Source organism: Cypionkella aquatica (assembly GCF_030161095.1).
GTDB lineage: Bacteria > Pseudomonadota > Alphaproteobacteria > Rhodobacterales > Rhodobacteraceae > Cypionkella > Cypionkella aquatica.
This window is the reverse complement of sequence record NZ_BSPP01000013.1, coordinates 54,913-107,161: the sequence shown is the minus strand read 5'-3', so window position 1 is coordinate 107,161 and position 52,249 is coordinate 54,913. Positions and strand designations below refer to the sequence as shown.

The following is a 52,249-nucleotide window of genomic DNA, read 5'->3' as shown; positions in this document are numbered from 1 at the left end:
TGGAAGAAAAGCTGCGCTTCGCCATCCGCGAAGGCGGCCGCACCGTCGGTGCAGGCGTCGTCTCGAAGATCCTGAAATAAGATCCGGGTCTTTCCGGGTTGCAAGGGCCGTGCCGCAAGGCGCGGCCCTTTTGCAATCGTGATCGGCGAGCGGTTGACGACTCTGCGGTCGATGCCTTAGCCTGACCGGGGGAGAACAAGCTGATGTGCCAGATCTTCGCCGGGCAAAGCCCGACCCGTTATGAATCCGTCACCCGCCGTTTGCGGTTGAACGGCCAATCGACCAGCATCCGGTTGGAGCGTGCGTTTTGGCGGATTCTGGATGACATGGCGCTGCGCCAAGCGCTGACCACCCCGGCCTTGCTGTCAAAGCTTCATTCCGAAGTGCTGGAACAACATGGCGAAGCGCCGAATTTCACCTCGTTCCTGCGCTGTGCCTGCACCATCCATCTGGGCGAGTTGGATCAGATGCCAGAAGCGATCCAACCGCGCTTTGCAGCCGAATAAGCAATAAAATTGCGCTGTAGTAGTCGGCTACTACCCCCGCGATAAATTGGTTCAGTAACCTTACCAAAACCAGATTGGTAAGGAGAGGTTATGGCCAAGGCGATACATGCAATGATCCGCGTGCTGGAAGAGGCGCGGTCGGTTCAGTTTTACCAGACAGCTTTCGGGCTGTCGGTGGCGGATCGACTGGATTTTCCGGGCTTTACCTTGATCTACATGTCGAACTCCGAAACCGGGTTCGAACTGGAACTGACCATCAATAAGGACCGGACCGAGCCTTACAATCTGGGCGATGGCTATGGCCATCTGGCGGTGTCGGTGGATGATCTGGACGCGGAACATGCGCGGCTGACGGCTGCGGGGCTGTCCCCGCGCAAACTGGTGGATTTCAAGAACGGCGATGTGCTGGTGGCGCGGTTTTTCTTTATCGCCGATCCCGACGGCTATCAGATCGAGGTTTTGCAGCGCGGCGGCAGGTATCTGTGACGCGCTAAGGCTGACGCAAGGCTGCGGGGGGAGTTCGCGGCCATAACGCACCACAGGGAGGATGACATGACACAAGAACACCTAAAGGGCATCACGCGGCGGGCGTTGTTGTCGCGGTCCATGGCGACTTGGGCGCTGGCGGTTTCGGGGGCGGGCTTTATCGCGGCACCCGATGCGGCTTGGGCGCTGGAAGTGGCGGTGATCACGCCAGAGCAGATGGCGACGCTGATGCAGATGGCGCGCGACATCTACCCGCATGACAAGGTCGCTGACCAATATTACGCCATCGCGGTCAAGGGCTACGACTCGGCTGACAGCAAAGACATGGTTGCCGCCGGGATTGATGAGTTGAACGCGGCGGCGGTGGCGCAGGGCCATGCGTCTTACCTTGCGATTGGCTGGGAGAAGGACCGCGTCAAGGTTCTGCAAGCCATCGAGACGGGCGTGTTCTTTCAGACCGTTCGGGCTGGGCTGGTGACGGGACTCTATAACCAGAAAGAGATCTGGCCGATCTTTGGCTATGAGGGCGAGTCCTTCAGCCAGGGCGGCTACATCAATCGCGGCTTCGACGACATCAACTGGTTGTAAGGGGAGGACGAACACATGGTTGCGAAATTTGATCTGAACGACGATTCCGTGGTCGTCATCATCGGCACCGGCGCAGGCGGCGGGGTTCTGGCGAATGAGTTGGCGCAAAAGGGCGTCAAGGTGGTCGCTTTGGAGGCTGGCGGGCGCTATCTGCCGGAAGACTATCTGAACGACGAATGGGCGAGCTTTGGGCAGCTGGCCTGGACCGACACCCGCACCACCAGCGGCGATTGGCGGGTGGCGAAGGATTTCTCGGGCCTGCCGACATGGATCGTCAAGGCGGTTGGTGGCACCACCACGCATTGGGCGGGCGCGTCGATCCGGTTTCAGGATCACGAATGGAAGGCGCTGACCAATTATGGCAAGGTCGATGGCGCGAACCTGCTCGACTGGCCGATTGACGGGGCCGAAATGGCGCCGTGGTATGACAAGGCCGAGGAAAAGCTGGGTGTGACGCGCACCGGCAACCGCCCCGGTCTGCCCGGCAGCAACAATTACAAAGTGTTCGAGAAGGGCGCGAAATCGTTGGGCTACACGCAGGTGCATACCGGGCGGATGGCTATTCAATCCTCGGATGACACTGGCAATCGGGTGGCGTGCCAGCAGACCGGGTTCTGCTTTCAGGGCTGCAAATGGGGCGCGAAATGGTCCGCCGCCTATACCGACATTCCCGAAGGCGAAGCGACCGGCAACCTTGAGGTGCGCGAGCGCAGCCATGTTGCCAAGATCCTGCATGACGAGACCGGCAAGGTCACGGCGGTCGAGTATTTCGACAAGGACGGCAAGCTGCAGACCCAGAAGGCGCGGATCATCTGCGTGGCGGGCAACACCATCGAAAGCCCGCGTCTGTTGCTGAACTCGGCGTCTGAGATGTTTCCGAACGGGCTGGCGAATTCGTCGGATCAGGTCGGGCGGAATTACATGCGCCACGTCACGGGTTCGGTCTACGGCGTGTTCGACAAGCCGGTGCGGATGTGGCGCGGCACCACGATGGCGGGGATTGTGCAGGACGAGGCGCACCACGCCCCCGAGCGCGGCTTTGTCGGCGGGTATGAGTTAGAGACGCTGAGCCTTGGTCTGCCGTTCATGGCGGCCTTCCTTGATCCGGGCGCTTGGGGGCGCGAGTTTACCTCGGGTCTGGACAGCTATGAAAACATGGCGGGGCTGTGGATTGTCGGTGAAGACCTGCCGCAGGCCGACAACCGTGTCACACTGTCGAAAGATGCCAAGGATCAGTTTGGCCTGCCTGCGCCGAACGTGAATTACTCGGACCATCCGAATGATATTGCCATGCGCAACCATGCCTATGCGCGCGGCGTGGCGATGTATGAGGCGGTGGGGGCGACCCGTGCGTTTCCGACTCCGCCCTATCCATCAACCCATAACCTTGGCACCAACCGGATGTCGGAAGACCCCAAGCTGGGCGTGGTCAACAAATGGGGGCAGACGCATGATATCGCCAATCTGTTCATCTCGGACGGCAGCCAGTTCACCACCGGGGCTGCGGAAAACCCGACGCTGACGATTGTGGCGCTGGCGATCCGGCAGGCCGATCACATCGCCAGTGAGATGGCGGCGGGCACGATTTAACGCTGGCCATATGCGAGACAGCGACGCGCGGGGGCACCCTCGCGCGTTTTGCACGACAGGCTGAAGCCGGTGGCTGAGGGCGCTTTCCGGCCCTACATCACATCACAAAATCTGTCCCCGCTGGGACACACTTGCGGTTTTCGTGTGCTAAATCGGCAAAAACCACAACATATTGTGGTTTTTTTGCCCGCGCCCCTGTAATTCATCCTGCCAAACCTGCGTCAACCGCCGGGCGCGTTGTTCAAATCAAACGGCTATGGTCATCCTCTCTGCTTAAATATCCCCGCCGGAGGCTTCCACCTCTGCCCCGCGCGCATCGCCACAGACAGATCACCGACAAGCTGCTAATATTCCCGCAGGGCGCCGATATTTTCTGCCCGAGTCGCCATATTTCAGCACAATCCAAGGAGCATATCATGCCCTACACCCCCGCCACCGCTGTCGCCTTTGCGCAACGCCAAACCGGGCGCTATGGCGATGGCGAATGTTGGACATTGGTAGAGGCCGCGATCACGGGGGCGGGGGGGAAATCCTCGATCCCGCAGACGCCGAAATTCGGGCCGAACGTGGCGTATGTCTGGGGGGACGTGGTCGAGGTGCCGCAGTTGCGGGCAGGCGATGTGGTGCAGTATCAGAATTATGTCTGGACGCAGACCACCCGCATTGACGTCAGCAGCCCGGAAGGCACCAGCTTTAGCGAGAATTCACGGACCGAGGGGCGCGGGCTGCCGCATCACTCGGGGCTGGTGGTGCGGGTGGTGTCTACGGGCATTGTCGAGGTGGTCGAGCAGAACATCCCGCCGCGCTCGGGTCCGGTGCAGACGGTGCAACTGGTGCTGTCCGCCCCGCCCGCCAGCACGGTCCGGGAAACAAGCGGTGCGACGGTGACGGTGACCACCACCACCCACAGCGTCAGCGGTGCGGTGCGCTGTTACCGCCCGATTGCTGTGGCCTAGGGCTGCCGCACCAGACGGGCGACGATGCGGCGGGTGATGGGCGCGATCACCAGCACGGTGGGGAAGGCCAGCGCCCAAGACGCCGCCCAATTGCCCATCCATTCCAGCAGGAAGTGATCGACGAGCCCCAGCGTGCGAAACGTGGATAGCCCGGACACAAAGCACGACATCAGCCCCGACAGGATCAGGCCGAACAGATAAGGGGCAAAGCGGGCGGGAATCATCAGGGCTCTCCGTGGTTTGGGCTGCCCCCGTGCATAGGCGCGTGCTTTCTGCGCGCCAACCCCGATTCCCCCCTTGATTTCCCCTTGGGGCTGCCGTAACTCCCCCTCAGGCCTTAGGAGTTTAGCTCAGTTGGTAGAGCATCGGTCTCCAAAACCGAGGGTCGTGGGTTCGAGTCCCCCAACTCCTGCCAAGCCTTTTCAATGCCTTAGACCATGTTCCGGGTGGAGCGGTTTTGGGCGGTTGGGGGCTTAGTTCGGACGTTTGTTCCGGCGTCGTGTGCCTGCTTTTGCATCAGTGCCGATTCTGCCAGATGGGTGTGCCTGCTTGGGCAATGCGCGGTTAGGATTGCCGCCACGTCTTTCAGGCATTTGCCCCCCCTTGTTGGCCGAAGACCTTTGCGCTGACAAAGGATGAGGGGCATGCAAACGCGCAAGGCATCAGATCGGTATGCACCTGAGATGCGGGCGCGTGCTGTTGGCATGGGCTGGAGCGTTAAGGTAGTTACCTGCAGGCCGCTCTCGAAACCCATCCCCCTGAGATGCAAATCTTATCGACTTGGCCCGGGTTCATGTCTTGTGAGTTGACGCACAGCACAGACCGATCGGGGCTGGATAGTGGATGATGGAACAGTGAAAAGATCGTGCCCTTTGTCAAAAGAGCATCTGAACTTGCCGACACTCAAGATTTGGCGGCTTTAGGGGCCTGTGCAGGACAGATCATTGTTCACTGGCCAGACCAAACCTGCAGAAAAAATGCCTGATTTCACCGCAATTTGCGGATGGTATCCTGCGCAGTCAGGAGGGTAGGGGGCTGTCATGCTTGTTTCGCGAACCGGCTTGAACTGCAAGACCGTCGCGAGCATCTTGAGTAGTGAGACACAGGAGCATAAGATGTTGAAATCGCTTTCCCTTGCAGCGCTGCTGACCGCAGCCGCCGTTCTTCCTGCCGCAGCAGAGACGATACGCGTTGGCATGTCCGGCGGATACTTTCCCTTCACCTTTGTTCGGCAGGACAAGCTACAGGGCTTTGAGGTTGATCTGATGACTGCCTTGGCCGAACGGACCGGCGATACGGTCGAATTTTCGACCATGTCGTTCTCGGGTCTGATCGGCGCGCTGGAAGCTGGGCGCATCGATACGGTGGCCAATCAGATCACCATCACCCCCGAGCGTGCGGCGAAATTCGCTTTCAGCCAGCCTTATGTCTATGACGGCGCGCAAGTGGTGGTGAAGAAGGGCAATGAGACCGAGATCACCGGCGTTGAAAGCCTGAAGGGCCGCTCGGTTGGGGTGAACCTTGGTTCCAACTTTGAGCAATTGCTGCGCGCATTGCCGTTCGCCGGCGAGATCGACATCCGCACCTACGAAAGCAATATCGAGCAGGACACAGCCTTGGGTCGCATTGATGCTTTCGTGATGGACCGCGTGTCTTCGGCGCAGGTTATCAAGGAAAGCCCGTTGCCGCTTGCGCTTGCCGGGCCCGCGTTCAGCGAGATCCAGAACGCCTTGCCGTTCCGCAACGATACTGCGGGGCAGGCCCTGCGTGACAAACTGGATGCGGCGTTGACCGAGATGAAGGCGGATGGCTCGCTTGCAGCGATTTCTGAGAAATGGCTGGGGCTTGACGTGACCAAGCCGGTAGAATGACGTGATGCACGGCCTTAACATCGACTACATGCTGGGGCTGGTGCCTGTCATTCTGGGCTATGTGCCGCTGACGATCGGCATGGCGCTGGCTGCGATGGTCGGCGCCTTGCTGCTGGCCTGCCTGATGGCCGTCGAGCGTGTGATGCGGGTGCCTGTGCTGGACCAGTTCGTGCAGCTTTTCATCAGTTTCTTTCGGGGCACGCCGCTGCTGGTGCAGTTGTTTCTGTTCTACTACGGATTGCCGCAAATTCTGCCGGTTTTGTCCGGCATCAACGGTGTCACGGCGGCGATCATCGGGCTGACCCTGCATTTTTCTGCCTATATGGCCGAAAGCATCCGCGCCGCGATCCTTGGTGTTGATCGCAGCCAGTGGGAGGCAGCACAGGCCGTCGGCATGACGCAGGCTCAGTCGATGCGCCGTATCGTGTTGCCGCAGGCGGCGCGGGTGGCGGCGCCAACGCTGGTCAATTACTTTATCGACATGATCAAAAGCACGTCGCTTGCCTTCACGCTGGGCGTGACCGAGATGATGGGTGCCACGCAAAAAGAAGCCGCAGGAAGCTTTTTGTATTTCGAGGCTTTCCTTGTTGTGGCCGTGCTGTATTGGGCCATCGTTGAAACTCTGGCCTTCTTGCAAAGGCTGCTGGAACGTCACCTGAACAAGGCCATCGCCCGATGATCACCATTCGCGGATTGACCAAGCGCTACGGCGCAAACACCGTGCTGGATGGCATCAACCTTGGTATCGCGGCGGGCGAGCGGGTGGCGATCATCGGCCCTTCCGGCACGGGTAAATCAACCTTGCTGCGTTGTCTGAACTACCTTGACCGGCCCGACAGCGGCGTGATCGGGATCGGGGATCTGACGGTCGATGCGGCATCGGCCAGCTCGGCGCAAATCCTTGCGCTGCGCCGCCGAACGGCCTTTGTGTTTCAGAACTATGCGCTGTTTGCCAATAAGACGGCGCGCGACAATATCACCGAAGCCCTGATCACGGTGCAGCGCAAACCCCGCGCCGAAGCAGAGGCGCGGGCCGATGACATTCTGCATGAGATCGGCCTTTCCGACAAATCCGCAAGCTATCCCGCAGCCCTGTCGGGTGGGCAACAGCAGCGCGTCGGCATTGGCCGCGCCATGGCGCTGGATGCGGCCCTGATGTTGCTGGATGAACCTACATCGGCGCTGGACCCCGAATGGGTGGGTGAGGTTCTGGACCTGATGCGTCGCGTGGCTGAGCGGCGGCAGACAATGCTGATCGTCACACATGAGATGCAATTTGCCCGCGAAATTGCCGACCGGATCGTGTTTATGGACGGCGGGCGCATCGTAGAAGAAGGCACGCCTGCGCAAATTTTCGATGCCCCGCAAGACGTGCGGACCGCAAACTTCCTACGGCGGGTCAGATAAAGGGTTTTGACGAGTCTGGCTGGCCTGTCATCACGGGCTGACCGCTCGCTGGCCCCCGCCTGCTTATTGTCTGATGCGCCAGCCTGTGCGGAAAATCCACCAAACAACCGCCAGGCACAGCGCCGTGAAGACAGCAATCGCCAGCAAGCTTGCCGCAATCGGCACGTCAGCGGTGGCAAAGAAAGACCAGCGGAAAACAGACATCAGATAGACCACCGGATTGAACATCGCGATGGTGCGCCAAATGCCCGGCAGCATGTCGATGCTGTAAAAACTACCGCCCAGAAAGATCAGCGGCGTCAGCACCAAAAGCGGGATCAGTTGCAACTGTTGAAAATCTTTCGCCCAGATGCCGATGATGAACCCGAAAAGCGAGAAGCTGAAGCTTGTCACCGCCAGCAGCGCCAGCATCGCGATGGGATGCGCGATGGGCAGATCGACAAACAGATAGGCGGTCAGCAAGATTACCAGACCGATCAGGATGGATTTCACCGCCGCAGCGCCGACATAGCCGATCACGATCTCGCGGTAGCTGACCGGGGCCGACAACAATTCATAGATTGAACCGATGAACTTCGGGAAATGGATCGCGAAAGATGCGTTTGAAACTGATTGCGTGATCACCGTCAGCATGATCAGGCCGGGCACGATGAAGGCGCCGTAGGTCACACCATCCACAGCCTCGATCCGGCTGCCGATGGCCGCGCCGAACACGACGAAATACAGCGACGTCGAGATGACGGGAGAGATCAGCGATTCTATAATGGTGCGGCTGAACCTTGCCATTTCCCGCTGAAAGATGACGCGTATCGCTGGAAAATTCATAGCTGTTCCTTCAACAGTCCGACAAAGATGTCTTCAAGGCTGCTCTGCCGGGTGGAAAGATCTGTCAACTGCAAGCCTGCGCTGCGCAGATCGGTCAGCAAGGTGACGATGCCGGTCCGGTCGCCTTTGGTGTCATAGGTGAAAATGAGACTGCGCCCCTCGGGGCCAAGTTCCAATGCGTAGCTGGCCAGCATATCGGGCACTGCGACAAGCGGTTCTGTCAGATCAATCTGCAGGTGCTTCTGGCCCATCCGGCGCATCATGGCGGACTTGTCCTCGACCAACAGGATCTCGCCTTTGTTGATCACGCCGACCCGGTCGGCAATCGCCTCGGCCTCTTCGATGTAATGGGTGGTGAGGATGATGGTGACGCCCTGCGCTTTCAGATCGGCCACGACAGACCACATATCCTTGCGCAACTCGACATCGACGCCTGCCGAGGGTTCGTCAAGGAACAGGACGCGGGGCGCATGCGCCAAGGCTTTGGCGATCAGCACGCGCCGTTTCATGCCGCCCGACAGGGCAACAATCTTGCTATCTTTCTTGTCCCACAGCGATAGTTGCCGCAGCACGCGTTCCACATAGGCCGGGTCGGGTGACTTGCCGAACAGCCCCCGCGAGAAGCTGACCGCATTGAAGACCTTCTCGAAAGGCTCCAGCGTGATCTCTTGTGGCACAAGGCCGATCAGATCGCGTGCGGCGCGAAAATCCCGCACCACATCATGGCCACCCACCGTAACGCTGCCCGATGTCGGCTGCACAATACCGCAAACCGCAGAAATCAAGGTGGTCTTGCCTGCGCCATTCGGGCCAAGCAGCGCGAGGATTTCGCCCTCTGCAATCTCAAGATTAACGGATTTCAGGGCTGCAAAGCCAGATTTATAGGTCTTGGTAAGATTTCGTATGGAAACGATGGACGGCATGAAGTCCTCACACTCTGAAGACGCTTACCATAGTCTGATGGCGGTGCGAGTCCAAGGCACGGACTGCGCAGATTTCGCGATCAATGCCCCACAGCGCCATGTGCCGGGGCTGTGGGGCCCACACGTTCGCGTTCTGCAAGCCGTTGGGTCGACGCAGCCGCCGCCAAGGCAAGGGGCGGTCTGCGTCTTTGGTGGGATGGACGGCCTTAGGCCAGCAGGGCCAACACAGCCTTTGCCGCTTCGGCGGAAGAGGCGGGGTTTTGGCCTGTCACAAGCTTGCCGTCACGCAAGACAAAGCTGGCCCAATCCGGTCCTTTTTCGTATGTGCCGCCATTGGCTTTCAGCATATCCTCGACCAGGAAGGGCACGATTTTTGTCAGGCCTACGCCCTCTTCTTCCGTATTCGTGAAGCCCGTGACGCGGCGGCCTGACACCAAGGGCTTGCCATCCGTGCCAAGCGTATGGCGGAACACGGCGGGCGCGTGACAGACAGCGCCAACCGGGCGGTCGGATGCGGCAAAGGCCTCGATCAGGCGCTTGCTGTCTTTGTCTTCAGCCAGATCCCACAGCGGGCCGTGACCGCCGGGATAAAAGATCGCGTCAAAGCCAGCTTCGGGGATGTCAGCCAGCTTGAGCGTGGCGGCAAGATGACGTTGCGCTTCTGCGTCAGCCTTGAAGCGGTGGGTGTCGTCGGTTTGCGCATCATCGGCGTCGCTTGCTGGATCAAGCGGGGGCTGCCCGCCTTTCGGTGAGGCCAAGGTGATTTCTGCACCGGCATCTTTGAACACGTAATAGGGGGCGGCAAACTCTTCTAACCAAAAGCCAGTTTTCTTGCCGGTATCGCCGAGTTTATCGTGCGAGGTCAGCACCATCAGAATTTTCATGTGACGTTCCTTTTATATGTTCAGTTTTGGCCAACGCGGATGACGCGCTTGCCGAAATTCTCGCCCTTCAGCAGGCCGATGAAGGCCGCGGGCGCGTTTTCAAGACCATCAATGATCTCTTCGCGGTATTTGATTTTCCCAGCTTCGATCCAAGCGTTCATCGCCTTGGCAAACTCGGCGTACAGATGGCCGAAATCATCGAAGATGATGAAGCCTTGCACCTTGATTTTCTTGCGCAAAATCTGCCCCATCAGCCAGTTCATCCGATCGGGGCCGAATGGCAGCGCGGTGGCATTATACTGCGAAACCAGCCCGCAGACGGGCATGCGCGCGTTTGGGTTGAGCAGCGGAATAACCGCGTCCAAGACTTTGCCGCCGACATTCTCGAAATAAACATCAATGCCGTCTTGGCAGGCGGCGTTCAGCTGATGTGCGAAATCCGGGGCTTTGTGGTCGATACAATGGTCAAACCCGAGTTCGCTGACAGCGTAGGCACATTTTTCAGCGCCGCCCGCAACGCCGACAACCCGGCACCCCAGCAATTTTCCGATCTGGCCCACGGTGGCACCCACCGGACCAGTTGCCGCTGCGACAACAATGGTTTCGCCAGCTTTGGGTGCGCCAATCTGGGTCAGCCCGGCCCAAGCTGTAAATCCCGGCATCCCCAAAATTCCAAGCGCCCAAGACGGATGCACAGGCGACTGCCCAAGATTGGTGACGCCTTGGCCGTCTGACACCGCATACTCTTGCCAACCGTTGAAGCTGAGCACCCAATCACCGGGTGCGAAGCCTTTGATCTGCGAGGTGACAACGCGCGCAACCGTCCCGCCGACCATCACGGCACCGACTTCGACCGGAGCCGCGTAAGATGGCGCATCACTCATCCGCCCCCGCATGTACGGGTCCAGCGAGAGGAATTCGGTGCGCAAAAGCATCTGATGCGCGCCAGCGAGTGGCCTTTCAGCCTCGATCAAGCGCAGATGCTTTTCCGTCGGCTCGCCGTTCGGGCGCTCGGCAAGCACGATCTGACGCTGCTTCGGTTCGGTCTGTGTCATCTGGGGTCTTCCAATTTCGGGCCGTTGCACTTGAGGCGCGGTTCTATAGATGCGCGGTTGTTGAAGTGCGGGGGGATCTTGAAGTGCAAACGCATCAGCGGCGATTTGGTTGCGCGTGCAGCACAAGCACTCGTGTCGCACCCGGGTTTGCGATGTATCCGCAAGCCGCCGCCGATGTCCGCATCAGGTAACGGACGCTGTCACATCGCTGACTATTGAAGCGTCGGGCAGGGGCCGAGAGCGGTGCTTGCGCAGGGTTTGATGGCATGAGGTGACGGGCAAAAGGGATCGTTGTTTTGGGCTGCCCGTCATCTCTGGTCAACGAGGCAGATCACCCTGCCATAGGGTGGGTCGGCAATGGCTGCGGGCACGGCCCAGAGCACGGGGAACGGTGGTGCAGGCGGCAGAGCCGCATCAAGATCGGTAAGGATCACCACGATTGACGGGCGGATGACGCGCGCTTTCTCGAACAGGTCTTGGAAATCGGTGCCGCCGCCTGTGCGCAGAGGCAGGTCGCGCAGGTGGCGCCATCCGGTCTGATCCAGCCGCAACTGGGCAAAGACTGTCTCGTCGAACGCCATGAAATGCGCCTCGGCACCGGTGCGGCGCACGATGGCTTCGGCTTCGGTGGTGAACAGCTGCAACGTCTGTGGGTCGATAGACGACGAGGTATCAAGGCCGATGACGATGCGGGGCAGGTGATCCAGCCGCTGCCGTCCCGGCTCGAACACCGGGACCGGGCCGCCGCGCTGTTCGGCATCCGCCATGCGGGCGACCCAACTGCCCGAAGGTCTGCGCCAGCTTGGGCGCGGGCGTTCGGTCAGTGCAAGCGCCAGCAGGCCGCGCAGGTGGATTTCCCAAGGCACGGTTTCGGGCGCAAGATCGGCCAGAACTGCGCCAAGACGGCCAATGCCTGTGCCAGCTTTGCGCCCGGCCTCGAAGGCGCGCAGGACGTGGTTGCGCCAATCCGAGGTGGATTGACCTTTGCCCGCGTCTTCGGGCGGGCCAGTGGCAAGATCAACCTCGAAGCCTTTGGTCTTGCCCCAGTCGCGCAGGCGCTGGGCGCGTTTGGGGTCACGGTGCAAAGCCATCGCCAGACGATCAACGTCCCATTGTTCCAACGCGGCGATGGCGCTTTGTGCGGGCAACCCGGCCTCGGCCAGCAGTGCGGTCAGGGTCACCGCAGGGCGCGGGATGGCGTGCCCGGCAAGGATCAGGGTCTCATTGATGATGCCATCGGCGGCAAGGCCAAAGAGCGATGTGTCAAACGTGGTGCCAAGACGCTCGGCCAGACTGGCTTGGCGCGCGGAGTGACGCAGGGCCACATGCAGCACATGATGCGCCACAAGGCCAACTTGCTGGGGCAGGCCCAACCCGTCAAACGCGGGGCCATAGGTGATGACATCACCTGTCGTGCGCGTGACCCCGCTGCCGTCGCGGTGGCGGCACCAGAGTGCAAGCACTGCCAGCGTGGCATCTACCTCACCCAGATGAGCCAGCGCGCGGGCGGCGCGGGGTGTCATGGCAGGCCAGCGGCCCGACGCTCGGCGGCGTAAGCGGCATAGGCATCCGAGTGCGCAAACGCCTCTTGCCAGCCGTTTTCAAGCGCGCGGGCGATCAAGAGCTCGAAGCCAAAGCTTGCAAGTTCACTGCCCGGCAGCCCGTGCTGTGAAAGCCGCGCAAGCCCGCGCATGTCGGCCAGAATTTCAATGGCGGCAGGCAGCGTGTCTTGCCTGACTGCGCCGACAAGACCGTAAACCAGTGCCGTCAGACCATGCAGGCTGGTGGGGTAAAGGTCTTGGCGTTCAGCGCGGGTGCTGGCCAACATCTGATCAATGTTGACGGTGGCGGCAATCTCGTCGGCCAAAAGCGCAAATTCCGCAGCCGGAGCGGTGCCGACCGTGCCTGCAATCATCACCTGCCGCAGGGCGCGGTCTGGCACGCTGAACATGATCTGGCTGACGCGGGTCCAGCTGCGGGGGGTGCAGGCAATCATCTGGCCGCGTCGCAGGCTGGCCTCGGTCGTCTCGAGCAGGTCCGGGCGGGTGCGGATGAACGCCGCAACCGTGGGATGGATACCTGCTGGCACCGCATACTGCGTCAGCCAGTCGTCGGCGCTGGCCTGCACGATCATGTGGATCAGCCGGTCGCTGAGTGCTGTGCCCATGTCATAGGCGATGGCACCATCTTCAACCCGGTTGCCTGCCGCCACGATCATCACATTGGCGGGTAAGCGGTGCCGCCCGACGCGGCGTTCTTGCAGCAAGCCATAGACCGTGGGCTGAAGCGCGGGGGCGGCGGCGGTCAATTCATCCAGAAACAGGATGGCGGGGGCATCGGTATCGGGCAGGTCTTCGGGGCGATACCAGACGGTTTTGGCGCGCGCGTGATCGAAATACGGCAAGCCGCGCAAATCCTGCGGTTCGATCGTGGTCAGGCGCAGATCGTAAAGTTCGGCACCTATCTTGTGTGCAAGGGACTGCACCACCTCGGTTTTGCCAACACCGGGGCGGCCATGCAGCATCCATGATGCGGTCAGGTTGCCTGCCTTTTGGGCGGCCCATCCGGCCATCAGCACCCCTAATGCTTCGCCTGCAGAAACAGTGGTGGCGTTCACGCTCATGCGGTGACCTCGCGCTGTTCCAGAAATGCCGCAAGCCGGGAATGGGCCGAGACGGCCCGCGTCTCTTGCGCGATGTCGCGCAGGTAGATGTCGTCGCGCTGGTTCATCACCAGCAGGTCGCGTTCCGTGAAATCAGCGTCGAACAGACCGTTTTCCAGCACCACCCGATCTTTTGCATCCAACGAAAGCACCTGCGGCGCAGGCGTTTCGCTTTGCACAGAAACCAGCGTCATCGGGGGGAAGCGGGCGAGTTCGGATTGTTCAACCACAAGGCGCAACTGCCCTTCGCTGAGGCCGTGCCGTGCCGCGATCCGGCGCAGGCAGGCGCGGGCGCGAAAGGTCAGCGTGTCCAAGCGGCGGGCGGCTTCGTCTTCGGTGATCGCGGCGCTGCGGGCAGATTTTGACAGCCGCAACACTTTCAGTTCGACGAAAGCCACCAAGGCAAGCATCAGCGCAGGCGCTTCCATCACCGGCAGTGCGAGGTCGCGCAGAAAGAACGGCGTGAGCGCGAAGGGCAGCAGTGTCACCCCATAGCGCAGCGCCTGTATTTCAACAATTAACCGAAGCCATTGGCCAAAGCGCGCCCCGCGCGGCAAAATCAAAACGCGCCCGAAGAATTTCTTCGGCAGGCTGCTTGCATCAAGCACGCCTTGGTTCATGGTGGTCTCTTGCGTCACGATCAGCATGTTGTCTCCGCCAATCAGATATACCTAGCGCCCTGCACAAGCGCGGCAAACGGCAGCAACTTTTATCTTATGCGCTGCAAGCTGTTTTATCACCGTAATCCGCACCGCGCGCGTCAGGCCAGAAGTCTCGCGGATCGAAAGTTTCCGGCACAGTGATCGCCGGATGATGTTTCATCGAGCCCTGCGCAATGCGCGTTTTCATGGGGGCGCAGAGTGTCAGAGAACGGTTCCCAAGCATCCGTTAGCCGTTATCGCCGACGCAATTGTTCATCGCGTTCAGTCAAAATTATCAGGGCTGGCTGCATTGGGCGATGAGTTCCGCCTTGACGAAACTCAGATCCCCAGCGCGCGTTTGCGGGTTTCTGACCAGCGTGTGATCAGATGATCCGTCAGCAGACCCATGAAGGCCACGGCAAAACCCAGAACCAAACCTTTGCCCACGTCGGTAGAGGACAGGGCCCGCTGCATTTCCTGCCCCAGATCCTGCGTGCCGATGAAGGCCGCGATGATCACCATGAACAATGAAAACATCACCGATTGGTTGGCCCCGACCAGCATCGTGGGCAGCGCCAATGGCAGACGCACATGCCATAGCAGCTGCGCCTGCGTTGCCCCGCTCATATTCGCGGCCTCGATCATTTCGGGCGGCACGTTGCGCAAGCCTTCAATGGTATAGCGCACCAGTGGCACAGCCGCAAAAACCACAACAGCGGCGACCACAGCCACGTCATTGACGCCGAACAGCATGATCACCGGGATCAGATAGATAAAGCTGGGGAAAGTCTGGGCGGTGTCACAGATCAACAGGATGCGCCCAGCGCGCTCGGGGTTGCGCGCGCCCCAGAGCGCAAGCGGGATGGCAAGGATGGCCGCGATCAGCACTGAAATGCACACCATATACACGGTGATCATCGCGCGATCCCACCAACCCGATGCAGCGATCAGGCCAAAATAAGCCACGCAGATCAGCGCGGATCGCAAACCTCCGATGGCCCAACCCAAGGCCGCCAGCAGCACCAGAACCGCCGTGAACGGCAGCCAGAGGTAAGCATCGCGCATCGGGATCAACACCCAAGTGATCAGAAACCAGCGCAGCCACAGCGTGACCGGGGTGATCAGGCGGATCAGGTGATCCATCAGCGCATCTACCGGGCCAGCGACGGACAGTGCCTGCCGCCGCTCGACCTCCAGAAAGTACGGGAAGACATGCGCCAGCCCAAAGCCGATAGCGCAAAGCGTCAGCCAGATCAGCAACAGCCGATTGCGGGTGATCCAGGACGGGCTTGCGGCCTCGTGCATGGGTTGGCGCAGTGCCCAAGCCTTGGTCAGTCGATCCAGCGTCACCGCCAGCAAGATGATCGTGATGCCGATTTCCACTGACAGGCCAATTTTCAGCGATTGCAGCAGTTGCAACAGCTTTTGCCCCAGCCCCGGCATCCCGATAAAGCTGGCGAGCACCACCATCGCCAGACATTGCATGATGACCTGATTGACCCCGATCAAGATCTCGGATCGTGCGGTGGGGATGCGGGCCCGGGTCAGCAACTGCCAACGGGTGGCGCCCGACATTTTGGCGGCCTCGATCACTTCTTCAGGCACTTTCTTCAGCCCCAGCAACGTCATGCGGATCATCGGCGGCACCGAGAAGATAATGGTGACAATGGCGCCCGCTTTTGGCCCAACCCCGATGAACACCACCACTGGGATCATGTAGGCGAAATGCGGCAAGGATTGCGCGATGCTGAGGATGGGATTCAGCACCCGCTCGAACCGAGGTGAGCGCCATGCCAACACAGCCAGCACAAGGCCGAGTATCACCGAAAACGGGGCTGCAACCACGATCACCGACAGGGTTTCCATCGCCCATTTCCATTGCCCCATCAGCGCAATCCAGACGAATGTGCCGCCGCTGATCAACCCCAAACGCCAGCCTTTCAGGGCATAGCCTGCCATAAAAGCAGTGACGGCAATGACGCTCCATGGGATCGGCCCAAGGTTGGGCCAGCGGCTTTTGCCATAGAGCAGGTTCGCGGTGACGTTCAGCAGCCATTCCACCACAGCAGAGAAGGCGCGGGTGACAGCCATCAGGCCCAGATCGTTTTGCAGGAATGAGAAAACCACGTTGATCCAGTCGGCGAAGGGCAGCACCAGCCATTCCGGCGGGCGGATCATGCCTTGCGGCAGAATGGCCTTGAAGACCATCAGGCCCACGGCCAGCGCCAATAGAAGTTTCGCGGTGCCAGCAAAGCGCGCATCCCGCTCCATCACTGTGCATCCCCAAGCAGCACATCCAGCGCCGCTTGGCGCAACACCGAGCCGATCACGGCACCCTGTGCGTTTATCACTGGAATCTCAACGCGCGGGTCAGAGATCAGTTGCCGGGCCAGATCGCGGATGGTGCGATGCGCGGGCACGGGTTCGCCGCTGGGAGGTGCGGTCAGCGGTCGCACCAGACTGCCGATATGGACGACGCGGGCGCGGTCAATCTCGGAGGTGAATTTGGCGACATAGTCGGTGGCCGGGTGCAGCACGATCTTGTCGGGGGTGTCGCATTGCTCAATGCGGCCATCTTTCATGATGGCGATACGGTCGGCCAGTCGCAAAGCTTCGTCGAAATCATGGGTGATAAAGACAATCGTCTTATTCATCATGCCTTTCAGCCGCAGAAATTCATCCTGCATCTCGCGCCGGATCAGAGGGTCAAGCGCTGAAAACGGCTCGTCCAGAAACCAGATGTCCGGCTCGACCGCCAAGGATCGTGCGATGCCGACGCGCTGTTGTTGGCCACCCGAAAGCTCGCGCGGGAAATAGTCTTCGCGGCCTTTCAGGCCAACCAGCTCTAACATTTCGCGGGCGCGGGAATACCGGGTGGCGCGATCCTGGCCGCGCATTTCCAACGGGAAGGCGACGTTTTCCAGAACAGAGCGATGCGGCAGCAGGCCAAAGCTTTGAAACACCATGCCCATTTTGCGGCGGCGCAGGTCAATCAGGTCCGGCTCGGACAGCGTCGCAATGTCGCGACCTTCCACAGTGACTGTGCCGCCCGTGATCTCGATCAACCGGGACAGGCAGCGCACCAGCGTCGATTTTCCAGAACCGGAAAGCCCCATGACAACCAGCATTTCACCCCGCCGGATCTCAAGATTAACCTCGCGCACCGCATGGACATAGCCTGCTTGCGTCAGGCTGGGGTCAGCCTTGAGGTTCGCCAGATGCTGTGCCGGGTTTGGCCCGAATATCTTTGAGACATTGTGGCAGCTGATAACGCTTTCTGTCATGTGGGAACCTCGATCTTTGGCAAACGGTCGGCCCATCCGGCACTGTGCTGGATGGGCCAAGTGGATGGGATTGCTGGGCTTAATTCAGCCAGGCTTTCCAAACGTCCGGGTTTGCATCCATCCAGGCCTTAGCCGCGTCTTCCGGCTCCATCCCGTCGATATCGACCAGTTTGGCCATTTCGGCGATCTGTGGGTTGGTCAGGCTGACTTTCGTCAGCGTGGCATAGGCTGCGGGCCATTTGTCTTTCATGCCATCCCAAGCGGCAATTTTCAGATAGCCGTTGGCCGGGTTGCCGCAGTCGTAGGTTTTATCGGGGAAGGGGCCGACCGAGGGGTCTTCGTTGCAGCCGGCCACCCATTCGGGGAAATTCACGAATTCGCCCGGCCAGACCGCTTCCGCAAAGTTCGGCGTCCAGTTGAACACGACGATCGGCGTTTTAGTCTTTTCGGCGGCACCGATCTCGGCCCAGATCGCGGCAGCAGAGCCTGCGTTGACCACGGCGAAATTCATCCCCAAGGCGTCAACTTTTTCCTGATCGTGCTTCAACCAATCCACCGGGCCGCCCAAAAAGCGGCCTTTCTCACCGGTCTCGGGGGTTTTGAACAAGGCCGCGCAGTCGTTCAGGGCTTTCCAATCCGGCAATCCGGGGCAGGCTTCTTTGGTCCATGCAGGATACCACCAATCCTCGCGCGTGATGGCGTTGTGAGCGCCTGCCGCGTGGATGCCACCTTTGGCGACGGCGGCATCAAATGACGCACCAAACGCACCCTCCCAGACTTCCATTTCCAGTGCGGCATCGCCCAGACGGATGGATTCGTAAACCGCCTGACTGTCGGTGGTCACATATTCCACGCTATTGCCCATCGAGGTGAAAATATCGCCGACGACATGGCTCATCACAATCTGGCTGGACCAGTTGTGCAGCGGAATCATGATCGGATCGGTTGAATCGGCGGCCCAGACTGCCGGTGCGAGCAAGACCAGTGCTGTCGCGCCGACAAGCATTGTTTTCATAGGTTTCATGGTGCATCCCTGTTGGATATCCGCGCCTGCGCGCAGTGTTGAGCGGGAAGTTTACGGCCTTCCCTGCACCGCAAGGCTAGGGATGGGTTGTGAACGCGTCAGACCTTGGCGGTGAACAGACTCGCATTATTTGTAAAAAATTGTTAACAGGGGGAAACACTGCAGACGGAAGAGCCGATGTCGCCCAGACCCGCGCATATTGTGATTATCGAAGATGAGCCGGTGACTCGCAGCACTTTGGCGAGCTATCTGGGCTCTTTCGGCTATCGGATTTCGGAATGTGACACGGCAGAGAAAGCCGAGAAAATTCTTGCGCAAAATACGGCCGATCTTGTGATTGCCGATATCAATCTGCAGGGCAAGGACGGGCTGGAGATTACCCGCGAGTTGCGGGCGCGGTCTGAAATCGGCATCATCCTGTTGTCGGGGCGAACCGATGATGTCGACCGCATCGTCGGGCTGGAGCTTGGCGCGGATGATTATGTCTGCAAGCCGTTCAATCGCCGTGAGTTGCTGGCGCGGGTGAAAAATCTGTTGCGGCGCACCACTGCGATGCGGGCCATGACGCGGCGGGTGTTTGAGTTCAACGGCTTTCGGTTTGATGTGGCCTCACGGCAGGTGACAGACGCTGCGGGTCGGTCGATTGTGCTGACGCGGGCGGAATACGAGTTGTTGCGGGTTTTTGTGACCAATCCGGGGGCGGTGATGGATCGAGACCGGTTGATCATGGCGATCACGCACCGGCAAGATGGCACCAATACCCGCACCATAGATGTCTTGGTGCAGCGGTTGCGGGTAAAATTCGGCGATGATCCGAAGGCCCCGCGTATTTTCACCACATCGCATGGCGAAGGCTATGTGTTCACGGCGCAGCTTGGCTGACGCTTTGGGTCAAGCACTGCAAGGGCGGTTTCGATGGCCAGACAGCTTTGCTTGGCTAAATCGGGCAGTTGGTCAAGGCAAGACACAAGCTGGCTTGACGAGCCAAGCTTGGCCGCCACCTCAATCTTGGCCAGATGCGCGGCCAAAACGGGCAGATCAAAATTCCCCGCGGCCCCTTTCAGATTATGAGCTGCCCGCGCCAAATCCACATAATCGCGCGCGGCTGCGGCTGCGGCGATGTCCTTGAGACTTTTTGAAATGGTGTCCAAAAACATACGCGCCAGCCCGCAGGCCTGCTTTGCCCCCATGTCTGCCGCCAGATCGGACAGCACATGGCGATCCGGCACCACCTCAAGCAGTGCCGCGGACAGGCTGTTGAAGGACAACGGCTTTGGCAAAATCGCAGACATTCCAGCCTGCAGATTTTCCAGCCGATCTGCGGTTTGCACATGCGCCGAAACCCCGATGATCGGCAGGCTTGCAATGCGCGGATCGGCATTTGATCGGATGATCCGCGTGGCCTCCGTGCCAGAAAGCCCGGGCAGGTTTACATCCATCAGGATCACGTCGAATCTTGTGCCAGCCAGCACCTGCAACGCGGCTTCAGCGCTTGCAACAACATGCACCTGATGACCCATATCTTCCAGATATGTCTGAATCACCATCTGATTGATGTCGTTATCTTCTACCACCAAAGCGTGCAGTTTTTGGCCATGCGTCCGAAGCGGCATCTCCACGCTATCAACGGGCAGATCAGCAACTTTACCGAGTTGAAATCCTGCCACTAACGTAAAGATCGAGCCTGCAGCGGGCGCGCTTTGCACCGTCAGGGATGCCCCCATCGCATCGGCAAACCGCCGACAAATCGCAAGCCCCAAACCTGTGCCGCCATAACGGCGCGCGGTCTGGGCGTCCTCTTGCTCGAACACGCCAAAAATCCGATCTTGCGCGGCTTCGGCAATACCTTTTCCGGTATCCGCAACGGCAAATGTCAAGATTGCGCCACCCGCTTTGGCCTGAGATGCCACGCTGACGCAGATTTCACCCTGCTGGGTAAACTTCACGGCGTTGGACACCAGATTGAACAATATCTGCCGCAACTTGCCCATGTCACCCACCACCGCCATCGGCAAAGCGGCGGGCAGGTCCAGTCGCAGCACGAGGCCTTTCTCTTGCGCGCTTGGACGCATCAAGCCGACAATATCTTGCAGCAAAGTGGCCGGGGCGAAGGTCACTTCAGCCAAGCTTGCGGCCCCGGCTTCGATTTTGGAGTAATCCAGAATATCGTTCAAAATCACCATCAAGCCTTCACCCGAGGCATGCGCTGCCCGCAAATGGGCCTGTTGGCGCACTGACAAGCCGTCACGCCCAAGATTGCGCAACATCCCCAACACACCATTCATCGGCGTGCGGATTTCGTGGCTCATCATCGCAAGAAATTCCGACTTGGCGCGGTCGGCGGCCTCGGCCTGCTTGCGGGCTTCGGCATGGGCGCTGACCTCGCCGCGCAACTGCTTGGTCTGCTCGGCCACCAACAGTTGCAACTCAAGACGGTGACGGCGCAATTCGGCGAGATTCTGATCGCGCTCGGCCTCTAGCGCGTGGTTTTCGATGCCCTGCAGGCGAAAGACTTCGACGGCGGCTTCCATTTCCGCGATCTCATCCGTGCCCTCTGGAGTGACGCGCCCGACTTCTTCGCCATGGGCAAGCCGCGTCATCGTGGCAGATAAGGCGTCCAGTCGACGGGTGATATTGCCACGCACATAGACCCAGACGACCGCCAGAGAAATCACCAGTGCGGCAAGCGAGCCCCAGACATAAAGCTGCTGGGTGCTTCGGATCGCGGCGCTCGCCTCTGACCCTGCCAGAACCGCCCGCCCGCTGATCTGATCGGCAAGCGTCTGCGCTTCGCGCTCTAGCCGCACAGCCGCCTCACGCACGCCAGTTTGCGCCCCCGCGATCAGGCGGTTCAGATCAAGGATGCCTTTGGTCAAGCTGAACATATCCGCAGCGTCTGGCGGTGGTGCGGCGCTGGGTCGGATCATTTGCAACAATGCCAAGGCGCGCTGCGCCCGGATCGGATCGTTCACGGCAAGAATCCGGCGCGTCACAATGTTGATGCGGGACTGCAACTCTGCCTGCACCTGCATCAGCTCTGCTGGGTTTTGCACGGTTGCAATTCGGTTCAGCACCAAGCCGACCTCACCGATTTGCGAGCGCATTTCAGACATCTGACCTTGGCGGAACAGATCGACCTCGATCAGTTTATCCAGTGTATCCAATCGCTTGTTGGAGTCAGGGCCGGTATCTTCCAGATCATAGAGGCTAGAGATCACCGCAGATGTGCCCATTTGGGCGTTTGCCACCAAAGTGTCGGCAATTTCCAGCAACTCTGTCGTGGCGGTCAGACCGGCGTGCAACCGCGCGCTTTGCGCGGCGATGGCAATGATGCGGTCCTGCACCAGACGGTCAAGGCGCTCAATACCCTTGCGGACATCGGCCTCTGCCTGCTCCAGCCCGGCAGGGATGACGTCGCCGGTGCTTTCATAGCGCGCAACCCTTTGTTTCAGCGCATCGGCCTGGCCAAACAAATAGCCTGCACGTTCCCGCCGCGCGGCCTCTGTGGTGACGGCGGCAAGTTCGGGTGCGACCACAACAATCCGGCTGATTTCTTCGGTAAAGCCGCGCATTTCGGAAATGGCGGGAATGGTTTGCTTGATGACATTGGTCTGGTTGCGCGCAACCTTCTGCAACTCGATCCAACCCAGCACTCCGGTCAGCGTCGGCAAGCCTGCGATGACCAAGAAGGCCATCAACAGCATACGCCCCAAACTGACGCGCGATGGGCTGGACTTGTGGAGCATCTTCCGTAACCTTACCCGGGATCTGGCACCAGATTACAGGGGATGGGTCCAAAGGCATGAGATTTTTGCGACATATTCTTTTCGCGAGCATCGCTGCCATGGCCGTCCAGCCCGCGCATGCGGAAGCTTGGCAACTGGAAGTGCCAAGCGTGCCGTTCGACGATGACAGCCTGACTCAGCCGCTGCTGTATCAGCCGCTGGAACGCGCCGCAAAACCGTGGCGGCTTTGTGTGCTTTATCCCCATCTGAAAGATGCCTATTGGCTGAGTGTCAATTACGGCATGGTGGAAGAGGCCAAGCGGCTTGGCGTTTCCTTTGATCTGTACGAGGCCGGGGGGTATCCAAATCTCGACCGGCAGATCGAGCAGGTCAAAGCCTGCGGCAAGCGCCATATGGACGCGCTGATCCTTGGGCCGGTTTCCTATAACGGTGCGTCCTCGGCTGTGCTGGAGATTGCAAAGCTGATGCCCGTCATCGCGGCGGTGAATGACATGGACGATGCCGGCATATCCGCGAAATCCAGCGTGTCTTGGCGTGAAATGGGCGCGGCGTCGGGACGCGCCATTGCCCGACGTCATCCCCGAGGTAGCCCTGCGGTCAAGCTGGCTTGGTTTCCCGGCCCCAAAGGTGCGGGTTGGGTGCATTTCGTAGAGCAGGGCTTTCTGGAAGCGCTGGCTGAAAGTTCGGCGCAGATCGTCGCCACGCGTTACGGCGATACCGGCGTCGATCAGCAGGTGCTTTTGGTTGAAGACGTGCTCGACCAAGTGCCCGAGGTCGATTATCTGGTCGGCAGTGGCCCGATGGCCGAGGCCGCCGTTTCGATTTTGCGGGCCCGCAACCTGACAGGCAGGATCGAGATTGTCTCAACCTACGTCAGCCACGGCGTCTATCGCGGCATCAAGCGCGGGCGTATTCTGGCAGCCCCGACAGATTTCGCGGTGCTGCAAGGCCGCTTGGCTGTGGAGCTTGCCGTGAGGGCCATCGAGGGCAAGTTGACGATCCGCCATGCGGGGCCACGCATCGTGACGCTGACGCCCGAAAACATCGACGCGGTGGGCTCGGCGGAATCCCTTGCACCGGCGTCATTCGTGCCGGTGTTCAAGGTATCAAACTGAAATCGCCGGATCATGGGTCTGCTTGATGGGTCAGAACCGCTCTGTCGTGCAAAGAAGCAGAGATTGGGTGACGCGCCGCCGCCGTCACGAGGGCGCATCTGCAAGCAACCTTCTGCATCGGCCATCTGGGCGATGAAAGATCTGCGCAGTCCGAGGGCAATCTCCGACGCCAGCCAAGATCGCGCAGCAAGCCTGCGAGGCGCCCGGGGCCATTGTTCCGCGAAACCAAGCCTTGTTGTGTGCTTGTATCACTCAGATTATTTCCTGTTCGATTTCGTCTAAGCCTCAAGACAGACAGCCCCGAACCCTTTGAAACGGGATGTTACAGCGCAACACAAGCCTGCGATGGTTCTGGAAACCTGCCATGAACCGCCCCATATTCCACGTCGGATCATAACGGAGCGCGCCATGACCTCTTACACCAAATCCGCCGACCGGATCGCAGCACTGACGCCCGAGCAGTTTCGGGTGACGCAGAAGAATGGCACCGAGCGTCCGGGCACCGGGGAATATCTTGATAACCACGCAGCAGGCATTTACGTCGATATTGTCTCGGGCGAGCCTTTGTTTGCATCGAGCGACAAATTCGACAGCCATTGCGGTTGGCCCAGTTTCACCAAACCGATCGAACCTGCGCATGTCGCAGAACTGCGCGACAGCAGCCTAGGCATGCTGCGGGTCGAGGTGCGCTCGACCCACGGCGACAGCCATCTGGGCCATGTGTTCCCGGATGGCCCGCGCGACCGGGGTGGCTTGCGCTATTGCATCAACTCGGCCAGCCTGCGCTTTGTGCCGCGTGACCGTATGCAGGCCGAGGGCTATGGCGATTACATCAATCAAGTGGAGGATGTGAAATGACACAGGTCACCGCAATTCTGGCAGGCGGCTGCTTTTGGGGCATGCAGGACCTGATCCGCAAACGCCCCGGCGTGATCACCACCCGCGTGGGCTACACGGGCGGCGATGTCGCCAATGCCACTTACCGCAACCACGGCAGCCATGCCGAGGCGATTGCGATTGATTTTGACCCCAGCGTGATCACCTACCGCGAGCTGCTGGAGTTCTTCTTTCAGATCCACGATCCCTCGACTGCCAATCGGCAGGGCAATGACATGGGGCCGTCCTACCGCTCGGCGATCTATTTTACCTCTGAGGCGCAAAAGGCTGTGGCTTTGGATACGATTGCCGATGTCGATGCCAGCGGCCTGTGGCCGGGTAAGGTGGTGACCGAAGTCGAAGCCGCAGGGCCGTTTTGGCTGGCCGAACCAGAACATCAGGATTATCTGGAACGCTTGCCGACGGGCTATACCTGCCATTTCATCCGGCCGAACTGGCGCTTGCCACGTCGCGCGGCCGAATAACGCCGAATAACGCCGAGTAACCGGGGCCGCAAAGTAACAGGCGCAGCCCGATCGGCCCTTGGGGCGGGCTTGCCGCTTGAAATCCCGGCGCGATACGCGTATTTCGCCGGGAACCTCTTAGAAAGCGCGGAATCCGAAAATGGCAACGATCAATCCCGTCCAGTTCATGCAGCAGGTCCGCGCCGAGGTGGCAAAGGTCGCTTGGCCGTCGCGCCGCGAAGTGATGCTGACCACCGTAATGGTGTTCATCATGGCAGCCTTGACCGCGACCTTCTTCAGCTTGGTGGATTATGTGATCCGCCTTGGTCTGACGATGATCGTCACCGGCTTCTGATCACGGTTTTCTGAAACGCCCCGCGCCCCAAATCTGGGCAATCCGGGGCGAATTTCCTTGAAATTGACGGTCTGGGGCGGTATCCCGCCCCAATCCAAAGGACAAAGGCGCGCAGCGATTCGTGTTGCGCGCTGTTTTTTGTTCAGGGCTCAAGACGGGCAAGGCGGGATAACCGCCTGTAAATACAGAACATTCGGGCGCAATGGCGGCCGGGCAGACAAGGTGGAAGTGGCATGGCCAAGCGTTGGTATTCGGTAAGCGTTCTCTCGAACTTCGAGAAGAAAGTTGCCGAGCAGATCAGAACGGCCGTTCTCGAAGCCAATCTTGGTGACGAAATCGAAGAAGTATTGGTGCCGACTGAAGAAGTGATGGAAGTGCGCCGCGGCAAGAAAGTGACGTCAGAGCGTCGCTTTATGCCGGGCTACGTTCTTGTGCGGATGGAAATGTCCAGCCAAGGCTATCATTTGATCAGCTCGATCAACCGCGTCACCGGGTTTCTGGGGCCGCAGGGCAAACCGATGCCGATGCGCGATGCAGAGGTCAATCAGATCCTGAACCGCGTCGAAGAAGGTCTGGAAGCGCCGCGCAACCTGATCCGCTTTGAAACCGGCGAAAAGGTCAAAGTCACCGACGGCCCGTTTGAGGGCTTTGACGGGATGGTTGAAGACGTGGATGAGGCGCACAGCCGCCTGAAGGTGTCGGTGTCGATCTTCGGTCGCGCCACCCCCGTCGAATTGGAATTCACTCAGGTTTCCAAAGAAATCTAAGTGCGTCGTGGGAGGGAAGCGCTGGGTGATCTCAGTGACAACCCGAACCACTAAACCGCATCGCTCAATTCCGGGTCGGTGCAGTGATAAAGGAGAGGCCACATGGCCAAGAAGATTATCGGCAGCTTGAAGCTGCAAGTGAAAGCGGGCCAAGCCAACCCGTCCCCGCCGGTCGGTCCGGCGCTGGGTCAGCGCGGCTTGAACATCATGGCTTTCGTGAAAGAATTCAACGCGAAGACCGCCGATCTGGAACTGGGCACGCCCACTCCGGTCGTGATCACCTATTATCAGGACAAGTCGTTCAGCCTGGAGCTGAAGACCGCTCCGGCGTCGTTCCTGCTGAAAAAGGCCGCTGGCCTGCCGCCCGTTGGCAAGCGTAACCGCGCCAAAGGCTCGGTCAAGCCGGGTCACGCAGTGGCTGGTTCGGTGTCTTTGGCACAGATCCGCAAGATCGCTGAAACCAAGATGAAAGACCTGAATGCGAACTCGGTTGAGGCCGCTATGCAGGTGATCATGGGTTCGGCGAAATCCTGCGGCATCGAAGTGAAAGGGTAAGTCATGGCCAAGATTGGTAAACGCTCTGCCGTTGCGCAGAAAGCTTTCGACGGCAAGAACCTGATCACCGTGGAAGACGCAGTGGCGCTGATCAAATCGGCAGCTTCGGCGAAATTCGACGAGACGCTGGAAATTGCGATGAACCTCGGCGTTGATCCGCGTCACGCTGACCAGATGGTCCGCGGCGTGGTTGCTTTGCCGAACGGCACTGGCAAAACCGTGCGCGTTGCTGTGTTCGCGCGTGGTGCCAAGGCTGATGAAGCCAAAGCCGCTGGTGCTGACATCGTTGGCGCAGAAGATCTGATGGAAACCATCCAGCAAGGCAAAATCGAGTTCGACCGTTGCATCGCAACGCCGGACATGATGCCGCTGGTGGGCCGTCTGGGCAAAATCCTCGGCCCGCGCAACTTGATGCCGAACCCCAAAGTGGGCACTGTGACGATGGACGTGAAAACGGCCGTTGAAGCAGCCAAGGGCGGCGAAGTGCAGTTCAAAGTCGAAAAAGCTGGCGTGATCCACGCTGGTATCGGCAAAGTCAGCTTCTCGGATGAGAAACTGGCCGAGAACGTCCGCGCTTTCGTCGACGCTGTGTCGCGCGCACGTCCGACTGGCGCAAAAGGCACCTATCTGAAGAAAGTCTCGCTGGCTTCGACCATGGGTCCGGGCGTGGCGTTGGATCTGGCTTCGGCTGCGGCCAAGTAAGCACAACCACAGCTTTGGCTGGGGGTGCTTGCAGAAATCCGAGGAATACTCGTATTTTTGCAACAAATTTTCAGAAAACGGCCCAGCTCGGGCCGTTTTTTGTATTTTAGGCAACTTTACGCTGATCGCCTTGTGAAACCTGCGGTAGCATCGCTGACGAGCAAAAAATAAAAAAAGTCGCGGTTGCAGGTGAATTATGAAGGATGTTGTTGAGTATATCAGCACCATATCAGAGCCGATCACGCTGGTGGATCGGGCGCTGGTGGTGCCGGAATGGCGGGTCAAGAAAACCGTCACGCCGACGACTGTTGTGGACAGGCTGGGCGCACCGGTGGTCGATGCCGGAACCTTTCGCTTAGGCGATTTTGAACCGGCGCATTTCGTGGATCGCCGCAACCAAGGCCCGGTCAAGCATCTTGCGGGCAGCTATCTTTATGGCGGGTTTTTCTGGCACCATTTCGGCCACTTTCTGTTTGAAAGCACTGCACGGCTGTGGGCGGCAGATGCCCTGCGCGGCAAGATCGAAGGCATCATCTTTTTGCGCGCCAAGGCGTTTGATCAGGTTGGCCCGCTGTATAAACGTATCCTTGAGCTTCTCGACATCGACGTGCCGCTGATTTTCATCGACGAGCCGACCGAGGTTGAACAGCTTTACGTTCCGCGCCAAGGCTGCGGCATGGGGGCATTGGCGGCAGGAACTCCGGCATATCGGCAGTTCATGCAAAGCAAACTGCGCCGCATCACCCCGCGGCAGGGGGCGAAGAAAATCTATCTGACGCGCGAAGGTTATGGCTTGCGGCGCGGCGGCATTTTTGCCGAAACCCACCTGCGTCGGCTGTTGAAGGCCGAGGGCTATCAGGCATTCTCGCCCGAACAGCACAGCTTTGAAGATCAGATCGCCACCTATCTGGGGGCGGATCACATCCTTGGCCCCGACAGCTCGGCCTTGCATCTGGTTGGCTTTGTCGCGGGCGAACAGACCAAAATCGGCATCGTGTTGCGACGTTTGGCGGGCGAGATCGACATGCTGCCGCAACTGACCGCCTTTACCGGCCGTGCCCCGGTGGTGATCGACGCCATCGCGCAGATCATGCAACGCTCTGTTATCGGCAACAGCACTTGGTCCACCTTTGCCGAGCTTGATTTCCCGCAGCTGTGGCGGCAGCTGCGCACGGCTGGATTTATCGGATCGGACCAAAGTTGGGGCGCGTTGGGGGGCACCCAGCGCAGCAAACAGCTTGCAGTGCATGAGACAAAATTGGGCTGTGGCCTGAATGTGATCTGGCAGCGTCCCACAACCGCTGCTGAAACCGCCTGATCTTTGGTTTCCTGCACGGCAGGGCTTGGAAACCCCGGCGATAGCCACTATAGCCAGACATTGTATCGCCCTCCGATTCGTCGGGGGGCTTTGCATTCGTCCGAGACGGTGGGTGCAGGGCTTCCCTGCTTAATTTCCCTCCTGAGATGAGTGAACGAGACAGATTTCCGTAGGGTTTCCCCCGCGCGATCATGGACTCGGGACCATCATCACGGACCCGACGCCTGTCGCAAGGCAGGCATAATTGAGCCGGGGGGAAACCCCCAACCTTGGAGTGAAACTGTGGATAGAGCCCAGAAAGAGAAAGTGGTCGATGAACTCGGCCAAATCTTCGCAAGCTCTGGCGTTGTAGTGGTCGCCCACTACGCGGGTATGACGGTTGCACAGATGCAGGACCTGCGCGCAAAAATGCGCGAAGTTGGTGGGTCCGTACGCGTTGCCAAGAACACGCTCGCCAAGATCGCCCTTGGTGGGAAGCCGTCTGAAAAGATGGGTTCCTTGCTGACGGGCATGACCATGTTGTCCTATTCGGAAGATCCCGTGGCTGCGGCCAAGATCTGCGAAGCATATGCCAAGACGAACGACAAGTTCGTCATCATTGGCGGTGCTATGGGTGACACGGTTCTGGACCAGGCTGGTATCAAAGCCGTCGCTTCCATGCCGTCGCGTGAAGAGCTTATTGCTCAGATCGTGTCGATCATCGGTGCGCCTGCTTCTGCCATCGCCGGGGCCATTGGTGCGCCTGCTTCGAACATCGCGAGCATCCTGTCGACCATCGAAGAAAAAGCAGCTGCTTAATCTTCGGACTCGTGTGGGGTTGAACCCTCACCTCGTTGGAACCATCTTAACTGAACGGAACATGAAATGTCTGATCTGAACAAATTGGCCGAACAAATCGTTGGCCTGACCCTGCTGCAAGCACAAGAACTGAAAACCATCCTGAAAGACACCTACGGCATCGAGCCGGCAGCTGGTGGCGCAGTTATGGTTGCTGGCCCGGCTGCAGCTGCTGCTGCTCCGGCTGAAGAGCAAACCGAGTTTGACGTTGTTCTGACCGAAGCTGGTCCGAACAAAATCAACGTCATCAAAGAAGTCCGCACCATCACCGGTCTGGGCCTGAAAGAAGCCAAAGACCTCGTTGAGGCTGGCGGCAAAGTCAAAGAAGCTGTTGGCAAAGCTGACGCTGAAACCATCAAGAAAGCTCTGGAAGCCGCTGGCGCCAAAGTTGAACTGAAGTAATTTGCGCCGGGGTTCGCCTCGGTTCTGATTATATGGCTGGGTCGGGGTTTATCCCCGGCCCAGCTTATGGCGTCTTAAGACCCGCCTCTTGGAACCTGCTTTTGCGAAAGCATGTTCTCAGGTGCGGTTAAGGTTCGGGAGCCACCCTAAGGGACGGGTGGCATGAATAGAACCTTATACCCCCTCTCGCCAATCGGCAGCCTTCCGTGGCCCGACGGAAAGCCTGCCGGCGATAAAGATGAAAGGTTACGACGCACATGGCGCAAGCTTACGTTGGCCAGAAACGGATCCGCCGTTATTTCGGCAAAATTCGTGAAGTTCTGGAAATGCCGAACCTGATTGAGGTTCAGAAATCTTCCTATGATTTGTTCCTGCGCTCTGGCGACAGTGACAAGCCGCTGGACGGCGAAGGCATCCAGGGCACGTTCCAATCGGTATTCCCGATCAAGGATTTCAATGAGACGGCTGTGCTGGAGTTCGTGAAATACGATCTCGAAAAGCCGAAATATGACGTGGATGAATGTCAGTCGCGCGACATGACTTATGCAGCACCGCTGAAAGTCACCATGCGCCTGATCGTGTTTGATGTCGATGAAACCACCGGGGCGCGGTCGGTCAAGGACATCAAAGAGCAAGACGTATACATGGGCGACATGCCCCTGATGACGCATAACGGCACGTTCGTGGTGAACGGCACCGAGCGCGTGATCGTGTCGCAGATGCACCGTAGCCCTGGCGTGTTCTTCGATCATGACAAGGGCAAGACCCATTCTTCGGGCAAATTGCTGTTCGCTTGCCGGATCATTCCGTATCGCGGGTCGTGGCTGGATTTTGAATTCGACGCCAAAGACAACGTCTACGCCCGCATCGACCGTCGGCGGAAACTGCCGGTGACGACGCTGCTTTATGCTTTGGGTATGGATCAAGAAGGCATCATGGATGCCTATTACCAGACCGTGATGTTCACGCATCAGAAGAACAAAGGCTGGGTCACCAAGTTCTTCCCGGACCGTATCCGTGGCACCCGTCCGACCTATGACATCGTCGATGCGGCCACTGGTGAAGTGATCTGCAAAGCGGGCGAGAAAATGACGCCGCGTATGGCGAATGATCTGGTCAAGGCTGGCAAGGTCACCGACCTGCTGGTGCCTTATGATCACATCATTGGCCGTTATGTGTCGAAAGACATCATCAACGAAGAAACCGGCGAGATCTGGGTCGAAGCTGGCGACGAGTTGACGATGGAATACGACCGCGACGGCGAGCCTAAGGGCGGTTCGCTGAAGTTGTTGCTCGATCAAGGCATCACCGAGATTCCGGTGCTGGATATCGACAACGTCAACGTCGGCCCCTACATGCGCAACACCATGGCGATGGACAAGAACATGGGCCGGGACACCGCGCTTATGGACATCTATCGCGTCATGCGCCCCGGCGAGCCGCCGACCGTTGAGGCCGCAAGCCAACTCTTCGACACGCTGTTCTTTGATAGCGAGCGTTATGATCTTTCGGCTGTTGGCCGGGTGAAAATGAACATGCGTCTGGATCTGGGCCGCCCGGATACTCAGCGCACGCTCGACCGCGCCGATATCGTCGCTTGTATCAAAGCCTTGACCGAACTGCGTGATGGCAAGGGCGAGATCGACGACATTGACCACCTCGGCAACCGCCGGGTGCGTTCGGTTGGCGAATTGATGGAGAACCAATACCGCGTTGGTCTGCTGCGCATGGAGCGCGCGATCAAAGAGCGTATGTCTTCCGTCGAAATCGACACGATCATGCCGCAAGACCTGATCAACGCCAAACCCGCAGCGGCTGCGGTGCGTGAATTCTTCGGCTCCAGCCAGCTGTCGCAGTTCATGGACCAAACCAACCCGCTGTCGGAAGTCACCCACAAGCGCCGTCTTTCGGCACTGGGGCCAGGCGGTTTGACGCGTGAGCGTGCAGGCTTTGAAGTGCGCGACGTTCACCCGACCCACTACGGCCGGATGTGTCCGATTGAGACACCAGAAGGTCAGAACATCGGTCTGATCAACTCGCTGGCCACTTTCGCGCGCGTGAACAAATATGGCTTCATCGAGACGCCCTACCGCAAAGTGATCGACAACAAGGTGACTGACGAAGTCGTCTATATGTCGGCCACTGAAGAAATGCGCCACACGGTTGCGCAGGCAAACGCTGCGCAAGACGCTGAAGGCCGCTTCACCGACGATCTGATTTCGTCGCGTAAAGCCGGTGACTTCATGCTGAACCCGCCGGAAGCCATCGACCTGATCGACGTGTCGCCGAAGCAGCTTGTTTCGGTCGCGGCATCCTTGATCCCGTTCCTTGAAAACGACGACGCTAACCGCGCCTTGATGGGCTCGAACATGCAACGTCAGGCGGTTCCGCTGTTGCAAGCCGATGCTCCGTTCGTGGGCACCGGGATTGAAGCCGTGGTTGCACGCGACTCTGGCGCTGCCATCATGGCCCGCCGCGCTGGCGTGATTGATCAGGTGGACGCAACGCGTATCGTTGTGCGCGCCACCGAAATGCTGGAACCGGGCGAGCCGGGCGTGGACATCTACCGTCTGCGCAAGTTCAAACGCTCGAACCAATCGTCCTGCATCAACCAGCGCCCGCTGGTGAAGGTGGGCGACACGGTTCTGCGCACCGAAGTCATCGCCGACGGCCCCTGCACCGACTTGGGCGAACTGGCCTTGGGCCGGAACGTCGTCGTGGCCTTCATGCCGTGGAATGGCTACAACTATGAAGACAGTATCCTGATTTCGGAGCGTATTCTGAAAGACGACGTGTTCACCTCGATCCATATCGAAGAATACGAAGTCGCGGCGCGCGATACGAAGCTGGGGCCAGAGGAAATCACCCGCGATATCCCCAACGTCGGCGAGGAAGCCCTGCGCAACCTTGACGAAGCGGGCATCGTTTATATCGGCGCTGACGTGCTGCCGGGTGACATTCTGGTCGGCAAAATCACCCCCAAAGGTGAATCGCCGATGACGCCAGAAGAAAAACTGCTGCGCGCCATCTTTGGTGAAAAAGCGTCGGACGTCCGCGATACCTCGCTGCGCCTGCCGCCGGGTGCTTTCGGCACGATCGTGGAAGTGCGTGTGTTCAACCGTCACGGTGTCGACAAAGACGAACGTGCGCTGCAGATCGAGCGTGAAGAAGTCGAACGTCTGGCACGCGACCGCGACGACGAATTGACCATTCTTGAGCGTAACATCTACTCGCGCCTGAAAACCCTGATCACCGGCAAAGTCGCCGTGAAAGGGCCGAAAGGCATCAAGGCTGGCTCGACCATCGACGCGGAACTGCTGGGCACCTTGTCCAAAGGTCAGTGGTGGCAGTTGGCGCTGGAAGGCGAGGCTGACGCGAAGGATGTCGAAGCCCTGCACGACCAGTTTGAGGCGCAGAAACGTGCCCTCGACAACCGTTTCGACGACAAGGTTGAAAAGGTCCGTCGCGGCGACGATCTGCCTCCGGGCGTGATGAAAATGGTCAAAGTGTTCGTGGCGGTGAAGCGCAAGCTGCAACCGGGCGACAAGATGGCTGGTCGTCACGGCAACAAAGGCGTGGTTTCCAAGGTTGTTCCCGTGGAAGACATGCCGTTCCTGGCAGATGGCACCGCTGTTGACCTCGTTCTGAACCCGCTCGGCGTGCCGTCGCGGATGAACGTGGGCCAAATCCTTGAGACGCATATGGGCTGGGCCGCGCGTGGCCTTGGCATCCGCATCGACGACGCTCTGAAAGAGTATCGCCGCTCGGGTGACATGACCCCGGTGCGCGAGGCTGTGCGCTATGCTTATGGCGACGAGACCTATGCGTCTGAATTTGCCGACCGGACCGAGGCCGATTTCCTCGAACTGGCGGGCAATGTGACCAAAGGTGTTCCGATTGCATCGCCGGTGTTCGACGGTGCGAAAGAGTCTGACGTGAACGATGCGCTGACCCGCGCTGGGTTCGATACGTCGGGTCAGTCGGTGGTGTTCGATGGCCGTTCGGGCGAGCAATTCGCGCGGAAAGTCACCGTGGGCGTCAAGTACATGCTGAAACTTCACCACTTGGTGGATGACAAGCTGCACGCACGCTCGACCGGGCCATACAGCCTTGTCACGCAGCAGCCGTTGGGCGGTAAAGCCCAGTTCGGTGGCCAGCGTCTCGGCGAGATGGAGGTCTGGGCACTGGAGGCTTACGGCGCCGCTTACACCTTGCAGGAAATGCTGACGGTGAAATCGGATGACGTTGCAGGCCGCACCAAGGTCTACGAGTCGATCGTCAAGGGCGAAGACAACTTCGAGGCTGGCGTGCCAGAATCGTTCAACGTTCTCGTCAAAGAGGTCCGCGGTTTGGGCCTCAACATGGAACTCCTGGATGCGGAGGAAGAGTGAGGGTTTTCGGAGGGTGCGTGAAATCACGCACCCTACCACGACCCGTAGGGTGTGTGCTTGCACGCACCCCGCTTTCCCCCGCCGCCCCCAATTCATAGGATTGAAATGAACCAGGAACTCTCGACCAACCCGTTCAACCCGGTTGCGCCCGTCAAGACGTTTGATGAGATCAAGATCAGCTTGGCCTCGCCGGAACGTATTCTGTCGTGGTCTTTCGGCGAGATCAAAAAGCCCGAAACCATCAACTACCGCACGTTCAAGCCCGAGCGTGACGGCCTGTTCTGCGCGCGTATCTTTGGCCCGATCAAGGATTACGAATGTCTTTGCGGCAAATACAAGCGCATGAAATATCGCGGCGTTGTCTGCGAAAAATGCGGCGTTGAAGTCACGCTGCAAAAGGTCCGCCGTGAGCGCATGGGCCATATCGAACTGGCCAGCCCAGTTGCGCATATCTGGTTCCTGAAATCGCTGCCAAGCCGCATCGGCCTGATGCTGGACATGACGCTGCGGGATCTGGAGCGCGTTCTCTACTTTGAAAACTATGTGGTGATCGAGCCGGGTCTGACCGACCTGACCTATCAGCAACAGCTGACCGAAGAAGAATATCTCGACGCGCAAGACCAGTATGGCGCTGACGCTTTCACCGCCAACATCGGCGCTGAAGCGATCCGCGAAATGCTGGCCGCGATTGATCTGGAAACCACGGCTGAACAACTCCGCGCTGACCTGAAAGAGGCCACGGGCGAGTTGAAGCCGAAGAAGATCATCAAGCGTCTGAAGATCGTGGAGTCGTTCCTTGAATCCGGCAACCGCCCGGAATGGATGGTCTTGACCGTGCTTCCGGTGATCCCGCCGGAACTGCGCCCGCTGGTTCCCTTGGATGGTGGCCGCTTTGCGACCTCGGATTTGAACGACCTGTATCGTCGCGTCATCAACCGTAACAACCGTCTGAAGCGCCTGATCGAGTTGCGTGCGCCCGATATCATCGTGCGCAACGAAAAGCGCATGCTGCAAGAAGCTGTCGATGCTTTGTTCGACAACGGCCGTCGTGGCCGTGTCATCACCGGCACCAACAAGCGCCCGCTGAAGTCGCTGTCCGACATGCTGAAAGGCAAACAGGGCCGCTTCCGTCAGAACTTGCTCGGCAAGCGCGTCGACTTCTCGGGTCGTTCGGTTATCGTGACCGGCCCAGAGTTGAAGCTGCACCAGTGCGGTCTGCCGAAGAAGATGGCTTTGGAGCTGTTCAAGCCGTTCATCTATTCGCGTCTGGAGGCCAAAGGGCTTTCCAGCACCGTGAAACAGGCGAAAAAGCTGGTCGAAAAAGAGCGTCCTGAAGTTTGGGATATCTTGGATGAAGTGATCCGCGAACACCCGGTTCTGCTGAACCGCGCGCCGACGCTGCACCGTCTGGGCATCCAGGCGTTTGAACCGATCCTGATCGAAGGTAAGGCTATTCAGCTTCACCCGCTGGTCTGCTCGGCTTTCAACGCTGACTTCGACGGCGACCAAATGGCTGTGCACGTCCCGCTTTCGCTGGAAGCCCAGCTGGAAGCCCGTGTGTTGATGATGTCGACCAACAACGTTCTGTCGCCTGCAAACGGCGCACCGATCATTGTTCCGTCGCAGGATATGGTGCTTGGCCTCTATTACACCACCATGCAGCGTAAGGGCATGGTTGGCGAAGGCATGATCTTCACTGACATCGACGAAGTCGAACACGCTTTGGCTGCGGGTTCGGTGCATCTGCACGCCCAAATCCAGGGCCGTCTGCGTCAGGTTGACGAACATGGCAACATCGTCTGGAAGCGGTTTGAAACCACCCCCGGCCGTCTGCGTCTGGGCAACCTTCTGCCGCTGAACGCCAAGGCACCGTTTGACCTCGTCAACCGTCTGCTGCGGAAAAAAGACGTGCAGACCGTCATTGATACTGTCTACCGCTACTGCGGCCAGAAAGAATCGGTGATCTTCTGCGACCAGATCATGGGCCTCGGCTTCCGTGAGGCGTTCAAGGCTGGCATCTCGTTTGGTAAAGACGACATGCTGATCCCGGACACCAAATGGCCGATCGTCAACGAAGTCCGCGATCAGGTCAAAGAGTTCGAGCAGCAGTATATGGACGGCCTGATCACTCAGGGCGAGAAGTATAACAAAGTGGTCGATGCTTGGTCGAAGTGTTCCGACAAAGTGGCTGCCGACATGATGGCCTCGATTTCCGCCGTACATTACACCGATGCGGGCGCTGAAAAAGAGCCGAACTCGGTCTATATGATGTCGCACTCGGGGGCTCGGGGTTCGCCCGCACAGATGAAACAGCTGGGCGGTATGCGCGGTCTGATGGCCAAGCCGAACGGCGAGATCATCGAAACGCCGATCATCTCGAACTTCAAAGAAGGTCTGACGGTTCTCGAATACTTCAACTCGACCCACGGCGCCCGTAAAGGCCTCGCGGATACCGCGTTGAAGACCGCGAACTCGGGCTATCTGACCCGCCGTCTGGTGGACGTGGCGCAAGACTGCATCGTGCGCTCGCATGATTGCGGCACCGACCGCGGCATCACCGCTGACGTGGCTGTGAACGATGGCGAAGTCGTGCAAAGCTTGGCCGAGCGCGTGCTGGGCCGTGTGGCTGCCGATGATATCGTCGTGCCGTTGACGGGCGAAGTGCTGGTGGCGCGTGGCGAGTTGATCGACGAGCGTCGTGCCGATGCGATCCACAATGCTGGCGTGGCTTCGGCCCGCATCCGCAGCCCGCTGACTTGCGACGCTGAAGAAGGCGTTTGCGCGATGTGCTATGGCCGTGACTTGGCCCGTGGTACCTTGGTCAACCAAGGCGAAGCTGTCGGCATCATCGCCGCACAGTCGATTGGCGAACCCGGCACCCAGCTGACGATGCGGACGTTCCACATCGGCGGTATTGCACAGGGTGGCCAACAGTCGTTCCTGGAAGCCAGCCAAGAGGGCAAGATCGAGTTCCGCAACGCCAACCTGCTGACCAATGTGAACGGTGAGCAGATTGTCATTGGCCGGAATATGTCGATCGCGATTGTGGACGAAGCGGGCCAAGACCGCGCCGTGCACAAGCTGACCTATGGCGCAAAACTGCACGCCAAAGACGGCACCGCGATCAAGCGCGGCGCCAAGCTGTTCGAATGGGACCCCTACACCTTGCCGATCATCGCCGAAAAGGCGGGGGTTGCCCGGTTCAAGGATCTTATCGCGGGCATCTCGGTGCGCGAAGATACCGATGATGCGACAGGCATGACACAGAAGATCGTGTCTGATTGGCGCTCGGCTCCGAAAGGGGGCGATCTGAAGCCCGAAGTCATCGTGATGGACCCGGCAACGGGCGAGCCAGTGCGCAACGACGGCGGCCATCCGATCAGCTATCCGATGTCGGTGGATGCGGTTCTCTCGGTCGAAGATGGCCAGGAACTGGTGCCGGGTGACGTTGTGGCGCGTATTCCGCGCGAAGGTGCCAAGACCAAGGACATCACCGGGGGCCTTCCCCGCGTGGCCGAATTGTTCGAAGCCCGTCGTCCGAAAGACCACGCGATCATCGCCGAAGCCGATGGCTATGTGCGCTTTGGCAAAGACTACAAGAACAAGCGCCGCATCACGGTCGAGCCGGTGGACGAAACCTTGCAAGCGCAGGAATACATGATCCCGAAAGGGAAACACATTCCGGTGCAGGAAGGCGACTTCGTCCAGAAGGGCGACTACATCATGGACGGCAACCCCGCGCCGCATGACATCCTGCGTATCTTGGGTGTCGAAGCGCTGGCGAACTACATGATCGACGAAGTGCAGGACGTGTATCGTCTGCAGGGTGTGAAGATCAACGACAAGCACATCGAGGTGATCGTTCGCCAGATGCTGCAGAAGTTTGAGATCCTCGACTCGGGCGAGACCACGCTGCTCAAAGGCGAAAACGTCGACAAGCACGAGCTTGACGAGGCTAACGACAAAGCTGCGTCGCATGGGATGCGTCTGGCTACCGCTGAACCGATCCTTCTGGGGATCACCAAGGCGTCGCTGCAAACCCGCAGCTTCATCTCGGCGGCGTCGTTCCAGGAAACCACGCGGGTTCTCACCGAGGCTTCGGTGCAGGGCAAGCGCGACAAACTGGTCGGCCTGAAAGAGAACGTCATCGTTGGCCGTCTGATCCCGGCAGGCACCGGCGGGGCAACCCGTGTGGTGAAAAACATCGCAACCGACCGCGATACTGTTGTGATCGAAGCCCGCCGTTCCGAAGCCGAAGTCGCCGCTGCCTTGGCGGCTCCGATGCCGGTTGCCGACGAATCGCGCGGCGAATAACCGCTTGATCTGAAACGCGAAAGGCCCTCTGAGAAATCAGGGGGCCTTTTGCATTTTTGGGCAGTGCCACCCGTTGCGCCCGAGGCTTTGCCGCATCCGCTTTGCGGCAATCATCAAGCCGGATGCCGCTGGCAAACTCATTCCCGCCGTCGCTGGGCCTGCCGACTGGACCCCGCCGCGCAAACCTGAGACACTCTTGCAGACAACCCGCTTCACGCACCTCACTGCAAGGCCAATGCTTCCACACGCGCGCCAGATATTTTCTCTGTTGACCCGGCTTGGCCTGTGCTTTGCGCTGCCGCTGATGCTGGCGTTGCTGCCGTACCAGCAAACCAGCCTGAACACTGCTGCAGGCTCTGCGATCAGCGCGCAAGCCCCGGCGGTGCTGCTCGCGCCGCTGAAAACCAGCATTATCAAGCCCACCCCGCCTGAAACCCGCGCCCGCAGCCTGATCCTGATGGACAATGCCGCACCGCCTCTGCCGCAGCGGCCCTCGGTCTTCCGCCTGTTGCGGGCGCAGCAACCCTTGCCGCAACACAGCACACAGGTCCTGATCGGCTGGCAGGCGCGCGCGCCGCCCGCCAGCACGTCTGCACCATCCAGCTAGATCAGCCGTATGCGCGCTTTGCCTGCATGCGGTAAACGCATGTAACGCAAGGAAAATTATGGATCATTCCACCCAACAAGCCGCTTCGGTCCCGGAAGCGGTTCCGAACCCCGCCGCCGATGTTCCACAGCAAAGCGGAAAAACCATCCTGCTCAATTGGATCATCATGATCCTTGGCATCGCTGGGCTTTGCGCGCTTGGCACCCTGCTGCCCAAACTGCTTTGAGGTTGATATGAAAAGCAACAAACTGAAACTGACTATCGCCGCCCTGATCGCCTTCGCCATCCTTGGCGGCGATTTCATCACATCGCTAACGCTGTAAAAAGGGCAGGGCGCGGGGGAGTCAGCCTTGCGCCCTGCCAACAGCGAAAGCTGTTTGGTGAGCGATCACCCGGACGCGGTCGCCAAACTGCCCCGATGTGATGCGATAAGATGACCCGTGGCACTGGCACTGGTCAAATATGCGGGACGGAGCAGACTCACTTAAGCCGATCCAGCGTATTGTCGCAGGGATGGCGCAACAAAATTTCTGCTATCATCGGATCTGTAAATTCGGCAACTGGGTCATCGGTTGCATCTGCTCGTCGGTGCCATTCTCCCGCATCGAACGCACAATAGATATCGTAAAATGGAGCCCAAATTTCCGGCATCCTATCCAAAAACATAGACCACAGATCGTTCATAATGTCATCGGCTGCTTCGTAACTCACGACATTATCCTGATACGCACGCGCTATCGCCAGCGCCAGGTCGTGAAGTGCAGTTGCATCCAAATTGCGCTCAAGGCTAGCCGAAAGCTCTGCCTCGGTTATGCGCGCAGTCGGCGGCTCGCGATATCGCTCGGCAAGCAAAGCAAGTGTTTTCGGAACCATTTTCGCAATTCCCTCAATGTACGATCTCTAGAGGTTTTTGTCGGACAAGAGCGGCGAAGGGACGTCTCGAACGGCGTTCATTATGAAGGCATACACGGAGTCCGCTTTGGGCTCAAACCTACTGCGCTGCAATCCGCTGCCCAATGGCATTTTCTGCCACCAAGATGAGTCAGCCCCTTTGCCACCCAAGAGAGGGCCCAAAGCTTAATAAACCCTTAAATCCGCCACCCCATCCCCTTGAATCTAAACACATAAAAAAGGTCCCGAGTTGGGACCGCCCGAAAATCCCTCCCCCCTTCCCCCCGCCAACGCCACCTGATACCCATCCGAGCGGGGGAACACATGGCCATTTCAGACAACCTGCGCGGCGCGCTTTATATGAACCTGTCGATGTTTGCCTTCACGGTGAATGACGCGATCATGAAATCCCTGACCCACGCACTCCCGCTCTACCAAACCATCGCCCTACGCGGCACGGTTGCCGTGCTGGGTCTGCTGATCCTCGCCCGCGCAAGCGGCGGTCTGCGCCTGCCGCCAAACCGCCACGACCGCATCCTGATCGCGTTGCGCTCCCTCGCCGATGTGGCGGCCACGATCCTGTTTCTGACCGCCTTGAAACACATGCCGCTTGCGACCCTGTCGGCGGTGATGCAGGTCACCCCGCTCGCTGTCACGCTCGCGGCGGCACTGTATTACAAGGACCGGATCGGCTGGCGGCGGATGCTGGCGATCTTCGTGGGCTTTCTGGGCGTCATGCTCATCATCCGACCGGGGATGGAAGGCTTTGACATCTGGTCGGTGCTGGGCCTTGGATCGGTTGCGACGGTGGTGGTGCGCGATCTGTCGGTGCGCCGCTTGAGCAGCGCAGTCCCCTCGCAAGTTGTCGCCCTCGGTGCCGGTTTTGCAGTGATGGTGATGGGCTTTGCAGGCTCGGCGCTAGAGGGCTGGCAGGCGGTGACACCGCTGCACATTCTGCAAATCCTTGGTGCGGGCAGTATGGTGATCGTGGGGTACATCTGTTCGGTCAGCGCGATGCGGGTGGGCGACATCGGCTTTGTGGCACCATTCCGCTACACCTCGTTGCTCTGGGCGATCATTCTTGGTTGGGTGTTCTTCGCCACATTCCCCGACGGCTACGCCCTGATCGGCGCGGCCATCGTGGTCGCCACCGGCATCTACACCCTGCTGCGCGAGCGTAAATTGCGGATACTTGCGCGCACCGCTGCGGGCGCGGTCTGAGGTTTCATGCGGGGCAGGGCGCGCGCAGCACCGTCCTGGCAAGACCAACACTGCTTTGTCGCCAGCTGGCAACTGGCCACAAATCGCTAAAGCGGCCCAAGCGCCAGTTCCAAGGTCGAGATGCAAATCTGTTTGGCGGCTTTGGGTGACAGCAGTTTTGGCTCGATGCACCGCTCTAGCCCCAAGCCATCCACCAAAGCGATCAGCATTTGAGCCAGAGATTTTACATCAACCGTCAACCCGCGCGCGGTGGCAACCTCGGCCAGCGCGGTTTCCAGATCGCGGCGATAGCGGGTGTATTGGCGGCGGTGTTCGCGTTTCAGGGCGGGGTTGTTGACGATTTCTGACCATAGGGCGAGCCAGATGTTCAACTCTTCCCGGCTGAAAAACTCGGGCGCGAACATCGCGTCGATGATCGAAAGCAGCCGCGATTTCTTTGGATTGGGGGCCTCTAATCCGGCATGCAGACGCTCATACATGGCGCGATAGACCGCGACCAGCAGACCGTCTTTCGATTTGAAATGATGGGTGATCAGGCCGCGCGAGACGCCCGCCTCGTTGCAGATGTTGTCGATGGTAAATTCCAGAATCCCGCCGCGCGCAAGGCAGGCCAGCCCCGCCTGCACCAGACTGGCCGAACGCTGTTCCGAGGTCATTCGGGTGTATCTGGGGGCCGTCGCAGAGGTCATCGCATGCCTGTCTTGAAGGGGCTGGCCCAAAGAAAATGCGGGCCAGCGTTAGGTATCGGCGATCTGTTGACTGCGATCAAGCTTTTGTAAACATAACCGGATCGGGGTGGCCATCTGCCATGATCACCGGAGTGATGTCGCTGTGGTGGATGGCGATATAGGGCTCGAAACAGATGAAGATGAAGCAACCCGAGGCTTCCATCAGATCTTCCATCTTGTTGAAGATTGCCTTGCGTTTGGCCTCATCAATCTCTGTCAGACCTTGTTGATACAGGGCCTCAAACTCGGGGCTGTCGAAGAACGACCAGTTGTAGATACCGATCTGATCGGGGCGGAACCAGACGAGGTTTTCGGTGGGATCGATGCCGCCCGCAAAGTTCATCAGCGCCAGTTCCAAGGATTTATAGCCATCGCCTGCGGTCTTGTCGCCTTCGGCCCAGTAGGCGGCATCTTCGGTGGGCTGGATTTCGATGGTGATGCCGGCCTCTGCCATATTGGCTTGGAAAATCTGTGCGATGGCTTGGGTGGTGCTGTCGGTGAGTGCCACCAGTTTGAGGGTCAGATCGGAAACGCCCGCCTCTGCCAAGAGCGCCTTGGCCTTTTCCACATCGCGGGTCGGGATCAGGTTGGACGCACGGGCGAAGGGGCTGGTGGGCGGCACGACTCCGGTTGAGCGGGTGGCAAGGCCGTCATAGGCACCCAGCAGAACTGCCTCACCGTCATAAGCGTATTGGATGGCTTGGCGCACGCGGACGTCTTTCAGCGGTTCCGCGTTCATATTGATGGTCAGCCACGCGTAACGCGCCGATTGGGCTTGGATCAAGGTAGAGTTCGCGGGCATCGCGGTTTTGATCTGCGCGGTGGCGCTGACGGCAAGTTTGGTGAAATCGAAGGCGTCGGCCTCATAGGCGAGTTGGGCGGCCTGATCGTCGCTGACGATGTAGATTTCGACGGTGGCGAAGGCGGGTTTCGGGCCTGTCCAATCGGGGTTGGCGGCAAGGGTGATTTTCTGGTTCTGCTCCCACGCGGCAAAGCGGTAGGGGCCACATTCGGCTGGGGCCTCGGTGGTATAGCTGCCGCCGACCTTTTCAGTCGCGGCTTTGCAGATGATATTGCCGCCGTAATAGGGCAGCGCGATCACCATGAAGGGGGCGAAGGCCTCTTTCAGATGGATGATGCCGGAACGGGCGTCGATCACCTCGACATGATCCAGCTTTTCGAACTGGTAGGCCCAAGCGGAGTCGCTGCCCGCGATGCGTTCGAACGAGAATTTGACATCCTCGGGGGTGACGGGGCCGAAGCCGTTCGACCATTGCAGGCCTTCGCGCAGGGTGAAGCCGATCTTGGTGGGGTCGATCCAGTCGATTTTCTCGGCACCCCAAGGTTGCCATTTGTTGCCATCACGCATGTCGCCGAGGCGGACAAGGGCGACTTGGGTGCAGCGGGGGATGATTTCATCCAACTCGCCGATAATGCCTTTGGGGTCGAGGCATTGGAAATCGGCGCCTGCACGGATGCGCAGGATGTCGCCTTCGGCGGCCCAAGCGAATTTTGCGGGCAGGGTCAGGGCGGCGAGGGCAGCGCCTGCGGTTTGCAGGAAACCGCGACGGTCGGTGCGCCATTGGGTCATGCTAGGGCTCCTATAGGTGTGGCGAGGTGGCAGCGCACGAACCTTTGTGGGCTGATTTCGCGCAAGTTGGGGGGATCGGTGCGGCAGATGGGTTGGACGTGGGGGCAGCGGCCTTGGAACACGCAGGCCTTGGGGCGGTTGAGAAGGCTGGGGATTTCGCCTTTGATCGCAAGATCTTGGCGGCGCTTTCTCGGGTCTGGTAGGGGTTCAGAGGCGATCAGGCTTTGGGAATAGGGGTGCAGGGGGCGGGCGAAGGTTTCGCGCGTCGGGCCGATTTCGACGAGGCGGCCCAGATACATCACGGCGATGCGATCCGAGACGTGGCGGACCATCGCGAGGTTGTGGCTGATGATCAGGTAGCTGAGGTTCAACCGCGTTTTCAGATCGGTCATCAGGTTCAGGATCTCACCCTGCACAGACACATCAAGGCCTGCGGTGGGCTCGTCGGCAATCACCAGTTTCGGGTTCAGCACCAATGCACGGGCGACGCCGACGCGGCGGGCTTGGCCACCGGAAAGTTCGTGCGGATAGCGGGTGGCGAAATCGGGGGGCAGGCCGACAAGGGCCAGCATTTCGGCGATTTTTATTTTGGGGGCGGGTTGGCCGTGGATGATCAGCGGCTCGGCCAGCAGTGCGCCGATGGTCATGCGGGGAGAGAGCGAGGCGATGGCGTCTTGGAACATCATCGCGGTATCGCGGCGCATGGCGGCGAAGTCGCCGGTTGTGCGGCGTGGGTGGCCTTCAAAATGGATGCTGCCGTTTGTGGTGGCGGTCAAACCCAACAGGGCGCGGGCGAGGGTGGTTTTGCCGGAACCGGATTCCCCGACAAGGCCAAGGGTTTCGCCGGGGTTCAGGGTGAAGGAGACATCGGCGAAGATTTGTAATGTGCGTCTGGATTTGGGGTTCAGGGCGGAAAGCAGGCCGCCGCGTAGGGGGAGGTCTAGGGCTAGGTCTTGCACGGAGAGCAGGGTCATGGCTGCCCCCCGGCCTTGTGGCACAGCGCGGACTGGGTAGGTGAGATTTGGATGCGGGGCGGTGGGGTGGCGCAGATCGCCTCGGCCAAGGGGCAGCGGGCGGCAAAGCTGCATCCGGTAGGCGGGGTGCGCAGGTCGGGCAGGCGGCCTTGGATTGTAGGCAAGATTGGGGTGGGTTGCTCGAAATGCCCCGGATCGCATGCGATCAGGGCGCGGGTATAGGGGTGGCGGGGGGCGTGGAACAGGTCATCCACCACAGCCTCTTCCACCACTTCGCCCGCATACATCACATAGACGCGGTCACAAAGTTCGGCGACAACTCCGAGATGGTGGGTGATCACAAGGATTGCGCCTTGGTAATCGCGGCGCAGGTCGCGCAGCAGGTGGATGATTTGCGCCTCCATCGTCACATCAAGGGCGGTGGTTGGTTCATCGGCGACCAGAACGGTGGGGTTCATCAGCAAAGCGGCGGCGATGGCGACGCGTTGGCGCATGCCGCCCGACAACTGATGCGGGTAGCGGCGCAGGGTGAGGTCGGGGTCGGGCATGCCAACGCGGGCCAGTAAAGCGCGAGCGCGGGTTAGTTTCTCGGCGCGGGGGATTTGGGCGGCGTGCTGGAAATCGACCAGTTGCGCGCCCATCGTAAGCACGGGATTGAAGGCGGTCATCGGGTCTTGGAAGATCATCGCGATGTCTTGACCGCGCAAGGCACGCTGGGCCTCTGGCGGCAGGCGCAGGATGTCGGTGCCCTTGTAGCGCACAGCCCCGCTGGTGACTTCGGCGGCTTGGGGCAGCAGGTTGATCACACTCGCTGCCAGAGTGGATTTTCCGCAGCCGCTTTCACCGACGATGCCGATGACTTCACCTGTGCGCGCGATCAGGCTGGCTCCGCGCAGGGCGGAAAGTTTGCCGTGGTCAGTGTGATAGGTGATGTTGAGGGCGTCGATTTCCAAAAGGGGCTCGGTCATCGCGGCCTCGCAGTGGCAAAGCGGGGGTCGAGGGCATCGCGCAGTCCTTCGCCCAGAAAGGTGAATCCGAGGGTGGCAAGGACCAGCGGTGCGCCTGCGGCGATCACCAAAGTGCTGGAGGTGCGGATGGCGGTGTAACCGTCGTATAGGATGTTACCCCAAGACGGCGTCGGGGGTTTGACGCCGAGGTTCAGGTAGCTAAGGCCAGCCTCCAGCATGATCACCACCGGAATATCCATCGACAACACGATGCACAAAGGGCCAATGACGTTGGGCAACAGATGGTGCATCAAGATGCGGGGGGTGCTGGCGCCGATGGCTTGCTCGGCCACGATGAAATCGGCGCTGCGCAGGCTTAGGGTTTGGGCGCGGATCAGGCGGGCATAGCCGGGGATCGACACAAGGACGACGACGAGGATCAGCGTGCCCGTGCCGGGGCCAAGCACGGTGATGATGGCAAGGGCGAACATCATCATTGGCAGGGAGTTGAGGGCGTCGAAGATCAGCACCAAGGCGGCGTCCAGCCAGCGCGGGCCGTAGCCAGCGATCAGACCCAGCAGGATGCCGATACTTCCGGCCAGAGCGATGGCGGTCAGCGCAATCGTCAGGGCAGTGCGCGCGCCGTAGATGATGCGGGATAGAGTATCGCGGCCCAACTGATCGGTGCCCAGCCAATGCGCGAGGCTGGGGGATTGCAGTTTGGCGCGGACATCCAGCGCGAGCGGATCATAGGGGGCAAGTAGCGGGGCGGCGACGGCCATCAGGATGAACAGCGCGACCAAGATCAGGCCCATCAACCCCATGGGATCGCGGATCAGGGCGCGCAGCGCGCGGGTGTCAGCGGGCCAGCGCATCGCGCACCCTCGGGTCTAGCTTGGCGATCAGCAAGTCGGCGGCGGTGATCACCAGCAGGTAGAAGGCAGTTGTGACCAGAACCGTCCCCATCACCACGGGGTAATTGCGTTTGAACACCGCCCCGGTGATCAGGGTGCCAATGCCGGGGCGCGAGAACACGGTTTCGACGAACACCGCGCTGGACAGGATGCTGCCAAGGCCGACGGCGATCACCGAAATCGTCGGCACAATGGCAAGGCGGAGGGCATAGCGGGTGACGACTTTGCGTTCGGGCAACCCAAAAGCGCGGGCGGTGCGGATGTGGTTGGCGGCCATGATCTCTAGCATCGAGGCGCGCACCATGCGGGCGAGGTAGCCGACCCAGCCGATGCCCACGGCGATAGAGGGCAGGATCAAGGCTTTGATTTGTGAGGGTATATCGCCCGCCTTGCCCGCGCCGATGGCAGGCAGCCATTGCAGCCAGACGGCGAAGATCAGCAGCAGGTAGATCGCGATGACAAAGGACGGCACCGAGATGAAGCTGACTGAGACAAGACCAAGGGCGCGGTCGATGAAGGTGCCGCGATAGACGACGGCGAGGACTCCCAGCGTGATGCCAAGGGTCAACGCCCAGCTCAGGGCGACGAGGCCGAGCAGCAGGGTTTGCGGGAAGGCCTCTAGAATTTGGTCGAGGACGGGGCGTTTGGACCACACATCAATGCCAAGATCGCCTTGGGCCGCGTTGGCGAAGAAGCGCCAGATTTGCACGGCAACAGGCTGGTCTAGGCCCATACGTTCGGTCAGCATGGCCTTTAGCGCCGGGGTGGCGCGGGGGCCGAGGGCGACGCTGGCGGGGTCGCCGGGGACGAGAAACACCATGCCATACATCGCCAGCATGACCACAAACAGGATCAGCGCCGCGAGCGCCACGCGTTTGATCGCATAGGTCAGCATCGGTCAGACCATGTCACGGGGGATCTCCTCATCCCAATGGCGTTCAAAGATCAGGGTATCGGCCTCGTGGATTTTCAGGCTTTGCTCGACGCGGAAGTGGGTGGCGGTGCAGGACATCCGCCCGGTGGAGTGGTGATGGATGGTGTGGCCGGGAAATTGCATCGTCACTTTGTAATCGGTCACGGTGACGGCAGAGAGCGGGTCGCCGTCGATGATTTCGTGGCTGATAATGCCGGTGGCGGTTTGGGTCTGGCCAATGTCAGGCATGGTTTTGCTATAGGTCCAGCGCGGGAAATCGACGGTCATTTTGCCGGAGAGAAGGTCTCGGGTAACGCGGCGCAGCGGTGGATTTTCCACGGGGTGGTAGGTGTGCGGGGTTTGCGGGGCGCGGATGGGAGGGGCGAAGGCGGGCAGGCTGGCATCCTCGGGGCGCGTTGGGCGGACGGGCAGCTCTAGGTGGCTTGCGCCCAGATGAACGGTCAGTGTGGCCAGTTCGGGCGAGGGCCAAGCGATAGGGTAATAGGTGGTTGAGATTGACACCGCGATGCGATGGCCAGCGGGGAAGGCGTGGGCGATGTCGTCTAGGTCGACCGTCGCGGTGTAGGTCTGGCCCGGGATCAGGTCGGTGGCGTGTTCATGGCTGTCGCGGTGGGTCAGGTTCAGCAGGCCAACGGTGACGCGGGTGGATCGGCCATCCGGGGCGACATCGTTGACACGGACGGCGACAAGGGCTTGGGGTTTGTCGCTGGAAAAGGTCAGGTGCAGTTGCGGGGCGCCGAGGATTTCTTTCTGTTCCGTCAGGGGGGCGCTGAGGAACACCAGCGAGCCGCCGTCGTCCTCTCGCTGATCTGTCGCCCAGTCGGCGTCATTGCCGTAACGGCCCACCTCGCCAGCGCTCAGACCGATCCAGAGGGGGGAGCAGATTTGGGCGGTGCCGTTGCCCGAACCGCCGAGGATGCCGTGAAGGCCAAGGGCCAGATGCTGCGGCTGGATGCGGGAGGACGGCCAACTATCCTCTGCCACCCATCGACCGGGGCGCTCAAGATAGCAGGTTTGCGGCGGCACATAGTCTTGCATCCAGACGCGATACATCGGCTGATCCATCATGCCGGTGTCGATGCCTTTGGTCCAATGATCCAGCCAGCGCACCAGCTCTTGCAGCCACCCGATGGCGGGTTCGACGGTGACTTCGTGGGGATAGCTGTGCGCCCAAGGGCCGATCAGACCCAGACGCGGGCCTTTGAGGTTGGCCAGCAAGCGCGGCACGGCTTCGGAGTAATTGTCGGCCCAGCCGCTGATCGCATAGACCGGGATGGTAATGGCCGAGAAGTCTTCGCAAACCGAGCCCTGCTTCCAGTAATCATCGCGGCGCTGGTGGTGCAGCCATTCGATGATCCACGGTTGGTTGGCGTGGATGCGATCCATCCACATCTCGCGCCATGCGTCCCCCACCACTTGGCTGTCGGGCGGCAGGTCGTTTCCCGAGAACATCGTGGCGGACCAGTCGAAATTATCCTTGGACAGACAACCACCGACCCAATGAATATCGGTCGCATAGCGATCATCAGTTGATCCCACCGTGATCACCGATTTCAACGCCGCAGGCTGGCGCGCGGCGATTTGCAGGCCGTTGAAGCCGCCCCATGAAATGCCGATCATCGACACCTGGCCATCACACCACGGCTGCGCTGCCAGCCATTCAATCGCAGCGACGCCGTCAAGCTGTTCCTGCTCGGTATATTCGCCGGTGATCACGCCTTCCGACTCGCCCGTGCCGCGAATGTCCAGCCGCATACAGGCGTAGCCATGCCCTGCCACATACATATGCAGGCCCTGATCACGGGTGCGGGTGCCGTCGCGCAAGCGATACGGCAGGTATTCCAGCAAGACCGGAACCGGAGTTGCGCCAGTCAGCGCGGTTTCAGGCAGCCACAGCTTTGCCGCCAACCGCGTGCCATCTGGCATCGGCACCCAGAGGGTTTCGATGATCTGAACGGGATGCGGAAATTCGGTCTGGATCTGTGGCATGTTTTCCTCTTGTTGAACGATCATGTAACAAGCTTAGCCCATTTGGCAACATAAATTTAAGGGCATTGACGCAGGACGAAACCCGCACATACTATACGATCATTCAACACTGAGGCGATGATGGACCCCACCCATGCGATCTTGTTCGAGCCTGTGAAGATCGGGCCAGTGACGGCACCGAACCGATTCTACCAGACTCCGCATGCCACCGGCCTAGGGTGGCAGCGCCCACAAGCCGGGGCGGCTTTGCGTGGCATGAAGGCTGAAGGCGGCTGGGGCGTGGTCTGCACCGAGTATTGCTCGATCCATCCGACCTCGGACGACAGCCCGCACGGATTTTTGACGCTGTGGGATGACAGCGACATTCCGGCGTTGGCGCTGACCGCCGATGCGATCCATGCGCATGGGTCACTGGCGGGGATTGAGCTGTGGCACGGCGGCGCGCATTCCTCAAATCGGATGACGCGAGTGCCGGGGATTGCGCCGGATGTGCAGCCTGCGATGTTTCATCTGCCGACCACGGCGCGGGCGATGGATTCCAGCGACATCAAGGCGTTTCGCGGATGGCAGCGGGACGCAGCTTTGCGCGCCAAGCAGGCGGGTTTTGACATTATCTATGTCTATGCGGGCCACGATTATCTGCCGTTTCAGTTCCTGTCAGGCCGCAGCAATACCCGTGGCGATGCTTATGGCGGATCACTGGAAAACCGCGCGCGGCTGCTGCGCGAGATGATCGAGGATACCAAGGAAGCCGTCGGCGACACTTGCGCCGTTGCGGTGCGGCTGGCGGTCGATGAATTGCACGGCCCGCGCGGCATCACCAGTGCGGGCGAGGGGCGCGAGGTGATCGAGATGCTCGCCGAATTGCCCGACCTGTGGGATGTGAATATCGCGGGGGCGCTGGGCAATGACAGCAAATCGGCGCGCTTTAGTGCCGAGGGGTTTCAGGAACCTTATGTGGCTTTTGTCAAAAGCCTGACGACAAAGCCGGTGGTTTCGGTGGGGCGGTTTACGTCGCCCGAAACCATGGTGGCGCAGATCAAACGCGGCGTGCAGGATTTCATCGGCGCGGCGCGGCCCTCGATTGCCGATCCGTTCCTGCCGCTGAAAATCCGCGAAGGCCGGGCCGATGAAATCCGCGAATGTATCGGCTGCAACATGTGCCGCGCTGCGAATAATGAGGCCGTGCATCTGCGTTGCACGCAGAACCCGACGATGGCCGAGGAATGGCGGCAAGGCTGGCACCCTGAACGGATTGCAGTGCTTGCGCAGCGACAGAAAGTGCTGGTGGTGGGCGCAGGGCCCGCGGGGCTGGAGGCGGCGCTGAGTTTGGGGCGGCGCGGGGCCGAGGTGAGTTTGGCCGAAGCTGGCAATACTTTGGGCGGGCGGATTTTGCGCGAATCGACGCTGCCGGGGCTTGGCACTTGGGTGCGCGTGCGCGACTGGCGGGCGCATATGATCGGCAAGCTTCCGAATGTTCAGGTTTATCCCGCCAGCGAGATGACGGCGGACGATATTGCCGATTTCGGTGCGGATCATGTGGTGCTGGCCACAGGCTCGCGCTGGCGGCGGGATGGCATTGGGGTGGCGGGGATGCAGGCGCTGGATTTGCCCAAGGCGCTGACTCCCGATGATATTTTCGCGGGCGCGGCAGTGTCTGGCCCGGTGGTGATCTATGACGATGATCATTATTTCATGGGTGGCGCTTTGGCCGATCGGCTGCGCGCGCAGGGCCATGACGTGACCTATGTGACGCCCCACGCCACAGCGTCCAGTTGGACGGCGATGACCGATGAGCAGGGATTTGTGCAGGCAAAACTGCTGCAGGCGGGCGTTAAAATCGTCGTGTCGCACCTGCTGCTTGGACAAGACGCTGGCGCGGTGCGGCTGGCCTGCGCCTATACCGGGCGCGAGGAGGAAAGGCCCTGCGGCACGCTGATCGTGGCGACGGGGCGCATACCGGTGGATGATCTTTTCGCACCATTGCTTGCGGCTGGGGTGGCGGTTTCCCGGGTCGGAGATTGCCTGCAACCCTCGTCCATCGCCGATGCGATCTACGCGGCGCACCGCTTTGCCCGCGGATTCGGGGCGGCGACGGATGCCGTGTTGCGGCGCGAAAAGCCACCCTTGAAAGGCATGATATGAGCGATCCCACCCCACGCAAACGCAGCGCAACCCGTGGCCCGCGCACAATGGGCGCCTTGCATCAAGCACCGTTCGGGCAAATCCCGCGCCCCTATCCCCCGACCGAAGTTTTGTCGGCGGATCATGTCATGGCAATCCATAACTCAGCGTTGCGGGTGCTGGCCGAGATTGGCATGGCGGTGCTCGAACCCCGCGCGCGGGACTTGTTCGCGCGGGCGGGGGCTGAGGTTTCGGGCGAAACAGTGCGGCTGGATGCCGATCTGGTCGCAAGCCTGCTTGCCACAGTGCCGCGCAGCTTTACACTAGAGGCTCGCAATCCGGCGCGAACCTTACGCTTTGGCGGTGCGGATTGCGTGTTCGCCTCGGTTGGCGGCCCGGCCTATGTGATGGACAATGACGGCGGGCGAAGGAACGGCAGCTTTTCCGAGATGCAGGATTATCTCAAGCTGGTGCAAAGCCTGAACGTGATCCAGCAAAGCGGCGGCAATCCGTTCGAGCCGATGGATCTGCCCGCCCACACCCGATACCTCGATTGCTTTCACGCGCAGATCCGGTTGCTCGACAAGAATTGGCAGACCGAAACTTTGGGGCGGCAACGCACGTTGGATGGCATCGAGATGGCGGCGATCTCTTTGGGCACCACGCCAGAAGGCCTGCGGGATCGCCCCTGCCTGCTGGGGATCATCAACACCAACTCGCCGTTGCAATTGGATATTCCGATGGCCGAGGGCCTGATCACCATGGCCGAATATGGTCAGGTTGTG

47 protein-coding genes and 1 tRNA gene (1 of these 48 cut by a window edge) are annotated in these 52,249 nt (G+C 59.9%); 28 read left to right on the top strand and 20 right to left on the bottom strand.

Annotation, left to right across the window (positions count from 1 at the left end):
* The 6 genes from QQJ98_RS19815 to QQJ98_RS17840 all read left to right on the top strand — a co-directional run.
* A partial coding sequence (locus tag QQJ98_RS19815) for an EF-Tu C-terminal domain-related protein (protein WP_164736703.1) occupies window positions 1–80 on the top strand: 80 nt, incomplete at its 5' end.
* Window positions 81–203: 123 nt separating this feature from the next.
* The gene (locus tag QQJ98_RS17860; RefSeq protein WP_284326702.1) at window positions 204–506 is read left to right on the top strand and encodes a ribbon-helix-helix domain-containing protein; all 303 of its coding nucleotides are present in this window, start codon (window positions 204–206) and stop codon (window positions 504–506) included.
* A gap of 90 nt (window positions 507–596) precedes the next feature.
* Complete coding sequence (locus QQJ98_RS17855) at window positions 597–992, top strand: VOC family protein (RefSeq protein WP_284326701.1); 396 nt, start codon at window positions 597–599, stop codon at window positions 990–992.
* 66 nt (window positions 993–1,058) lie between these two features.
* Window positions 1,059–1,580, top strand: a complete 522-nt coding sequence (locus QQJ98_RS17850; RefSeq protein ID WP_284326700.1) for a Twin-arginine translocation pathway signal — start codon at window positions 1,059–1,061, stop codon at window positions 1,578–1,580.
* A 15-nt stretch (window positions 1,581–1,595) separates the two neighbouring features.
* Window positions 1,596–3,170: a GMC family oxidoreductase gene (locus QQJ98_RS17845; RefSeq protein WP_284326699.1), complete on the top strand. Its 1,575-nt coding sequence runs from the start codon at window positions 1,596–1,598 to the stop codon at window positions 3,168–3,170.
* 416 nt (window positions 3,171–3,586) lie between these two features.
* Window positions 3,587–4,126, top strand: coding sequence for a hypothetical protein (locus QQJ98_RS17840; RefSeq protein WP_284326698.1), 540 nt, complete (start codon window positions 3,587–3,589; stop codon window positions 4,124–4,126).
* Here QQJ98_RS17840 and QQJ98_RS17835 read toward each other — a convergent pair.
* A complete protein-coding gene (locus tag QQJ98_RS17835) occupies window positions 4,123–4,350 on the bottom strand; it encodes a DUF2798 domain-containing protein (RefSeq protein ID WP_284326697.1) in 228 nt (75 codons plus the stop codon). The genes QQJ98_RS17840 and QQJ98_RS17835 overlap by 4 nt on opposite strands.
* A gap of 115 nt (window positions 4,351–4,465) precedes the next feature.
* On the opposite strand from QQJ98_RS17835, the gene QQJ98_RS17830 reads away from it, so the two are divergent.
* The 4 genes from QQJ98_RS17830 to QQJ98_RS17815 all read left to right on the top strand — a co-directional run bounded on the left by QQJ98_RS17830 (window position 4,466) and on the right by QQJ98_RS17815 (window position 7,404).
* Window positions 4,466–4,541 (top strand) — tRNA-Trp (locus tag QQJ98_RS17830).
* Between the two features lie 700 nt (window positions 4,542–5,241).
* Window positions 5,242–5,997 (top strand): amino acid ABC transporter substrate-binding protein, encoded by a 756-nt coding sequence (locus QQJ98_RS17825; protein WP_284326696.1) that lies wholly within the window; start codon window positions 5,242–5,244, stop codon window positions 5,995–5,997.
* 4 nt (window positions 5,998–6,001) lie between these two features.
* Window positions 6,002–6,676 (top strand): amino acid ABC transporter permease, encoded by a 675-nt coding sequence (locus QQJ98_RS17820; RefSeq protein WP_284326695.1) that lies wholly within the window; start codon window positions 6,002–6,004, stop codon window positions 6,674–6,676.
* Window positions 6,673–7,404, top strand: coding sequence for an amino acid ABC transporter ATP-binding protein (locus QQJ98_RS17815; protein WP_284326694.1), 732 nt, complete (start codon window positions 6,673–6,675; stop codon window positions 7,402–7,404). The genes QQJ98_RS17820 and QQJ98_RS17815 overlap by 4 nt, the downstream gene beginning before the upstream one ends.
* A gap of 63 nt (window positions 7,405–7,467) precedes the next feature.
* On the opposite strand, the gene QQJ98_RS17810 is transcribed toward QQJ98_RS17815, so the two are convergent.
* The 10 genes from QQJ98_RS17810 to QQJ98_RS17765 form a co-directional block, all read right to left on the bottom strand.
* Entirely contained in the window at window positions 7,468–8,229 is a 762-nt protein-coding gene (locus QQJ98_RS17810; RefSeq protein ID WP_284326693.1) for an ABC transporter permease, read from the bottom strand.
* The gene (locus QQJ98_RS17805; protein ID WP_284326692.1) at window positions 8,226–9,152 is read right to left on the bottom strand and encodes an ABC transporter ATP-binding protein; all 927 of its coding nucleotides are present in this window, start codon (window positions 9,150–9,152) and stop codon (window positions 8,226–8,228) included. The genes QQJ98_RS17810 and QQJ98_RS17805 overlap by 4 nt, the downstream gene beginning before the upstream one ends.
* Window positions 9,153–9,358: 206 nt before the next feature.
* Window positions 9,359–10,036 (bottom strand): type 1 glutamine amidotransferase domain-containing protein, encoded by a 678-nt coding sequence (locus QQJ98_RS17800; protein ID WP_284326691.1) that lies wholly within the window; start codon window positions 10,034–10,036, stop codon window positions 9,359–9,361.
* A gap of 20 nt (window positions 10,037–10,056) precedes the next feature.
* The gene (locus QQJ98_RS17795) at window positions 10,057–11,091 is read right to left on the bottom strand and encodes an NADP-dependent oxidoreductase (RefSeq protein ID WP_284326690.1); all 1,035 of its coding nucleotides are present in this window, start codon (window positions 11,089–11,091) and stop codon (window positions 10,057–10,059) included.
* A 308-nt stretch (window positions 11,092–11,399) separates the two neighbouring features.
* Window positions 11,400–12,614, bottom strand: a complete 1,215-nt coding sequence (locus QQJ98_RS17790; protein ID WP_284326689.1) for a vWA domain-containing protein — start codon at window positions 12,612–12,614, stop codon at window positions 11,400–11,402.
* Complete coding sequence (locus QQJ98_RS17785) at window positions 12,611–13,714, bottom strand: AAA family ATPase (RefSeq protein ID WP_284326688.1); 1,104 nt, start codon at window positions 13,712–13,714, stop codon at window positions 12,611–12,613. Before QQJ98_RS17785 ends, QQJ98_RS17790 begins: the two co-directional genes overlap by 4 nt.
* Window positions 13,711–14,400 carry a hypothetical protein gene (locus QQJ98_RS17780; RefSeq protein WP_284326687.1) on the bottom strand — a complete coding sequence of 230 codons (690 nt, stop codon included), beginning with the start codon at window positions 14,398–14,400 and terminating at the stop codon, window positions 13,711–13,713. The genes QQJ98_RS17785 and QQJ98_RS17780 overlap by 4 nt, the downstream gene beginning before the upstream one ends.
* A gap of 333 nt (window positions 14,401–14,733) precedes the next feature.
* Window positions 14,734–16,665 (bottom strand): ABC transporter permease, encoded by a 1,932-nt coding sequence (locus tag QQJ98_RS17775; protein ID WP_284326686.1) that lies wholly within the window; start codon window positions 16,663–16,665, stop codon window positions 14,734–14,736.
* Window positions 16,665–17,678, bottom strand: coding sequence for a quaternary amine ABC transporter ATP-binding protein (locus QQJ98_RS17770; protein WP_284326685.1), 1,014 nt, complete (start codon window positions 17,676–17,678; stop codon window positions 16,665–16,667). Before QQJ98_RS17770 ends, QQJ98_RS17775 begins: the two co-directional genes overlap by 1 nt.
* A 79-nt stretch (window positions 17,679–17,757) precedes the next feature.
* Window positions 17,758–18,693: an ABC transporter substrate-binding protein gene (locus tag QQJ98_RS17765; protein ID WP_284326703.1), complete on the bottom strand. Its 936-nt coding sequence runs from the start codon at window positions 18,691–18,693 to the stop codon at window positions 17,758–17,760.
* A 186-nt stretch (window positions 18,694–18,879) separates the two neighbouring features.
* Between QQJ98_RS17765 and QQJ98_RS17760 the strand changes: the two genes are divergently transcribed.
* Window positions 18,880–19,584, top strand: a complete 705-nt coding sequence (locus tag QQJ98_RS17760) for a response regulator (RefSeq protein ID WP_284326684.1) — start codon at window positions 18,880–18,882, stop codon at window positions 19,582–19,584.
* Here the strand turns inward: QQJ98_RS17760 and QQJ98_RS17755 are convergent.
* Window positions 19,557–22,448 (bottom strand): ATP-binding protein, encoded by a 2,892-nt coding sequence (locus QQJ98_RS17755; protein WP_284326683.1) that lies wholly within the window; start codon window positions 22,446–22,448, stop codon window positions 19,557–19,559. The genes QQJ98_RS17760 and QQJ98_RS17755 overlap by 28 nt on opposite strands.
* Before the next feature lie 56 nt (window positions 22,449–22,504).
* On the opposite strand from QQJ98_RS17755, the gene torT reads away from it, so the two are divergent.
* The 14 genes from torT to QQJ98_RS17685 all read left to right on the top strand — a co-directional run bounded on the left by torT (window position 22,505) and on the right by QQJ98_RS17685 (window position 39,377).
* A complete protein-coding gene (gene torT, locus QQJ98_RS17750; protein WP_284326682.1) occupies window positions 22,505–23,563 on the top strand; it encodes a TMAO reductase system periplasmic protein TorT in 1,059 nt (352 codons plus the stop codon).
* A gap of 408 nt (window positions 23,564–23,971) precedes the next feature.
* On the top strand, window positions 23,972–24,421 hold the full coding sequence (msrB, locus tag QQJ98_RS17745; RefSeq protein ID WP_284326681.1) for a peptide-methionine (R)-S-oxide reductase MsrB: 450 nt from the start codon (window positions 23,972–23,974) through the stop codon (window positions 24,419–24,421).
* Window positions 24,418–24,924 carry a peptide-methionine (S)-S-oxide reductase MsrA gene (gene msrA, locus QQJ98_RS17740; protein WP_284326680.1) on the top strand — a complete coding sequence of 169 codons (507 nt, stop codon included), beginning with the start codon at window positions 24,418–24,420 and terminating at the stop codon, window positions 24,922–24,924. Before msrB ends, msrA begins: the two co-directional genes overlap by 4 nt.
* A gap of 139 nt (window positions 24,925–25,063) precedes the next feature.
* Entirely contained in the window at window positions 25,064–25,258 is a 195-nt protein-coding gene (secE, locus tag QQJ98_RS17735) for a preprotein translocase subunit SecE (RefSeq protein ID WP_054008073.1), read from the top strand.
* 233 nt (window positions 25,259–25,491) lie between these two features.
* Window positions 25,492–26,025: a transcription termination/antitermination protein NusG gene (nusG, locus tag QQJ98_RS17730; RefSeq protein ID WP_284326679.1), complete on the top strand. Its 534-nt coding sequence runs from the start codon at window positions 25,492–25,494 to the stop codon at window positions 26,023–26,025.
* 102 nt (window positions 26,026–26,127) lie between these two features.
* Window positions 26,128–26,580 (top strand): 50S ribosomal protein L11, encoded by a 453-nt coding sequence (rplK, locus tag QQJ98_RS17725; protein WP_284326678.1) that lies wholly within the window; start codon window positions 26,128–26,130, stop codon window positions 26,578–26,580.
* Window positions 26,581–26,583: 3 nt separating this feature from the next.
* A complete protein-coding gene (rplA, locus tag QQJ98_RS17720; RefSeq protein WP_284326677.1) occupies window positions 26,584–27,282 on the top strand; it encodes a 50S ribosomal protein L1 in 699 nt (232 codons plus the stop codon).
* 196 nt (window positions 27,283–27,478) lie between these two features.
* Complete coding sequence (locus tag QQJ98_RS17715; RefSeq protein ID WP_284326676.1) at window positions 27,479–28,600, top strand: glycosyltransferase family 61 protein; 1,122 nt, start codon at window positions 27,479–27,481, stop codon at window positions 28,598–28,600.
* 282 nt (window positions 28,601–28,882) lie between these two features.
* Window positions 28,883–29,398: a 50S ribosomal protein L10 gene (gene rplJ, locus QQJ98_RS17710; RefSeq protein ID WP_284326675.1), complete on the top strand. Its 516-nt coding sequence runs from the start codon at window positions 28,883–28,885 to the stop codon at window positions 29,396–29,398.
* Between the two features lie 66 nt (window positions 29,399–29,464).
* Entirely contained in the window at window positions 29,465–29,839 is a 375-nt protein-coding gene (gene rplL, locus QQJ98_RS17705; RefSeq protein ID WP_284326674.1) for a 50S ribosomal protein L7/L12, read from the top strand.
* A 257-nt stretch (window positions 29,840–30,096) separates the two neighbouring features.
* Window positions 30,097–34,230, top strand: a complete 4,134-nt coding sequence (gene rpoB / locus QQJ98_RS17700; protein ID WP_284326673.1) for a DNA-directed RNA polymerase subunit beta — start codon at window positions 30,097–30,099, stop codon at window positions 34,228–34,230.
* 105 nt (window positions 34,231–34,335) lie between these two features.
* Window positions 34,336–38,544 carry a DNA-directed RNA polymerase subunit beta' gene (gene rpoC, locus QQJ98_RS17695; RefSeq protein WP_284326672.1) on the top strand — a complete coding sequence of 1,403 codons (4,209 nt, stop codon included), beginning with the start codon at window positions 34,336–34,338 and terminating at the stop codon, window positions 38,542–38,544.
* A 235-nt stretch (window positions 38,545–38,779) separates the two neighbouring features.
* A complete protein-coding gene (locus tag QQJ98_RS17690) occupies window positions 38,780–39,151 on the top strand; it encodes a hypothetical protein (RefSeq protein WP_284326671.1) in 372 nt (123 codons plus the stop codon).
* A 58-nt stretch (window positions 39,152–39,209) separates the two neighbouring features.
* The gene (locus QQJ98_RS17685; RefSeq protein ID WP_284326670.1) at window positions 39,210–39,377 is read left to right on the top strand and encodes a hypothetical protein; all 168 of its coding nucleotides are present in this window, start codon (window positions 39,210–39,212) and stop codon (window positions 39,375–39,377) included.
* A 254-nt stretch (window positions 39,378–39,631) separates the two neighbouring features.
* On the opposite strand, the gene QQJ98_RS17680 is transcribed toward QQJ98_RS17685, so the two are convergent.
* The gene (locus tag QQJ98_RS17680; RefSeq protein WP_284326669.1) at window positions 39,632–40,024 is read right to left on the bottom strand and encodes a hypothetical protein; all 393 of its coding nucleotides are present in this window, start codon (window positions 40,022–40,024) and stop codon (window positions 39,632–39,634) included.
* A gap of 342 nt (window positions 40,025–40,366) precedes the next feature.
* On the opposite strand from QQJ98_RS17680, the gene QQJ98_RS17675 reads away from it, so the two are divergent.
* On the top strand, window positions 40,367–41,263 hold the full coding sequence (locus QQJ98_RS17675) for a DMT family transporter (RefSeq protein WP_284326668.1): 897 nt from the start codon (window positions 40,367–40,369) through the stop codon (window positions 41,261–41,263).
* Window positions 41,264–41,349: 86 nt separating this feature from the next.
* Here QQJ98_RS17675 and QQJ98_RS17670 read toward each other — a convergent pair whose 3' ends face one another.
* From QQJ98_RS17670 to QQJ98_RS17640, 7 genes are all read right to left on the bottom strand, one after another.
* Window positions 41,350–41,919 carry a TetR/AcrR family transcriptional regulator gene (locus QQJ98_RS17670; RefSeq protein ID WP_284326667.1) on the bottom strand — a complete coding sequence of 190 codons (570 nt, stop codon included), beginning with the start codon at window positions 41,917–41,919 and terminating at the stop codon, window positions 41,350–41,352.
* A gap of 109 nt (window positions 41,920–42,028) precedes the next feature.
* Window positions 42,029–43,582, bottom strand: a complete 1,554-nt coding sequence (locus tag QQJ98_RS17665; RefSeq protein WP_284326666.1) for an ABC transporter substrate-binding protein — start codon at window positions 43,580–43,582, stop codon at window positions 42,029–42,031.
* Window positions 43,579–44,556, bottom strand: coding sequence for an ABC transporter ATP-binding protein (locus QQJ98_RS17660; protein ID WP_284326665.1), 978 nt, complete (start codon window positions 44,554–44,556; stop codon window positions 43,579–43,581). The genes QQJ98_RS17665 and QQJ98_RS17660 overlap by 4 nt, the downstream gene beginning before the upstream one ends.
* Entirely contained in the window at window positions 44,553–45,524 is a 972-nt protein-coding gene (locus QQJ98_RS17655) for an ABC transporter ATP-binding protein (protein ID WP_284326664.1), read from the bottom strand. Before QQJ98_RS17655 ends, QQJ98_RS17660 begins: the two co-directional genes overlap by 4 nt.
* Window positions 45,521–46,378, bottom strand: coding sequence for an ABC transporter permease (locus QQJ98_RS17650; RefSeq protein WP_284326663.1), 858 nt, complete (start codon window positions 46,376–46,378; stop codon window positions 45,521–45,523). Before QQJ98_RS17650 ends, QQJ98_RS17655 begins: the two co-directional genes overlap by 4 nt.
* Complete coding sequence (locus QQJ98_RS17645; RefSeq protein WP_284326662.1) at window positions 46,362–47,312, bottom strand: ABC transporter permease; 951 nt, start codon at window positions 47,310–47,312, stop codon at window positions 46,362–46,364. Before QQJ98_RS17645 ends, QQJ98_RS17650 begins: the two co-directional genes overlap by 17 nt.
* 3 nt (window positions 47,313–47,315) lie before the next feature.
* Window positions 47,316–49,340, bottom strand: a complete 2,025-nt coding sequence (locus tag QQJ98_RS17640; RefSeq protein ID WP_284326661.1) for a CocE/NonD family hydrolase — start codon at window positions 49,338–49,340, stop codon at window positions 47,316–47,318.
* A gap of 120 nt (window positions 49,341–49,460) precedes the next feature.
* Here QQJ98_RS17640 and QQJ98_RS17635 point away from each other — a divergent pair, with 120 nt between their 5' ends.
* Together QQJ98_RS17635 and QQJ98_RS17630 are read left to right on the top strand one after the other, a co-directional pair.
* Entirely contained in the window at window positions 49,461–51,485 is a 2,025-nt protein-coding gene (locus tag QQJ98_RS17635) for an oxidoreductase (protein ID WP_284326660.1), read from the top strand.
* Window positions 51,482–52,249, top strand: the 5' portion of a protein-coding gene (locus QQJ98_RS17630; RefSeq protein ID WP_284326659.1) for a trimethylamine methyltransferase family protein. 765 nt of this gene lie beyond the right edge of the window; only the first 768 of its 1,533 coding nucleotides appear in the window; it begins with the start codon at window positions 51,482–51,484; its stop codon lies off the right edge, out of view. The genes QQJ98_RS17635 and QQJ98_RS17630 overlap by 4 nt, the downstream gene beginning before the upstream one ends.

What these genes read in the sequence shown, in the direction of transcription:
- QQJ98_RS17860 (WP_284326702.1), top strand. Translation starts at nt 204, where the DNA reads ATGTGCCAGATCTTCGCCGGGCAAAGCCCGACCCGTTATGAATCCGTC.
- QQJ98_RS17855 (WP_284326701.1), top strand. Translation starts at nt 597, where the DNA reads ATGGCCAAGGCGATACATGCAATGATCCGCGTGCTGGAAGAGGCGCGG.
- QQJ98_RS17850 (WP_284326700.1), top strand. Translation starts at nt 1,059, where the DNA reads ATGACACAAGAACACCTAAAGGGCATCACGCGGCGGGCGTTGTTGTCG.
- QQJ98_RS17845 (WP_284326699.1), top strand. Translation starts at nt 1,596, where the DNA reads ATGGTTGCGAAATTTGATCTGAACGACGATTCCGTGGTCGTCATCATC.
- QQJ98_RS17840 (WP_284326698.1), top strand. Translation starts at nt 3,587, where the DNA reads ATGCCCTACACCCCCGCCACCGCTGTCGCCTTTGCGCAACGCCAAACC.
- QQJ98_RS17835 (WP_284326697.1), bottom strand. Translation starts at nt 4,350, where the DNA reads ATGATTCCCGCCCGCTTTGCCCCTTATCTGTTCGGCCTGATCCTGTCG.
- QQJ98_RS17825 (WP_284326696.1), top strand. Translation starts at nt 5,242, where the DNA reads ATGTTGAAATCGCTTTCCCTTGCAGCGCTGCTGACCGCAGCCGCCGTT.
- QQJ98_RS17820 (WP_284326695.1), top strand. Translation starts at nt 6,002, where the DNA reads ATGCACGGCCTTAACATCGACTACATGCTGGGGCTGGTGCCTGTCATT.
- QQJ98_RS17815 (WP_284326694.1), top strand. Translation starts at nt 6,673, where the DNA reads ATGATCACCATTCGCGGATTGACCAAGCGCTACGGCGCAAACACCGTG.
- QQJ98_RS17810 (WP_284326693.1), bottom strand. Translation starts at nt 8,229, where the DNA reads ATGAATTTTCCAGCGATACGCGTCATCTTTCAGCGGGAAATGGCAAGG.
- QQJ98_RS17805 (WP_284326692.1), bottom strand. Translation starts at nt 9,152, where the DNA reads ATGCCGTCCATCGTTTCCATACGAAATCTTACCAAGACCTATAAATCT.
- QQJ98_RS17800 (WP_284326691.1), bottom strand. Translation starts at nt 10,036, where the DNA reads ATGAAAATTCTGATGGTGCTGACCTCGCACGATAAACTCGGCGATACC.
- QQJ98_RS17795 (WP_284326690.1), bottom strand. Translation starts at nt 11,091, where the DNA reads ATGACACAGACCGAACCGAAGCAGCGTCAGATCGTGCTTGCCGAGCGC.
- QQJ98_RS17790 (WP_284326689.1), bottom strand. Translation starts at nt 12,614, where the DNA reads ATGACACCCCGCGCCGCCCGCGCGCTGGCTCATCTGGGTGAGGTAGAT.
- QQJ98_RS17785 (WP_284326688.1), bottom strand. Translation starts at nt 13,714, where the DNA reads ATGAGCGTGAACGCCACCACTGTTTCTGCAGGCGAAGCATTAGGGGTG.
- QQJ98_RS17780 (WP_284326687.1), bottom strand. Translation starts at nt 14,400, where the DNA reads ATGCTGATCGTGACGCAAGAGACCACCATGAACCAAGGCGTGCTTGAT.
- QQJ98_RS17775 (WP_284326686.1), bottom strand. Translation starts at nt 16,665, where the DNA reads ATGGAGCGGGATGCGCGCTTTGCTGGCACCGCGAAACTTCTATTGGCG.
- QQJ98_RS17770 (WP_284326685.1), bottom strand. Translation starts at nt 17,678, where the DNA reads ATGACAGAAAGCGTTATCAGCTGCCACAATGTCTCAAAGATATTCGGG.
- QQJ98_RS17765 (WP_284326703.1), bottom strand. Translation starts at nt 18,693, where the DNA reads ATGAAAACAATGCTTGTCGGCGCGACAGCACTGGTCTTGCTCGCACCG.
- QQJ98_RS17760 (WP_284326684.1), top strand. Translation starts at nt 18,880, where the DNA reads ATGTCGCCCAGACCCGCGCATATTGTGATTATCGAAGATGAGCCGGTG.
- QQJ98_RS17755 (WP_284326683.1), bottom strand. Translation starts at nt 22,448, where the DNA reads ATGCTCCACAAGTCCAGCCCATCGCGCGTCAGTTTGGGGCGTATGCTG.
- torT (WP_284326682.1), top strand. Translation starts at nt 22,505, where the DNA reads ATGAGATTTTTGCGACATATTCTTTTCGCGAGCATCGCTGCCATGGCC.
- msrB (WP_284326681.1), top strand. Translation starts at nt 23,972, where the DNA reads ATGACCTCTTACACCAAATCCGCCGACCGGATCGCAGCACTGACGCCC.
- msrA (WP_284326680.1), top strand. Translation starts at nt 24,418, where the DNA reads ATGACACAGGTCACCGCAATTCTGGCAGGCGGCTGCTTTTGGGGCATG.
- secE (WP_054008073.1), top strand. Translation starts at nt 25,064, where the DNA reads ATGGCAACGATCAATCCCGTCCAGTTCATGCAGCAGGTCCGCGCCGAG.
- nusG (WP_284326679.1), top strand. Translation starts at nt 25,492, where the DNA reads ATGGCCAAGCGTTGGTATTCGGTAAGCGTTCTCTCGAACTTCGAGAAG.
- rplK (WP_284326678.1), top strand. Translation starts at nt 26,128, where the DNA reads ATGGCCAAGAAGATTATCGGCAGCTTGAAGCTGCAAGTGAAAGCGGGC.
- rplA (WP_284326677.1), top strand. Translation starts at nt 26,584, where the DNA reads ATGGCCAAGATTGGTAAACGCTCTGCCGTTGCGCAGAAAGCTTTCGAC.
- QQJ98_RS17715 (WP_284326676.1), top strand. Translation starts at nt 27,479, where the DNA reads ATGAAGGATGTTGTTGAGTATATCAGCACCATATCAGAGCCGATCACG.
- rplL (WP_284326674.1), top strand. Translation starts at nt 29,465, where the DNA reads ATGTCTGATCTGAACAAATTGGCCGAACAAATCGTTGGCCTGACCCTG.
- rpoB (WP_284326673.1), top strand. Translation starts at nt 30,097, where the DNA reads ATGGCGCAAGCTTACGTTGGCCAGAAACGGATCCGCCGTTATTTCGGC.
- rpoC (WP_284326672.1), top strand. Translation starts at nt 34,336, where the DNA reads ATGAACCAGGAACTCTCGACCAACCCGTTCAACCCGGTTGCGCCCGTC.
- QQJ98_RS17690 (WP_284326671.1), top strand. Translation starts at nt 38,780, where the DNA reads ATGCTTCCACACGCGCGCCAGATATTTTCTCTGTTGACCCGGCTTGGC.
- QQJ98_RS17685 (WP_284326670.1), top strand. Translation starts at nt 39,210, where the DNA reads ATGGATCATTCCACCCAACAAGCCGCTTCGGTCCCGGAAGCGGTTCCG.
- QQJ98_RS17680 (WP_284326669.1), bottom strand. Translation starts at nt 40,024, where the DNA reads ATGGTTCCGAAAACACTTGCTTTGCTTGCCGAGCGATATCGCGAGCCG.
- QQJ98_RS17675 (WP_284326668.1), top strand. Translation starts at nt 40,367, where the DNA reads ATGGCCATTTCAGACAACCTGCGCGGCGCGCTTTATATGAACCTGTCG.
- QQJ98_RS17670 (WP_284326667.1), bottom strand. Translation starts at nt 41,919, where the DNA reads ATGACCTCGGAACAGCGTTCGGCCAGTCTGGTGCAGGCGGGGCTGGCC.
- QQJ98_RS17665 (WP_284326666.1), bottom strand. Translation starts at nt 43,582, where the DNA reads ATGACCCAATGGCGCACCGACCGTCGCGGTTTCCTGCAAACCGCAGGC.
- QQJ98_RS17660 (WP_284326665.1), bottom strand. Translation starts at nt 44,556, where the DNA reads ATGACCCTGCTCTCCGTGCAAGACCTAGCCCTAGACCTCCCCCTACGC.
- QQJ98_RS17655 (WP_284326664.1), bottom strand. Translation starts at nt 45,524, where the DNA reads ATGACCGAGCCCCTTTTGGAAATCGACGCCCTCAACATCACCTATCAC.
- QQJ98_RS17650 (WP_284326663.1), bottom strand. Translation starts at nt 46,378, where the DNA reads ATGCGCTGGCCCGCTGACACCCGCGCGCTGCGCGCCCTGATCCGCGAT.
- QQJ98_RS17645 (WP_284326662.1), bottom strand. Translation starts at nt 47,312, where the DNA reads ATGCTGACCTATGCGATCAAACGCGTGGCGCTCGCGGCGCTGATCCTG.
- QQJ98_RS17640 (WP_284326661.1), bottom strand. Translation starts at nt 49,340, where the DNA reads ATGCCACAGATCCAGACCGAATTTCCGCATCCCGTTCAGATCATCGAA.
- QQJ98_RS17635 (WP_284326660.1), top strand. Translation starts at nt 49,461, where the DNA reads ATGGACCCCACCCATGCGATCTTGTTCGAGCCTGTGAAGATCGGGCCA.